The organism is Acinetobacter sp. MD2, assembly GCF_035615575.1.
Classification (GTDB): domain Bacteria; phylum Pseudomonadota; class Gammaproteobacteria; order Pseudomonadales; family Moraxellaceae; genus Acinetobacter.
Window position 1 is genome coordinate 230686 of the sequence record NZ_VTDK01000001.1, and the last position, 57671, is coordinate 288356.

Below are 57671 nucleotides of genomic sequence, written 5' to 3' on the forward strand. Positions count from 1 at the left end.
TTGGAAGCGATGGTATTGGTTTTTATCGTCATGTTTATGTTTTTACATAATGTGCGCTATACCCTCATTCCTGCGATTGTGGCACCGATTGCATTATTGGGGACATTCTCTGTCATGCTCTTGGCAGGCTTCTCGATCAATGTTTTGACCATGTTTGGTATGGTATTGGCGATTGGTATTATTGTCGATGATGCCATTGTGGTGATTGAAAATGTAGAACGCATTATGGCAAAAGAGGGGCTGTCACCTGTAGACGCCACTGCCAAAGCCATGAAAGAAATCACCAATCCAATTATTGGGATTACCTTGGTTTTAGCTGCCGTATTTTTGCCAATGGCATTTGCGGTGGGTTCGATTGGTATTATTTATCGTCAATTTACCATTACCATGTCGGTGTCTATTTTATTTTCGGCATTTCTGGCACTCAGTTTAACCCCTGCATTGTGTGCAACCATTTTAAAACCTGTTGATAAAAATCACGACAAAAAAGGCATTTTTAAATGGTTTGATCGTAGTTTTGAACAGTTAAATCAGCGTTATGAACGTGGTTTAATTCGCGTGATTCAGCATAAAGTCGTGGCATTATGTGGTTTTGTGATGATTGTCATTGGATTACTGTTCTGCTTTAACGCTGTGCCAACTGCATTTATGCCTGAAGAAGATCAAGGCTGGTTTATGACCTCGATCCAGCTTCCAGCCGATGCAACACAAGAACGCACCCGTAAAGTTGCTGCTGAATTTCAACAGTTCTTAGATAAAGAAACTGGAATTCAAGACAACATGGCGGTGTTGGGCTTTGGTTTTAGCGGTTCAGGACAAAATACAGCCATGTATTTTACCAATTTATTGCCGTTTAAAGATCGTACTATCACTGCACAGCAAGTGGTCAGCCATGCCAATCAAGCCATGCAAGACAGTTCTGAAGGGCAGGTCATGTCGGTTCTGCCTCCTGCAATTGATGAAATGGGCAACTCATCAGGGTTTTCATTGCGCTTACAAGATCGTGGCAATATTGGGATGTTGGCATTGAGAAAAGCACAAGATCAATTGTTGGGACTGGTTGCACACAGTAAAAAACTGGTCGATGTTTATCCTGATGGTTTGCCAGATGGTAATTCGGTACAGCTCAATATTGACCGTGACAAGTTACAAGCCTTGGGGGTTAATTTTAATGATGTGACCGATATTATTTCGACCTCGATGGGTTCAATGTATATCAATGATTTTCCGAACCAAGACCGCATGCAACAGGTGATTGTGCAATTAGATGCCAAATCTCGTATGAATGTGGATGATATTCTAAAAATCAAAGTCAATGGTCGTAGTGGTAAATTGGTTTCAATGTCTGAAATTTTGACGCCAGTCTGGCAAAAAGTCCCACAACAATATAACCGCTATAATGGTCGTCCATCATTGAGCATTACAGGCAGTCCAGCACCGGGGGTTTCTTCTGGTCAAGCTATGCAAGAAATGGAAGCATTGATTCAACAGCTTCCGAAAGGCGTGGGGTATGAGTGGACAGGTACTTCTTTAGAAGAAAAGAAATCAGAATCACAAACCGTGTTCTTACTCTTTTTATCAATGTTGGTGGTGTTTTTAGTTTTGGCGGCATTGTATGAAAGTTGGTCAATTCCAATTTCGGTCATGTTGGTGGTACCACTTGGTTTAATCGGTGCTTTCCTTGCGGTGATGATTCGTGGCATGCCCAATGACATTTTCTTTAAAGTTGGCATGATCACCATTATTGGTTTATCGGCAAAAAATGCCATCTTAATTGTAGAATTTGCCAAAACATTACGTGCAGAAGGCATGAGCCTTGTAGATGCAACGGTTGCTGCGGCTAAACTGCGCTTACGCCCAATTTTAATGACCTCTATGGCATTTACCTGTGGCATCATTCCATTGGTGCTGGCAAGTGGTGCAAGCTCAGAAACGCAAAAAGCAATTGGTACTGGTGTTTTTGGCGGGATGCTCAGTGCAACCTTCTTGGCGATTATTTTTGTCCCGATCTTCTTTATTGTGGTGATGGGCGTGGTGGAACGCTTCTCTAAAACTAAAGCATCGAATTAAAAGCATAGGTAGATGAGTGGGTATTAGGTATGCATGTATATTGAGTGATCACTGGGATAGTTTTGTTATGACTTTTAAAAAGCTGCAAACAGTTGATTGTTAGTTAAGTTTTTCAATGTTGGTATTGATGGGTAGTTGTTGATTACGTCTCGGATCAGGCGAGGCTTTAGGAGAAGTTGTAACTTCTCCTAAAAGCTTCAGAGCCTTTGGTTTAGTCTTATTTTATATCAATAATAGGTTTGTTTAATCCCAGCATATTTTTGCTATACCGCCCTAGATTAAACGATTTCGATATTACCTTGTAAGATTAAAACAGTGGGTTGCGCAGCTGGTTCACCCGGAATAATAATCGTTGTTGAAATTTTTAATTGAGCAGGCTGTACCACTTGAACGACAGTAATCCCATCTTTTTCAGTCCAGTTGACTTGCCAAACATCGGCTGTAATTTGCTGTGCGGTAAAGGTTTCAGTTGCTTCAGAACCTTTTGGAATTCCTTCTAAACATGTCCAATGTAAGGTTGTTTCATCCAAATATTGAACTTGATAAATCACGCCGTTATCGTAAGTAATTTTAATTGTTTGTGGTGCTTGAAACATGAGGGTGTCCTTTTTTAACGTTGAAATATTCGTAATTTGGATTGTGCCTTTTGAAGGTTAAAATAGCTATCTTTTTTGCGATATATCCTTATGTTATGAGAATATATGCCTTAAATTTAAAATGAGTAGCGAATAAACATTCAGGCTTTTTTGCAGTACTTTTAAAAGGAATATTTTATATTAAGGCTGCTTGTACAATTGCACTATCAACGAATTGTTCCATTTTAATAATTTTCCCTGCTTTGAGTTGCCATAAATGTGCAAAAGTCGCCTCAAAATATTTGCCTGTTGTTTTATAAGTACCTGAATATACACCAAAAGCAGCGACTTTATCGCCATCGGCTAAATATGTATGTACTTTGGCTTGGTAAGCATCCCATTCCGTTGCAAGACGTTTAAAAACATGTTGCACAATTTGTTCTGCACCCACATAGGTTCCTGCATACGGAAAGCCTGCAGCTTCTGTCCAAGAAGCATCTTCGGCTAAAACAGCCAAAAGATTTTTGCCATTTTCTTCGGAAGAACCTTCGTAGGTAGAACGTATAATTTCAAGATTGCTAGTCATATTATTCTCATTAATTTGGAAATAGGGGGGAATCATAAAAAAAGTTGTAACCATCTGAGACAGTTACAACTTTAGTTTTAAGCATGCAAAGGCATGATTACCACTTCATTTCGCCTGTATGAACCTTAGAGCTGAGTTCTAAAGAGGCTTCCTCGCCTAAAGACGGGTATTTTTCTTTTACCGCAGCCACGACAGCAGCAGAACCTTTGTCTTTGTTGGCATTTAAGATTTTTTCATAATCTTTCAGGTATTGTGCTGTAAAACTAACTGCTTGGCGTCCTTCAGGAATCGCGCCTAGGTAATGACCTGGAATGACAGCTTTGGGGTGAGAGCGTTCGATTTTATTTAACACTTTAACCCATTCTTTACGTGATTCAGGAGTTTGTGTATCTGCTGTCCATACATGAATACCTGAAGAGATACCAACACCGCCCAATACTGTACGGTTACTTGGTACCCATAGGTAGGATGCATAGCTACCAGGTGCTTTAATTTCTACTTTCTGACCATCTACTTTAAGCGTATTGCCTTTTAATGCAGTTGGAACAATAATTTGTTGCGGCGCGCCATCTTTTAGGATTGGACCCCAATATGCAAGCTTACCATCTTTAGTATCTTGAATATGTTTAACCACTTCAGGCGTTGCTACAACTTGTGCATTTGGGAAGGCTTTTACAATCGGCTCAAGACCAAAATAATAATCTGGGTCACCTGCTGTAATCACGATATGGGTTAAGTTTTTACCACTGTCCTGAATCATTTTTACCAAATTTGCGCCATCTTTTACGCTAAATTGGCCATCGACCAAAATTGCATCTTTATCACCTGCAATTAAAGTGGATGACACAGGGAAAATACCTTGTGATTGTGGATTATAGGTTTTGTAGGTTAGTGGTGCTGCAAAAGCACTGCTACCTAAAAGTGCTGAACTGAGTAGGAGCGTTTTAACTGTTGTATTCATATTGAAGTTCTCTATAGGGTTGTTTTAAGAAAAATAAAAGTGCGTTTAGTTTAATTGACTATCAAGATAGTGTGCGAATTCGTCAGGGCGACCGTAATATTTTGAGACATCAATTTTGATCTGTTTCTGTGTTGTTTGTTCTAATACCAGTGTTGGGAAACCTTGTCCGTGAACACTCATCATCAGTTCACGTGCTTGCATGATTTCCTGACTGACTTGCTTGTTATCGACCGTAGCGAGCCAAGCTTGCCATTGATTGTTTGCAATGTTCAAGTCTGATGTTTCAATCAAGTCACTTAAAACCGAAATCTGAGTAATATCAACACCTCTTTGGTAATAAGCTGTTTGAATCTGAGTTAATAATTTTACTTGTTGCGCAATATTCAGATGTTGTTTTGCGGTTACAAGTGTCTGTGTTGCTGCATAAGAATCTAATACAAATGCAGGTTTGCGTAACAGTTCATTTTTGTAAACTTCACCAAATTTTGCACCCGTAAGTTGGTGAATGTGTTGGTCATACTGCACAATACGTTGACGTAAGCTATTATCCATCGGCTGACGAGAATCGCCGATATATAAGCCACCAAAATGTAACTGCTGTAATTGTGGGTATTTTGATTGGGCTGCATTTATGAGTGGAAGGATACCGTAACTCCATCCACAAATGGGATCAATGATCCAGTGTAATGATTGTGTCACTTTAGATACTCCAAAAATCACTTCAAAATTGTGTCATTGAATGAACGTGATAGGCATTCATTCCTTGATGACAAGAATATTAATTCTTTTTGTAAGTACTTACCATAAAGTTGCTCCTAAATACTATCGTGAACAACATTTCCCTCTAAATTCTTAAAATATTTCTGTTCAAAAGCTTCTGGGCTTAACTAACCATTTGCAAAATGCCTTCTAATTCGAGTTTAGTAAACTTCAACATATTCAAACAAGACTGAATTCGCCTATTTTCTTGTAGAAAATACACTGTCCGCTTTTGGCATAGAAGCAGCATTGAAATGTAAACAAGGGGTTACAATTGTAATAAAATATAATACAATTGATAATTATTCGCATTAATATTATTATTTGTTATTGGTGAGTAAGTAAATCATAAAAGATGTATTTTAAAGTATAAGCAATTGTTTTTATTATAACACGTCGCTACAGGGGTAAAGTTTTCATGAGTCGGTTACATCATGAGAAGTGCATTAGTTGTGTAGATGGTCGAGTGATTGCATATCAGGAATCATTGGATGATTACGGTACAAAGGCTATTTTAGGGTTGGTTATCTAATGATGAAACCAATGCAATTGGGCTGGTGCGGTATTTTTCTGCTCTTATGTTTGATTTCACTTTTACTTGGTGCTGAAAAGTTAGCGTGGTCAGCGTTACTGTCTTTTTCACAAGAATCTTGGCTAACGCTCACAGCAAGCCGTTTTCCTCGGTTGGTGGCAATTATCCTTACTGGTGTGGGATTATCTGTTTGTGGGGTGATTCTACAACACATTGTACGTAATAAATTTGTTGAGCCGGGAACCTCTGGTGGTTTAGATGCTGCAAAACTTGGAATTTTGGTTGCTTTAACTTTAATTCCCAATACAAGCACGTTAAGCAAAATGATATTTGCAATGTTGTTTTGTTTTTTTGCCAGTATGATTTATATCGCCATATTGCGTCAGATTCAATTTAGAAACAGCGTCTTAATTCCTGTTATTGGTTTGATGTATGGCAGTGTCTTGAGTGCTTTAGCTGAATTTTATGCCTATCGCCATAATATCTTACAAAGCATGCAAGGTTGGCTGATGGGCGATTTCTCCAAAATTGTTCAAGGTCATTATGAAATTATATATGTCATTCTGCCCATTGTTGTACTGACTTATTGTTTTGCACAGCGTTTTACCTTAATGGGTATGGGCGAGGAGACGGCAACCAGTTTAGGGCTTAGTTACACAGCTGTTGCTGTCCTTGGACTGATGTTGGTGTCAATTACCGTTGCAATCACCGTCATTGCTGTTGGAGCGATTCCTTTTGTAGGTTTGGTTGTTCCAAATTTAGTTGCACTTAAATATGGTGATCATTTATCAAAAACCTTACCCATAGTTGCCTTTGGTGGGGCGACATTATTATTGATCTGTGATATTGCGGGTCGTGCAATTATTTATCCCTTTGAAGTACCAATTGGTTTAACCGCAGGCGGCGTAGGCGGTTTGATTTTCCTCGTGCTGATTTTCCGAGGGCTTCGATAATGCAGGTGATGAAGCGATGGGCGATGCCACTGTTCGCTATGCTTATTGTTGGACTGGCACTTTTTTTTATCTTTTTTGATTCGAACTTAGATTTTGACTACATCATTCCAAAGCGATTGATACGTTTAGCAACCATCGGATTAGCAGGCATATGTGTTGCGTTTTCCTCCATTATTTTCCAAACATTGGTTGGTAATCGTATTTTGACACCTTCAATTATGGGCTATGAGGCAGTTTATTTATTGTGGCAAGTATTATTGCTATTTGTTGTTGGCACACAGGGTTTAACGCTGTTGGGGCTAAATGGTAATTTTTTAATTTCGCTCATTTTAATGTTGTCTTATTCGTGGTTAATCCAAAAATGGTTATTACCATTGGCACGGCATGATGTCTTTTTATTACTTCTATTTGGCTTCGTCCTCACCATGGTGATTGGTACCATTACTCAATTTATTCAACTTAAAATTAGCCCTGGAGAATTCTCTGTTTTTCAAGGTTTTAGTTATGCCAGTTTTAATCGAACGCAATCTGAAACATTGTTATATGCCAGTATGGCTGTTGCGATTGTGTTATGGCTGAATCGAGAAAATTTGCCTGTGTTAGATGTACTTATTTTAGGTCGAGATCAAGCAATTTCTTTAGGAGTTGATCATCCGCATTATGTTCGCTTGTATTTGGCTTTGATTGCCATATTGGTTGCAGTTTCGACCAGTCTGATTGGCCCAACTGCATTTATGGGCGTGTTTATTGCCAATATTGCCTATGCTTTATCGGGTCGTTATCAGCATCGGCGTACGCTCGCCTTTGCGTGTCTTGTGACGATCGCAATTTTTATGATAGCCCAAATTCTTGTTGAACATCTTTTTAATTATAAAACTACGGTCAGTATTTTAATTAATTTGGTTTGTGGCATTTATTTTCTGGTGCTAACAGCACGCGTGAGAGGTGTGAAATGATTCATGTCAAAAATATTCAAAAAACTTACGGTGCAAAAACCATTCTTACAGATATCAATATTGAATTTCCTCAGCATCAATTGACATCTTTAATTGGGCCAAATGGTGCAGGCAAGTCCACATTGCTGATGATTATGGCACGTTTGCTTGAAGCCGACTGCGGTGAAATTTATTTAGATCAGCACAATATTGCCCAAATTAAAACAGCTGCCTATGCCCAAAAAGTAGCCACGCTACGTCAAACCCCTGGCTTTAATTTACGTATTACAGTTGAAGAATTAGTCGCTTTTGGACGCTTTCCTTATAGCCGTGGCGTTTTGACGGTCGAAGATCATCGCATTATTGATGAGGCGATTCAGTTTTTATCTTTAGAGTCGTTACGCTGTGCATATTTAGATGAAATTAGTGGTGGACAACGTCAGATGGCTTTTCTAGCCATGACGATTGCTCAGCAAACAGAGATTCTTTTGTTGGATGAACCACTCAATAATTTAGATATGAAACATGCTGTTTTGATTATGCGCGCACTGCGCCGTTTGTGTGATGAGCAAGGTCGAACCGTGATTGTGGTGATCCACGATATCAATTTTGCCAGTAATTATTCCGACCATATTGTGGCTTTAAAAAAGGGGCAGGTTCATTTTGATGGGCCAACCCAACAGGTGATTACCGCTGCACAATTAAATCAGTTGTATGAGCTAGATTTTGAAATTACATATAGCGAGCGTGGCTGTATGTGTAACTATTTTAATCGATCTGAGATTTAAAGATGAGAAGGAATAAACGACATTGGGCTGTGGCTCTTATGCTAATCAGTACTGTTGCTTTATCAGGGTGTAATCAACATGCCAATGAATCGACACAGAATGTTCAAAAATTAGCTGAACCGATTACGGTACAGCATGCGCTTGGGCGTACGATAATTGATCATATTCCACAGCGAGTTGCTGTTTTAGATATGAATGAAGCTGATTTTTTAGATCAGCTCAATATTCCAATTTTGGGCATGCCAAAAGATTTCATTCCACATTTTTTAGAAAAATATAAAACGGATGCGAATGTACAAGATTTAGGTGCGATTGTGCAGCCGAATGTAGAGCGGATTTATGCACTTAAACCCGATTTAATTTTGATGACCCCTTTGCATGTGAGTCAGTATCCTGAATTGTCTAAAATTGCGCCGACTATTCACTATGATATTAATTTTAAACAAAGCGATGGTAATCATATTCAATTGGTGAAAGAGCACTTGATGTTGTTGGGGAAGATTTTTAATAAAGAAGATTTAGCTCGCCAAAAAGTGACACAACTTGAGACCGAGGTGAAACAAGTTCAAGCCATTACCGCACAGCATTCAGAACGTGCATTGATTTTACTGCATAACAACGGTGCGTTTAGTAATTTTGGGGTGAATTCACGCTATGGATTTGTGTTTAAAAACTTTGGTGTGAAGCCCGCAACAACAACGTTAGATACCAATTTGCATGGTCAGCCCATTTCAAGTGAATTTATCAAACAAGCTAATCCAGATATTTTGTATATCGTTGATCGAACTGCGGTTATGGAGCATCGCACGACAATTAACGCATCAAGTATTGAAAATCCTTTATTACGCCAAACGAAAGCTTGGAAAAATGGTCGAGTCATTTTTGTCGATGCCGATGCTTGGTACACCACTGCTGCAAGTCCGACATCACTTAAAATCATGATGAATGACATTAAAAGAGGTTATCCGTAAATGCTTACATTCTAAAGTAATCCAATTTAACTCACTGCCAAAGACGTGCAGTAGCAATAAAAATTCAAATTATTAAAGGCCTTATTATGAATAACGCGATATTGAACCGCGGTTTTGCCGTAAACAAACACACAAATACTGAACAAGAATCAATTACATTAAGATTTGTATTATCAAGTATTGAATCTGCACGTATCGCTTTACGTTGGGGTTATGCTTTAGGTACAACATTTATGTTATGTGTATCTAGTGCTTATGCTGCTGATAAACAACAAGATATAAGTTCAGATACAGCTACTTTACCGATCATTAAGGTCAAAGCTGAGCAAGATCAGACGCATACCAAGGGACAATTGGCATCAAAAAGTCATTTAGGTTTTTTAGGTGATAAATCTGTTTTAGATACGCCATTTAATACAGTGGCATATACCGATCAATATGTTCAGAACATTCAAGCACAGAACATTACCGATATTATTGCCAAAACAGATCCGACTGTGTTTACCAATAATGCCAGTGGTGGTTGGAGTGAGAATTATTATATTCGTGGGTTTAGCTCAAGTACCAAAGATATGTCGATGAACGGCATGTATGGCATTACGCCATATTATCGGACGTCACCTGAAATGTTTGAACGCGTTGAAGTTCTAAAAGGGCCTTCTGCATTACTCAATGGCATGCCACCTTCAGGTTCAGTCGGCGGAACCGTCAATTTAGTGACAAAACGCGCAACCGATACGCCCGTTACACGTTTAACTACAACCTATATGTCCGACTCACAAGTAGGTGGGCATTTAGATGTTGGACGACGCTTTGGTGAAAATAATGCATTTGGTGCACGCTTAAATGCAACATACCGTGATGGCGCAGCCGCAGTGGATAATCAAGACAAAAAAGCCACAGGTTTAGCACTTGGTTTAGATTGGAAAGGCGAGCGTGCACGATTATCAGCTGATTTATATAGCGCACAAGATCGGGTGGATGGTGTCAACCGAGGTATTAGTGTTGCCACAGGAATTGCGGTTCCAACCGCACCGAAAGTAACAACTCAATTAAGCCCAAGTTGGGGATATGCTACAACGAAAGACAAAGGTTTTATTGTACGCGGCGAATATGATTTAACTGATGCCGTAATGGCTTATGCAACTTATGGGCAAAGCGACAGTGAATATACTTATAATGGTGCGATTGGTGGTACTATTATTGACAATGCAGGCAATTATAATACCACAGTTGCCCAACTGGCATTTGAGGCCAAGAAAAAATCGGCTGATGTCGGCTTGAAAGGTCATTTTCAAACGGGTGAAGTGGGGCATCAGTGGGTTGCTAATGTGACATATCATCATCAAAATTACGAAGAGTACGGCAGACGTGCTGTTGGTGTAATCACAAACAATATTTATCATCCCGTATGGACAGGGACAGACGTTGCACTACAAACATTACCTGCAATTACCAAAACAGGCTTAGAACAAATCAGTTATGGTTTAGCTGATACGTTATCTTTTGCGGATGACAAACTACAACTGACTTTAGGCATGCGTCATCAGCAAATTGTGAGTGAAACGTTTAATGCGACCACCAAAGTTAGAACAAAGCGTGATAAAGACAGTGCAACCAGTCCTGGTGCTGCTATTTTATATAAGCTAAGCGATCATGTTTCGGTATATGGAAACTATATTGAAGGCTTTAGTATGACCACCGCACCGAATACCGCAACAAATTCGGGTGAATTCTTTGGCCCGTATAAAACCAAGCAGCAAGAATTGGGGGTGAAGTGGGATTTAGGGACATTTACCAATACCTTAAGTATCTTTAACATTCAACAGCCGAATAGCTATTTAAATACAGCAAACGTTTTCTCGGTGGATGGCGAGCAACGTAACCGTGGGATTGAATGGGGCTTTTTTGGTTCGCCACTGGAAAATGTGCGTTTAATGGGCGGATTTGCCTATGTTGATCCAAAATTGACGAAAACGACCAATGGGGTAAATCAAGGTAAAGTCGCGACAGGCGTGGCAAAAAATCAAGCGAAGTTAGGCGTAGAATGGGATACGCCCGTTGTTTCAGGCTTAACGCTTACAGCGAATGCAACAGCAGTGTCAAAACAATATATCAGCGCGGATAATACGTTATCTGTTGCGGGGCATACGCTGTATGATGTTGGCGCACGCTATACAACTCAAATTGCGACACACCCTGTCACCCTTCGTGGTGCAGTAAATAACTTAACCAATAAAGCGTATTGGGGAATGCCACAAATATCTAACCTTGCTTTAGGTGCACCACGGACGTATTTGTTGTCTGTAGCTGTTGATTTTTAAGTCAATTTTTCAATATACAATAACCTGCCATGAATGGTCGGTTATTGTGAATGTCATACACCTTTTATTCAAGAAAAGGAAAATATTGATTTATGCGATTTGAATTTTTAGAACAAACACAGCAATTGGAACAGGTCAGCCACAGGCTGCGCTTAAAAGAAAGTATGAGTTTAAAGTGGGTTGTATATGCGTAATTTAAGTTTATTGGACTTTATCACCGCACCATCATTTGCCCCTGCTTTAAAGCCTGCTGTTCCGACATTGTTGTTGGGTACGCTTGCTGCTGTATTTTCAGGCATATCGATGTTGACTGGATTATGGGGAATCATTCGGTTTATTGGTCATGTTTCTGCCTATTGGGTGATTTTCTCACTGCTATTTTTAATGTTAGCCGCAGTATTCACAGCACTTTCTTCTTGGCTAGTTCACTCTGCTGAAGCGGGATTTTCTGCACGATTACGTCGCCAAGTTGCTTCGCATCTTATGCACTTAGCGGCAACAACGCGCTCCAAACAAAGTGAGCAACATTTAAAACGCTTATTGGTGGATGATATTTCGGCATTACATCACATGGTGGCGCATCTTCCTGCTGAAGTTGCAACTTTTGTGGTTGTTCCGCTTCTTTCGATTGTTTTACTGCTGCATTGGGTGGGACTTGCTGCACTTTGGATTTTGTTACCTGGTGCTCTTGCCTCGTTGTACTATTTAATCGTTGTGCCTTATGTTTCCAAACGAGATGGCGCTGCGCGTATGCAGGTCATGCTCGATATTATTGCCGCTGCCGATGATTATGCGCGAGGGATTCGTGATTATCGTATCTATGGTCAGCAAGCCAGTGCTTTAAGTGCATATCGTGAATCTGCGCAAAACTTTACCTCACGTATGGTGTCTTGGGTTGCAAAAGTTGCTACTTTGGCTGCATTGGCGACCGCACTTTTACAAGCTGGTGCAACTTTTGCAATTGCGTATTGGGTCGCACATGCTTATGACAATATCACGCTTGCGGCTGCACTTTTTTTTAGTTTGGCCATTGTAACGCCAGCCCTACGTTTGGGACATGGCCTAGACTATGTCACAGCAGGGCGTGCTGCTGCGACTCGATTGTCGCTATTTTTTAAAGAACCTGTCCTTGTCTCTGGTGATATACAGCACATACAAAATTCAGCAGATTTTGAGATCATTGATGCAACAATGTGTATTGATGATCAAGTGTTATTTGAATCATTAAATCATCAATTTCAAGCAGGTACGATTACCGCAATTACAGGCCCAAGCGGCATTGGTAAAACAACTTTACTTCGTATTTTAGCGGGATTAGAAAGGTTAAACCAAGGCGCAGTAAGATATGCAAACACCGACATGTCACACTGGCACGAACAACTTCGACATGCACAAATTTTATTTGTTCCCCAAGGTGGCGACGTGTTGCCCACCACCGTCAGAGAAAATTTAACCCTTGCTTTGAATGAAACGGATGATGCGCAGCTCAAACGTGCTTTATCTAAGGTACAACTGAATGTGAGTTTAGATGCCGATGCGAGCCTGCTTTCAGGCGGTGAAAAGCAGCGGATGAACATGGCTCGTGCATTTTTATCTTCGGCATCTATTATTTTGTTAGATGAGCCAACCAGTGCTTTAGATCAGAATAACGCTGCACAGTTGATGCAGGAATTACAAGCATTCGCTAAAAATCAGCATAAAACAATTGTGATGGTAACGCATGATTTGGCCTTAGCGGCAACTGCTGACCAAAAAATTGCATTAGAGGGTGTTGCAGGGGGAAACAAGGCGTGATCAAAATAATTGAACAGTTCAAAAAAACGCAGAATTTTTCAATGCTACCGCGTGTAGCCAAGCAACGACTCATGATTGTTGGCCTAGGTTGGGTGGCTGTGGCTGGACTTGAAGCGGTCGCCTATAGTGTACTGGCTTGGTCGATTGTGCAACATGCCGCACCCACTTGGGTGTTAATGAGTGCAGTTGCGGCAATTTTAATGACTGTTTTGGTGACACGCGCAGGCTTCTTAACAGGGGTGCGTTTGGCAGGGGATTTATTTGCTGAATTAGGTCATGCTTTGGCACGGGCCAAGCTGTCATGGTTTAATGCAGAACAGCGAACCAAAATCACACAGATGGCAGGACGTGGCATCCCTGGGTTTATGAGTATTCCTGCACACCAACTTCAAAGTTTGTTACACGCACCTTTTTTACCCATATTTTTGGTTGTTGGCATTGGTGTTGTTGCAGGATTAACTACGGCTCTTGTGGCTTTGGTATTTATTTTATGTTCATTACTGATACAAGGTATTGCCCAATATGCTTTGATGTGCAGTGACAAAAAGCGTAGTGCTGTGGATTTTACTGCCGCGCAAGCAAGCCTAGAGTTGATTGACCATTTAGAGCTATTACAAAGTGCTGTTGGCCCAGAACGTGCGTTACAAAGAGTAGCACAACATTGGGGCGAACAAGAACAGACCTTGGCACGTACAAATACAGCGGCGGCATGGGCTTCACTGGTCGCCACATTTGCCAGTGTTTTACCAATAGCGGGAATGACATTTTATTTACTTATCACAGATATCCACAATAGTGGCTTGATTTTAGCCTTATTGTTATTAATTGGCCGAGCAGCTGCGCCTTTAGCCGAACTTGCAACAGCAGGATTAAATGTGAATGATTTGCTCAGTGCATTTAAAAACTTTAATCAGCTGACTCATCCGCCAGAACTTGCTCAAACGCTACATCCCCAGCAGCCTATAAATGAAACCCTTTCAGTTCAAAATATGAGTTATGCACCTCGCTTAAATCAGCTGAGTTTTGATATTCAAAAAGGCAGTCGCGTCTGGGTGTCTGGAGTAAGTGGCAGTGGTAAAACGACTTTACTTGAATTATTGACGCGGTTTGATGATCCGCAAGCGGGTTTGATCAGTTTGGGCGGTGTGCCACTTGACCAGATGAGATACGAAGATTTAGTAAGCAAAATTGCTTATGTTGCGCAAGAACCGATTTTGTTTACAGGCAGTCTTGCCGAAAATATTCGTTTAGCCAAGCCTGATGCGAGCATTGCAGAAATAGCATTTGCCGCAAAGCAAGCTGAACTCACGACGCTTATTGAACGTAATATTGATGGCATTCATCAAATGGTGGGGCAACAAGGCGCAGCATTGTCTGGCGGAGAGCGTCAACGCGTGGCAATTGCACGGGCATTACTAAAAGGAGCAGAAATTCTCATTCTTGATGAAGCGACTTCGGCTTTAGATGAAATAACTGAATCTAAAATTGTAAATACAATCTTGGCACTACAAGTGACAGTTATTTTTGTGACGCATCGTGATGCAGCAATGTGGCAACCTACGCAAACCATTCATTTAGCTTAGAAAAATAGTGATGAATAGACACGGTTTAATAAGGAGTGAATGGTATTTCAAAATTATGCTGGCATTACCTATCCATTGATATAAAAGAAGACTAAATCAAAGACTTTGACATGATTCTCAAGCTTTAGGAGAAGTTACAACTTCTCCTAAAGCTTCATCTGATCCGATGCAGTAATCGACAATTATTACTCTCAATACCGACCGTGAACAACTTATCAATCAAATGGTAGCAGATTTTTAGCGCTTAGTTATATAGAATCTCCCAATTGAAAAGTCTACTGTTACTTCACACACATCACTAGATCTCTGTTGAGTTACATCAATTGATCCAATTTTTTGGATTTAAATATATAAACATAAAAACAACTTAATTGATTAAAATTTATACAATATTTTGTAATGTTGTGAAAGAAATAAATCATCTGCTAAATTTTTAGACATAAAAAAGCCCGCTTTAATGCTGCGGGCTTTTTAATATTTGGCTCTCCAACCTGGGCTCGAACCAGGGACCTGCGGATTAACAGTCCGTCGCTCTACCGACTGAGCTATTGGAGAATCTGAAGCCGATTATAAAGAAATTTTATGATGGGTCAAGCTGATTTTATACTAGTATAGTTTGTCTGTTTTATATTTAAGCAATGGAACAAAAGTTTCAAAAAATACTTGAGATTAAAAAACAAAATTGCTTAAATGAATAACGATATAACAAGGTTTGAAATAGCATTGCTATTTCACGTGTGGATTTAACCCAACTTGCCAGCACAAAATGGCTAAACAGGAGGTCGTGTAACATGTCGACATTAAAAATTCAGGATATCTTTTCCCATTTTGAATGGTATCAAAGTTATTATTTAACTATTATTCAAAACCCATCGCAATATTATCAACCGGTCGAAGCCGCAGAAATTCACTTTGGTTTTTTAAGTGAACAAAAGTTATATTTGGGTGATTTATTACAACTTTGGTTTGGCCATAAGTGGATAGAAGGTTTTGCAGCGGTTCAAAATAAAAACGTTGCACAATCGGTACAATATTTACAAAGTGAACAGCAAACGGAGTCATTTTATCTGTTTTCAATTTTTTCAGATCGTTTGCAAGATCAGTCGACAGCATTCGCATGGTCGACGCGCGAACAAAAAATTGTAACGGTAAATATTTCGCAAACACTCGATTATTATTTAGGTTTTATTGGCTTGGCTCGACCAAAGCAAGTTGGTTAAAGTAAATCGATTAGAAGCAAGAAGCCCATTTTAATCAAAATGGGCTTCTTGCTTTAAATGGTCTGAATTATGCTTCAGCAGCAATAGATGCAATTGCGGCATCTACACCTTCAATTGAATCGGCTGCTTTCTTGATACGTGCAAGCGCATCAACCAACACCGCGTCGGCAGTGGCATACGAAATACGCATAAAACCACCCAAACCAAAGGCATCACCTGGAACAACAGCAACGCCAGTTTCTTCAAGTAACCATTCAGAAAATTCGGTGCAAGATTTTAAACCTTTTGCGCGAATGAGTGGGCGAATGTTGGCATAGGCATAAAATGCACCATCTGCTGCCAAACAAGAAATTCCATTAATTTCATTTAAGCCATTCACCACTAAGTCGTGACGGCGTTTAAATGCTTCAATCATTGGTGTTAATACATCTTGTGGGCCGTTCAATGCAGCTTCTGCCGCAACTTGCGAAATTGAAGTTGGGTTAGAGGTTGATTGTGATTGAATTTTTTTCATTGCACCAATCAGTTTTGCAGGGCCAGCCGCATAACCAATCCGCCAGCCTGTCATTGCATAGGCTTTAGATACACCATTTAAAACAATGGTGCGCTCATAAAGGTCTGGTGCAATCGTTGCAATATTATAAAACTCATCATCCCAACGAATCGGTTCGTACATATCATCAGAAGCAATGTAAACTTGAGGGTGTTTGCGTAGCACTTCTGCCAACGCTTCAAGTTCTGCTTTAGTGTAGATCATCCCTGTTGGGTTTGATGGGCTGTTAAGGACTAAAAGACGCGTTTTTTCAGTAATCGCCGCTTCTAATTGTGCAGGCGTGATTTTAAAGCGTTGTACTTCACCACATTTGACAATAACAGGTGTACCTTCAGCAATAATCACCATATCTGGATAACTTACCCAATATGGCGCAGGGATAATGACTTCATCGCCTTTATTTAACAAAGCCAAAGCTAAGTTAAAAAACGATTGTTTACCACCACAAGATACTAAAATTTGGTTGGCTTGATAGTCTAAGTTATTGTCGCGTTTGAATTTCGCAATAATTGCTTTTTTTAGGCCTGGCGTACCATCAACAGCAGTATATTTGGTGAAGCCATTATTAATCGCTTCAATTGCTGCATCTTTGATGTGTTGCGGGGTATCGAAATCAGGTTCGCCTGCACCTAAACCAATAACATTTTTACCAGCAGCTTTAAGTTCAGCAGCTTTATTGGTTACGGCAAGTGTAGGGGATGGTTTGATGGCATTCACACGATCTGACAGACGTACGTCCACGGCAGTATTCCTTTTTGTGATGGATTGAAAAACAAAATCAATCTATCTTAACGTAAAAAAACAAACATGCTAGTCTAGAATGAATGATTTTCATTTTATGTGTGTAATCGATAAAAAACAGCACAAATCCAATATTTGTGCTGTCATGTTAAAATTGCTTAAAACCTTAAGTTAATTTACGTTTGCTTTAACGATTAATTCGAACAATTTGGCGACCGCCAATGCGTAACACAAGGCGTCTAAGTAAAGAAACTGTAGGATTGGCAGGGCAAAACACTTGTGCTTTTAAAGGGACGAGTAAGCGATGCTTGCGAATGAGTGGGCGCATTTTCTTTTCCCATTTTTCAAGGGCGATTGAAATGTCTTCATGTGCGCTAATGGCTTCGGCAAGTTCATAACCACCATCAATTGCTGTGCCCGCGCCCATGCCAGAATATAAGGTTAAACACCATGCCGCGTCGCCAACTAAAACCACACGACCTTTAGACCAACGCTCCATATTTACGGTATTTACCGAGTCAAATAAATAGTCTTTACTGGTTTCTAGATCTTCAAGTGCCTGTTGTACGATTTCTTGATTTGGCATATCTGCATAGAGCGCTTTGAGGGTTTCGCTTGGTTTTTGCTTAAATTGGCTGTCGGGGTCCTTGCAACGATAAGCAAATAAAGCGGTATTTGGATGGTCGGCTAGTGGGAAAATCCATAACGACTTTTCAGGTTGCACCGACATAATGCCATCGTGTTCAACAAAGTTTTTAATGCTTTTTTTGAGCTGATAAGCACAAATCATAGAGCCCATATATTGAATATATTGTTCATGTGGACCAAAGGCGAGTTTACGGACGGTAGAGCGGAGTCCATCACAGCCAACAACCAAGTCGAATTGTTCGTCAAAGCTTGCATCGTCGGAGGCGTGTTTAAAGGTGACGTTGACCTTTTCACCTAAATCTTGAATGGCAGTTGGTATGAGATTATAACGGACTTCTATTTGTTGTTTTTCTATGTTTATCCATAAGCCTTCCTCTATATCACCGCGTAGCAAGACCGCAGGCTTCGTCAATTGGTCAGCAAAACCTGCAACACGAATACGGCTGCCATCATCGAGTAAATCCCAATTGCGTGACTCCATAGGGGTGCGAACATGAATGTCTGGCAATACGCCTAGTTTTGCCGCGGCTTCTTTGCCTGCACCTTGCAAGCCAATAAAATAACCACCTGTACGGCGTTCGGCAGCACGCTCAATAATCATCGGCTCCCAACCTTTTTTCTTTAATGCAATTGCGGTTGCCATACCTGCAATACCGAGACCTACAATTAATGCTTTCTTTGACATTTTAATTTTCCATATCGGGTAGAATTAGAGTTATTATTACATGGTAAGTTAAACTTGCAAGTTTTGCTTACTAATTTGCTGCAAATTAAAACGGTATATATATGCAAAAAATCTCTGATCTTGAGCAAAATGTGATCGACAACCTTCGTCAAGTGATTATGGTTTTAAAAAAAAGATTAGCGACTCAACCTAAATTTGCTAATTTGAGTCATTCACAATTGAATGTGTTGATTTATTTGGAGAAGCATACTACCGCTACGGTGACTGAACTGGCTAAAAATGAAGGGATATCGGTACAGTCGATGGGGGTAAATATTCAATTTTTAAAAGATAAGCATTTGCTTGTGTTTAAAAAAGATATGCAAGATAAACGTAAAACGATTTTGTCTCTGTCGGAACAATGCGGTCGTGATGTGCGGCTTTTTAAGCAACAGAGTGATTTGTGGTTTGCAGAACAAATTAATACCAAATTGAGCGATGCTGAGCAAGAACAGTTGTTAATAGGCGTGCGCTTGCTTGCAAAAACCTTTAATGATTTGAAGTAAAAGCAGATTTTCTATGTTCTGGCGTAGTAAAATATTATATTTGGGTGAGCTAATAATCGTGTGATTATAAAAAAACTCGTCAAAATTAAAGAAAAGCCGTAAAATGGCGCTGAATTTGAATTTTTAGATGAATGGTATGACAACTTCTAAGCCTAAAGTGACCCTGCCGTTTCCTTTGCCAACCAAAGATGCGCAAGACTCAACGGATGCAGTTCACAACCAAGTCCGTCCAAAACCTGAGCAATATGCAGACCGCACGTGGATGCCACCACGTGGTACTCGCCGCTCTATGGGGAAACGTTAAAAAACAGGCTTTGTGCCTGTTTTTTTTATGCATTCACGCTTTGCTGATAAAAATGTTTTTTATTGAGATACATTTTTTGATCGGCACGTTTAAGTAATTGTTCAAGGGTTTCATCTGCAAAATTTGTTGCATGCCCAATGGATAAACTAATTGGACGGCTTGAGTGAAACTGATTGTCTAGACTGACTAATTCATGAATGGTATGCAGCAAACTTTGAGCAACCTCCTTGTTGGCATTTGGCATTAGAATCACAAATTCATCACCACCTACACGGGATGCTGTAAATTTAGTATCTAAAATAACTTGGTTCAGAATGACGCCCACGCGGCGTAAAATGTCATCTCCAGTATCATGTCCAAGGGTATCATTAATTTCTTTTAAGCCATTTAAGTCTAAAAACATACATGAAATTAATGAAAGATGACTGCGTTGTAGTCGATTTACTTCTTCATTAAAGAATGAACGGTTAAATAATTTGGTTAATACATCGTGTTTGCCTAAGTATTCTAAGTAATTCTCTGCTTTTTTGCGGGCAGTAATATCGGTCAGTGCGACTTGTACCAATTTCCAATTGTGTTCATAGCCTGGAAAAACCGTGAATTGAAGTAGAACATTACGAATTGTACCATCTAGGGCATAATTGACTGCTTCACGTTGATGATGAATATTGCCTTTCCAAAGTTCAATTAATTGCTCTCTAAAGGTGTTGTTCATTTCTTGTGAGAAAATTTTATGGGTGTTTTTGAGCAAAATATCTTTATTTGGTGCTTTGAATAAATCTAGGGTTGCTTGATTAACATCAAGGATGACAATATTTTCAATGCATTGTTGTACGAAATCGTGGTGTACATCTAAAAAAGTCCGAAAATCTTCAATACCCAATGCTTTGAGTTGGTCAATACGTTCTTTAACTCGACTAAAGTCTTCAACCCATAAGGATGTGGGTGAGTACATAAACATGGATTGTGCTAATTGCCGATTTTTTTCTTCGAGTCTACGGGCATTTTGATAAGCTGTAATATCTTCTGTGGTGAGTAAAACCCGAGATAAGTCGTGTTCGAAGCCTGGTAAAACGGTTGCTCTGACCTGAACATCTAATCTAACACCAGTTAATGTGTAGTTAATATTGGTGCTGCTAAATTCTGTTTTGCCTTCCCATAATGCTGCAAGTTCGTAAATGTGCGATTGCAACATTTCTTCTTTAAAGATTAAGTCTAAATGCTGACAAAGGTGGTCTTGGTCTTGTGCTTGAAAGACCTCTAACGTTTTTTGGTTGACTTTTAGCACTTGAATCTGTTGTGATGAATGAATTAATTTTTCAGGATGTTGTGTGAGAAATTTGACTAAATCTGTCACGCCTTGTGCTCGCCATTCATCAAATAAGGCTTTAACTTTACTGAAATCTTCCAACCACATTGGAATGGGTGCGAGATCAAAAATAGACGAATCTAAAAAGTTCATGTGATACCCTGTATTTAAATCATTAGAATTATTACAAAAGAGTCTATGGTATTGATTATACTTAGTGTTTTGCTTTGCGTTTAATAGGGTGTTTAATCACGATTTTTCCATGCCAAGCTTCAATAAACTCTTGTTCATTAAACTCATAGAGTTCCATAAGACCCAAGACAGTACCGCCAAATAAGTACCAAGCATCACTTTGCGGAATGAGATTAAACAATACATTGACTTGTTTTAGAATATCTTCAATTTCAAAGTCACGTCTACGCCCATAGCGATCTTCGGGATAAGGTTTGTCGTTTAAAACTTTTAATGCAACTTGCCGTTCTGCTGCCGACAGTTCAGTACTTTTTAAAGCTTGTGCATAATCTTCAGCTAAAATTACCTCTGGCTTAAAAATTTGTTGCAGCATTTGGGCATCTAAATTGGGGAAAAGTGCCGCAGCATTGGTTTCAATATAGGGTTGGAATGATTCTGGAAAAGTCACATTCGATGAAATTCCACGAAATAGTGGAGCAATGTCGGAGGTTTGATAGCCTGCTTGCCCACAGCCCAGTGCTGTAATGAAGTAATGAGTATTTGGGTGCTGTTTAGTATAAATTTTAAAGTCTTCAATATAATGCTGAATTTGTGCCAGTAGCATGGGTTGTAAATGTTCATTTAAAGTAGGTATGGCGAAGCTTTGACCAGACCAGCCACGCCCAACACCATGTAGTGCACCAAAGAACTGTTGTGCAATACGTGCTGCACCTTCGCTATGCTTCCCAGCCAAGTCGCTACCAAATACAAAAATTGTGTCGTCATTTAAGTTTTTGATGATACTTTCATCATGGTATTGATAATTCATTTTTTAAAATTTTCCATCTTAAATAAAGTTGAAAATATTGCAGTGGTATACGCGAAAGAACTGCATGAATGATGTTATGGTGCTATTGATTGTGAACTTGGTCAAGTAAAAACACTTGAATTTTGGGTCAATTCGCAGCATTTTGAATAAAGAATTTATATTATTTGTGTGAGCACGTTGTGAGCAATCAACCGTTTGAACTAAAAACACATTATCAGCCTGCTGGTGATCAGCCGCAAGCCATTGAAAAGTTGGTTGCGGGGGTGCATCAAGGTTTAAAAAATCAATTGTTACTTGGGGTTACGGGTTCTGGTAAAACCTATACTGTGGCCAATGTAATTGCACAATTACAGCGCCCAACCATTATTATGGCGCATAATAAAACCCTTGCTGCACAGCTTTATGGTGAGTTTAAGGCATTTTTCCCCAATAATGCGGTGGAATACTTCGTCAGTTATTATGACTATTATCAGCCAGAAGCCTATGTGCCATCTTCCGATACCTTCATTGAAAAAGATTCGGCAATTAATGACCATATCGACCAAATGCGCTTGTCTGCGACGCGTACCTTATTAGAGCGCAAAGATGCGATTATTGTGGCTTCAGTTTCGGCTATTTATGGTTTGGGTGACCCCAATGCCTATATGCAAATGTTGCTACATGTGGTGCAAGGCGATCAAATCCATCGCGATGCACTGATTCGGCGTTTGGTTGAAATGCAATATGTTCGTAATGAACTTGAGTTTGTGCGCGGAACGTATCGAATTCGGGGTGAAACGATTGATATTTTTCCTGCCGAATCGGATCAGGAAGCTATTCGAATTGAACTCTTTGATGATGAGGTCGACTCAATTCGTTGGTTTGATCCATTAACGGGCAAGATGATTCGTAAAACCCCACGCGTCACTATTTATCCAAAAAGTCATTACGTTACCCCAAAAGATCATTTATACCGTGCCATCGACACCATTAAAGCTGAACTTAAAGATCAAATTGCATTTTTTAAAGCGCAGGATAAATTGCTTGAAGCACAGCGAATAGAACAACGTACTCGCTATGATTTGGAGATGATGCAACAATTGGGTTATACCAATGGCATTGAAAATTACTCACGACATTTGTCGGGACGTCAGGCAGGGGAAGCACCACCAACTTTATTCGATTATTTGCCTGAAGACGCCTTGCTGATCATTGATGAGTCACATGTGAGTGTACCGCAAATTGGTGCCATGTATAACGGTGACCGCTCGCGTAAAGAAAACTTGGTGAATTATGGTTTTCGTTTGCCGAGCGCTTTAGATAATCGTCCGATGAAATTTGAGGAATGGGAGAGAATCGTCCCGACTACCTTGTTTGTCAGTGCAACACCTGCACGCTATGAATTAGAAAAATCTGAACAAGTAGTCGAACAATTGGTTCGCCCAACAGGCTTAATTGACCCTGAAATTGAAATTCGACCTGTGCTTACACAAGTGGACGATGTGCTGTCGGAGATTAATCATCGTAAAAAGTTAGATGAACGTGTGTTGGTCACGACATTAACCAAACGTATGGCGGAAGATTTGACTGCATATTTAAAAGAGTATGGGGTAAAAGTCGCGTATTTGCATTCAGATATTGATACAGTTGAACGGGTTAAAATTATCCATGAACTACGTACAGGTGTGCATGATGTTCTTGTGGGTATTAATTTACTTCGAGAAGGTTTGGATATGCCGGAAGTATCTTTAGTGGCTATTTTAGATGCCGATAAGGAAGGCTTTTTACGTTCTGAGCGTTCATTAATTCAAACCATCGGTCGTGCAGCGCGAAATATTAACGGCAAAGCCATTTTGTATGCTGACCGCATTACCGATTCAATGCGTAAAGCGATGGACGAAACGGAACGTCGCCGTGAAAAACAAATTCAATTTAATCAAGAGCATGGTATTACGCCAAGAAGTGCTGTGCGTCGGGCGGTTAAAGACATCGACACAGGCGAAGTTATTGTTGAGGATGCAACTCTTGCAATTGAAGATCAGGTGCAAGCCTTAACAGCAGATGAACAACATTTACTTGCCGATCCAAAATTGCTCGCGAAGCATTTGGCTAAACTTGAAAAAGAGATGCTTGGTGCATCTAAGGCATTGCAATTTGAACAAGCTGCGCAAATTCGTGATGAAATACTAAGGTTAAAGGTCTATTTGCGTATGTAGTATGACCATGGCGTCAGTGCTTATCGCAACAATTTACGTTTCAAGTTAAGCTGCTTAATAAAAATGATATGGAGAAGCATACATGCGAGGTGGATATAACATAATGCAAAAGTTAGCAGGTTTGTTATTCGTGTTTTTTGTTGCATTGCAGAGTCATGCTCATGCACAAGATAAAAGCATGTTAACTGTGGCTGAAGTGCAATTAGACCGCTACTTGGGAGTTTGGTATGAAATTGCGCGTAAGCCAATGTATTTTGAAAATAAATGCGTAAAGAATGTTACGGCAAGTTATACCTTAAATGAAAATGGCAATGTTGTGGTCGAAAACCGTTGTGATGGTGAAGATCATCAGGTATATCGTGCAATAGGTGAAGCATTTGTGGTGAATCCACCTGCAAATACCAAATTCAAAGTTAGTTTTTTACCTGAAGTATTGCGTTGGATGCCCATCGGTCGTGGTGATTATTGGGTACTTAAATTGGATGATCAGTATCAAACAGTTTTGGTTGGGGAACCATCGCGTCAATACTTATGGATATTGGCGAGAACACCACAAATTTCTGCTGAAACATTAAATGAATATCTTTGCTTTGCTCAGCGCTTAGGTTATCAAACCGATGATTTAATTCGAACGCAACAAAATGAAAAATAATGCTTAAATTAGATGTTTGATTGCGTCTTTTTAATGATAGTGTGTCGCTTTGAATAAGAATCAAACAATGTGGAATGTTGGGGTTATAGATGATTAAGGGTGTGGTGTGTTCGGTTTTGGCCTCTACCATTTTTGGATTGTTGTATTTTTACAGTAAATTGCTTGTGGTTTTCGATGGGACTCAAGTTTTTGGTTGGCGAATGATCTCTTTGCTACCATTTTTGACCTTATTTATGTGGTTGACGCGTGATATTGGTTTGATTAAAGAAATCTATTTGCGAATAAAAGCAAAGCCTGCATTTTTTCTGCTTCTCATATTGAGTGCTTTTTTGTCGGGGTTGCAACTGTGGCTGTTTCTATGGGCGCCAATCAATGGGCGAGGCATGCAGGTGTCTTTAGGGTATTTTCTATTGCCATTGGTTTTGGTGATGGTGGGTAGCTTATTTTATAAAGAAAAACTTTCGGTATTTCAAAAAATAGCGGTGTTACTGGCGGGTTTTGGTGTTGCTCATGAAATTTGGCGCATGGGCGGAATTGCGTGGGAAACGGTGCTCGTGGCAGTTGGCTATTCTACATACTTCTTTATGCGCCGGCTAATTAAGACAGATCATTTGGGGGGCTTTTGGTGGGATAACGTTTTAATTTTGCCTGTAGCATTTTATTTTGTGAATACATGGACAATGCCTTGGTCGACGTATTTAGCGCAGCCACATTTAATTGCAGTGATTATAGGTTTGGGTATTTTAAGTGCAATTGGATTGGGTAGCTATATTCTAGCGAGTCGTTTTTTGCCTATGGTGATTTTTGGTTTGTTAAGTTATTTGGAGCCAATTTTACTTGCAATGGCGTCCTTGTTACTTGGGGAAAAAATTCATTCGACAGAATTGCTCACCTATATTCCGATTTGGTGTGCGGTTGTGGTTTTGGTGTTAGAGGGCATACGACACTTATATAAGCAGTATCAGGCTAAGCGGATATTGGTTGTGAATATGGAAAAATTCTCTGCTCGAAAGGAAGATTATCGGTAAAAAAGATGGGGTTTAGCTAAGCTTATAATTTTTATACTCATTTACTTTGTGAATATATAATCATTATTTATATATGTGATGTTATCATAATTTTTAGATTATAATGGTGCGGTAATTTAATTTTAACTTACTGGTAATTGTTTTAGAATGTATGTGGGATAAAAAGCTATATCATTACATTTGAGGACATACTTGTGAGCAAAGACACGATTATTGCACTACATGCAGAACATCAAGGTCGTTGGAAGAATCGCGAAGAAATTGCGGAGAAGATGATTGCTTTGATTGGTCATTTGTATCGTGAAAAAAACATTGTGACCTCAGTTTATGGTCGTGCATTGGTAAATCGCTCAGTCATTCAAATTTTAAAAGCTCATCGCCGTACACGTGTGGTCGATCTTGAGTTGTCAGTTGTACATACTTTTCCGTTGTTAGAAGCGCTTGCAAAGCTTGATAATATTGGCTCTGCCGAAGTTGATTTAGGTAAACTTACTGTTGCATTTAGAGAACAAGGTGGTGATGTCGATGCCTTTGTTGCGAATGCGGTTGCACCAATTGAAGGGCGTGCAACAGAAGTTGAGCCAAAAGAGGTGGTGTTATATGGCTTTGGTCGCATTGGCCGCATCTTAGCGCGTTTAATGATTGAACAAACCGGTATTGGTCGTGGTTTAAACTTAAAAGCAATTGTGGTGCGTAAAGGCTCAGATGGCGATTTAGCTAAACGCGCGTCTTTATTGCGCCGTGATTCAATTCATGGTTCATTTGCAGGCACAATTTCAATTGATGAAGAAAATGAAGCCATTATTGCTAATGGTAATTACATTAAAATCATTTATGCATCAAATCCAAGTGAAGTTGATTATACCGAATATGGTATTGAAAATGCCTTAGTTATTGATAATACAGGCAAATGGCGTGACGCTGAAGGTTTGTCACAGCATTTAAAATGTAACGGTGCTGCACGTGTCGTATTAACTGCACCGGGTAAAGGCGACATGAAAAATGTAGTCTTTGGTGTGAATCAGGCTGATATTTTAGATGAAGATAAAATTATTTCGGCAGCAAGCTGTACTACCAATGCAATTACGCCATTGTTAAAAGTTTTGTATGACAAGTACGAAGTATTGAATGGTCATGTTGAAACGGTACATTCGTTTACTAACGATCAAAACTTAATTGATAACTATCATAAAGCAGACCGCCGTGGTCGCGCAGCAACATTAAACATGGTCATTACCGAAACAGGTGCAGCTAAAGCGGTTGCTAAAGCATTGCCTGTGTTAAAAGATAAACTCACTGGAAACTCGGTTCGCGTACCAACACCAAACGTTTCTTTAGCGATTTTAAATCTTACTTTGGCTAAAGAGGTTGATCGTGACGAAGTTAATGAATATATCCGTCAAATTTCAATTGGTTCAGGTTTGCAAGGTCAAATTGGTTATGTAAATTCACCAGAAGTTGTGTCGAGTGACTTTATCGGTTCGCGTAGCGCGGGTATTTTCGATGCACAGGCAACAATTGCATCGGGTACGCGTTTAACTGCTTACGTTTGGTATGATAACGAAGTAGGTTATAGCTGTCAGGTGCTGCGTATTGCAGAGTTAATGAGTGGTGTCAATTACCCTAAAGTGCCAATTCTTTCTGTATAAGGCATTGAGCCATAAAAGATCCCAGTTGTAATACTGGGATTTTTTATGGCTGTAAAGTTAGTATTTAATTAAATATACATTCGGTGAAGTGCCTGATTAGTCGTTCAATAGAGTATTTGAAGTTTTTAGATTTTATAGATAATACTATTTTGCTTGGAATTAGATAATAAGCTTTAACTGGCTTCTGTTGTCTCTAGTAATAGGTTGTTGATTTACTTTACCTGTTATTACGGCATGTTTTGAAGTGCTATCTTATGTTGAGAGTTGAATGAGATGGGTTGGCAAATCGAAAAAGCTCGATCTTTTTGTGGTTTGGAGTGAGGAAAATTTACAAGAAATTCTTTTACAGCACAAAAATGTACGGCTTGTTTAGATAAAATTCAATCTACTGATTATTCTATTCGAGAAATTGAATAAAATATGGCAGAATAGGCGGTTTTAGAGATTTAGAGGATTGGCAGATGCGCTTTGTTGATGAAGCAGTCATTACCGTAGAGGCTGGCGACGGTGGCAATGGCGTGGCCAGTTTTCGCCGTGAAAAATTTGTACCTTTTGGTGGTCCAGATGGTGGTGATGGTGGTCGTGGCGGCAGTGTTTATATTCAAGCCGAAAACGACACTGGTACCTTAGTCGATTATCGATATACCCGTAGGTTCCGTGCTGAACGCGGAAAAAATGGTTCAGGCGCAAACTGTGCGGGTCGTGGTGCACCCGACGTAATTTTAAAAGTTCCAGTCGGTACAACAATTGTAGATACTGAATCTGGCGATATTATTGGTGACTTGGTTGAACATGGTCAACGCGTATTGGTTGCTAATGGTGGTGATGGTGGTTTGGGTAATACCCATTTTAAATCATCGACCAACCGTGCGCCGCGTAAATTTACCACAGGCATTAAAGGCGAGTTTCGTGAAATACGCTTAGAGCTTAAAGTGCTTGCCGATGTTGGTTTATTGGGTATGCCGAATGCGGGTAAATCGACTTTCATTCGTGCTGTTTCTGCGGCAAAACCAAAAGTTGCAGATTATCCATTTACCACAATGGTACCGAACTTAGGTGTTGTGGACGCTGACCGTCATCGTTCATTTGTTATGGCAGATATTCCGGGGCTAATTGAAGGTGCGGCAGAAGGTGCAGGGCTTGGGATTCGTTTCTTAAAGCACTTGGCGCGTACCCGTATTTTATTACACATTGTGGATGTTCAACCGATTGATGGTTCTGATCCAATTCACAATGCCAAAGCAATTTTGGGTGAGTTAAACAAATTTTCACCAACTTTAGCGCAATTGCCTGTGGTATTGGTGTTGAATAAGTTAGATCAGCTAGATGATGCGACCCGTGACGAATGGTGTCAGCATATTTTAACTGAGCTTGCATGGACTGGTCCTGTGTTTAAAACTTCAGGTTTACTTGAAGCGGGTACTAAAGAAGTCGTGTATTACTTGATGGATCAAATTGAACAACAACGCGAGCGTGAAGTTGAAGATCCTGAATACGCAGCAGAAATGAAAGCCTTCCGTGATCAGCTTGAAGCTGAAACACGTGAGCAAACTTTGGCAGCAAAAGAAGCTTACCGTGAAATGCGCAGAGCACAGCGTTTGGGTGGTGACGACTTTGATGATGAAGATGATGAAGACAGCGAAGTGGAAGTATTCTACGTACGTTAAGATGTGACTTAAAATAGGATGATAGACGTGGGGAACGGGCAACGTCAGCTGAAAAGCTTAAAACGTATTGTAGTTAAAATTGGATCTGCTTTACTCACTGCTAATGGTCAAGGTTTAGACCTTGATGCAATTTCACATTGGGCAAGTCAAATTGCCGAATTACATGTGAAAGGGCATGAAATCATATTGGTTTCATCGGGTGCGGTGGCAGAAGGTATGGTGCGAATGAAACTGACCGCTCGACCCACAGATTTGCCGAGTCTCCAAGCGTGTGCTGCGATTGGCCAAATGGGTTTGGTGCAAACGTGGTCGAGTGTTTTAGACAAAAATCACATTAAAACCGCCCAAGTGCTTTTAACGCATGATGACTTGGCTGATCGTCGCCGTTATCTTAATTCATGTGATGCTTTGCAACATTTGATCGATTGGCGTGTTATTCCCGTGATTAATGAAAATGATACGGTATCAACCGATGAAATTCGTTTTGGTGATAACGACACACTAGCTGCCATGGTTGCAGGGCAGGTGCATGCTGATTTATTGATTATCTTAACCGATCAGCAAGGTATGTTTGATGCCGATCCACGTTCGAATCCAAATGCCAAATTACTTTCAACAGTGCGTGCCTTAGATGATGAATTATTTGAAATGGCAGGCGGTGGTGGCGTATTCGGGCGTGGTGGTATGGTGACCAAAGTCCGTGCAGCACGGCTTGCGGCTAAGTCAGGTTGTCCAACTTTAATTGCCAGTGGTGAAAGTGAAAACGTATTGTCACGCTTAATGGCGGGGGAAATGTTGGGGACACTATTTGTAACTGACAATGACCGTATCACGGCGCATCAGCAGTGGCTTGCAGCACACTTACAAACCGCAGGACGTTTGGTGATTGACGCGGGTGCGGTTGATGCCATTAAACTTCAACATCGCAGTTTGTTACCTGTTGGTGTGAAAGCCATTGAAGGGCATTTTGAACGTGGCGATGTAGTGGAATGTGTTGATCAGCAAGGGCAGCGAATTGCGGTTGGGCGTGTGAATTTTAGTTCGCGTTCTGCTGATATTGTTAAAGGTTTGGCATCTGATAAAGTTTTTCAGGTGTTAGGTGAAGCGCGTTCGCTTGAAATGATTCATCGCAATCATATGGCAATATATTAGCAAAAACGTGCAATAACGAAACATTACTCAAAGGCTTTATTCTGCAAGGGATAGAGCCTTTTTGTTGCGTGGTGCAATAACATGCAATAGACTAGAAAAACAGCATGACTGGAGGTTAAATTGGAGGTTAAAAATGATTAATTGCCATAAGTGCTTAAAAAGTTAAGAAAAATCTTGATTTTTTAACCTCCAATGAAGCCATAAACATCTATTGCTATAAAGTTTAGGTGGTTTAACTATTTGAATTATTGAGGAAAATTATGCTTACCAAGATGCAAATTGATGCGATAAAAACAACCTCCAAAATTCAAAAAATCCATGACAGTGAAATGCTGTATTTATTCGTTTCACCAACGGGCCGAAAAACATGGAAAGTTTTGTTCACGTTGGATGGGAAAAAGAACACGATTACACTGGGCGAATATCCAAAGGTTTTGAATGCTAAAGATGCACGGTTACGCCGTGATGAAATTAAAAAGCTAGTGGCCGAAGGGACGAACCCAACAGAACAAAAACGACAAGACAGACTACAAGACTTATCTAAGATGAGCTTTGCTGATTTGATAAACCTTTACGCTGAGAAAGTGACACCCCATAAACGTGGTGGGCGTGTGGAAACTGTAATTTTAAATGGCTATATAAGAGCATTCCCTAAGCTGATGAAGAAGCCTGTTAAAGAGCTAGGGCAGTTAGATATGATTCAATTTAGGGATGAACGCCTTAAAACTGTTAAAAGTGCCACAGTAGCGAGGGATTTAGGTTTGTTGAGTGCTGTATTTAAGTATGCACGGCAAGAACTTAGAATTATGGATAGCTCACCTTTAACGGATGTGGCCAAGCCAAAACAATCACCCAGTCGTAACAGACGTATTTCACAGGATGAAATTGAGCAAATTCTACAAGGCTTTAAATATGATGGACGTTCGCAACCAGTAACCAAGAAGCAGCAGACGGCTTGGTGCTTCTTATTTGCCATTGAAACCGCAATGAGGGCAGGCGAGATAACAGGTTTAAAGTGGGCCAATGTTTTTGATAAGCATGTAGAGCTTGAAATCACCAAGAATGGCACACCTCGAAAAGTGCCACTGTCTAAACGAGCTATTGAGTTATTGAGCTATATGCGTGGTATTGATGAAACGAGCGTTTGCACCGTTAAAAATAGTGTGGCAGAGGGTGAAGTAGGTCGAGGTAGTTTGTCTGCATACTTCAATCAAGTGGTGACAGGTAAACTCAAAATTGATGATTTAACTTTCCATGACACACGCCACGAAGCAATATCACGTATGGTTAAAAATTTAAAAATACCAGTCGAAGTCTTGGCAAAAATTACAGGGCATAAAACGATTAGTATTTTGATTAATACTTACTACAATCCCGACATTGAAGAACTTGCCGACCACCTACACCAAGTCGATGACCCTAGTATTATTTCATTTAAAAAGAGAGCGACAATATAAGACGCATAAAGCCATGTAAGCACATGCAATCACGGCGTTATCTGTTATATTTGAGTTGTTAAGTCTAGGTTTGCTCCCGAAAGTACACATCCCAAGTGTATTGACTTAACTCATTTCTTTGGGGGGGCTGTGGGAGGCATGAATGGGGTTATTGCATTTAATTAATACTGAAAATGATAAAAACTATATAAGCCTGTTTGAAGCTATTAATTTACTGGCAAAAAAAACAGGTTCAGATATTTATGAAGTAGCTACTTATTTATTAAATAAAGATGTGCATATTCAGCTTTACAGTCATACTAGGGATAGTTGCTATAAGATAGTTCAAACAAGCTCAATTGCTTACAGTGGTGGTGATATCTCATGGTGTGGAGATAATGATGCTTTTGAATTATTAAGACAAATTACGGAAACAGAAAAAAATTTCTCAGCAAAATCTATTAGTGAATATGGAAAAAATACAGATTTAAGTAAGTCTACATTTTGGAATAAGCAAGAATTTTTTAATAATGAAAGCATAGTAGCAGCAATAAATTACAACCCTAATAAATTCATAGATGAGCTAGATGGTTTTTTTGATGATATAAATGTTCAAGATGATAATATTGATAACTATTGGATTGAACCAATAGAACCCGACTATGAGGCATGGGAAAAAATAGATAAGTATTTAACAGAAGAATATGAGCTAGACCAAGCACAAGAACGCATCAAACAGCCTGAAGATGAACAGAATATTGGGCTAGAAATCCAATCTAGCAATGACAAATCCAAACTAGCTACACGTGAAGAAAATAATATTATTAAAGTTTTAGCTGTTTTAGCTGATATGAGTGCAGGAATTGATGTATCAAAACCTTATGAAGCACATGGGATAATGGATAGGAAAGCGCAACTTTTAGGCATTGAAAAATTTCCAAGTGATGAAAGTATAAAAAAATGGTTTTTAAAAGCAAATGAATGCAAAAAATCCTAACTAGGATATTTCTAAATCCTAACTAGGATAATTAATAAAAAATCATAAACATACTACACCCAAGCAGTAACGCTTTATTACTTGTAAGGGTGCAGTATGACTACCAAAGAACAATTTTTACGAATCAAACAAATCGCCAGTACATCGGCAACCCCTGAAAAAGTCCACGTTTATAAATCGGGCGATAATATTGGCAAGCAACGCATTATTCGAGCCAAAGAAGCCCAACAAGGCTTAATTTCTGTATCTGCCAAAACAATATGGGAATGGGTGCGACAAGGAAAATTCCCAAAACCAATCAAGTTAAGTGATAACGTCACTGTATGGCGTAAATCTGATATTGACGCATGGTTAGAAGATAAAGCCAATGCAGTGATGGAGGCTTGACCATGCCGAACCATCAATCTCAAGTTTTAGGCCACCTTAAACAAGGTCGCACCCTCTCACAAGCCGAAGCAATCAAGCATTTCGATTGCTACCGTCTAAGCGCCGTTATAGAGCGATTACGCAAACAAGGTTACAACATTGTGACCTACAAGGAAGCCAATACCAAGAACAAAGGCACACATGCACGTTATGAACTTGTTGGGGAATTTGAAGCATGAACCCATCTATTTTCAACTTTAATCAAAACGCCATTCGTACAGCAGTAAATGCAGATAATGAGCCAGTAATCTGCCTGCCTGATGTGTGTAAAGCAATGGGCTTTAAGAATGCTCATACAAGCCGATTTAATCTAAATCCAAAGGGTATACATGAAATGTATACCCTTACAAATGGCGGTATGCAAAAACTCACCTTCATTACCGAAGAAAATTTATATCGAGTTATCTTTCGATCTAATAAACCCGAAGCACTAAATTTCCAAAATTGGGTATTTTCAGAGGTATTGCCAAGTATTCGCAAGACTGGCAGCTATGCAGCAAGACAGACCGCTTTTGATGAATTAAACCGCTTGTGTATGCAAGAAAAAGTATCCAAAGATAAAGGCTCATTTCATAGTCATGGAATGCACCGCCGTAAGCATGAAAAGCATTTAAATGCCTTAAGCATTCAAACATGCAAGGCAAATATTCAACTAACTTTTGAGGGTTTACACAATGACTAACCATGTAAACCCTGAATTTTTCAAAGCCTTTGACCATTATAAAAACATGGTGAAGCAATACGGCGAACATCATCCAATAACCGAACAAGCGTTATTTCTAACGATGTACTACACGCCTGAACACATCAAAGAAGAAATGCACCAAAAGGCTAAAGAACTCAATTTACTGCCTAAACCGACTGGTTACACCGATGACGGCGAACCAATGTTTAGCCTTGATGATATTGCCAAGCACTTTGGTATTTCAGTTGAAGAAGCAGAGCAAAAACTATTACAGATGATGGATAACCGTACCGCCGTTGGGTTATCCAATGACGGCGTTTTAGTTAATTCAAATATAAAAATTAACCGTGTGCAATGAGGTGCGAGCATGAAAAATAAATCAATCCATATTGCCAACATGCCGAAGTATGGTTATATTTGTCGGGCTTTGTGCAAAATCACAAAGTTAGCTTTGGTCGGCTATAATAAATCAGCGCATACAGTCCGCTTAGTGGGCTTTTTTTGTATGCGTATTCTCTCTATGCGTTCGCATATCTTTATGGCGAAGTTGGAGGGGGACACGCTTGCGTGTGCCAGTTACCTGATTTACTGGTCGACCAACCCCCTTCAGCTTTGCCACCATAATTACTTGGTCGTAATTGGCAAGGCTTCTGCAATAAAATCAGGAGCGCATTAATCATGCCTAACTCAAATCAAACTACCGCTATTCAAACATACAATACCACCGACATGGTTGATGCTTATTCGCTTGCCGAGTGTGATATGCGTTGGATGAGTGTTGCAATATCAGACATTAAAAAACGACTTCAAGAACTGAACAATGAACTTGGCCATAAAAGTATTGTTGGCCTTTATGCCTTAGAGCATACCGTTGATATGTACCAATATATTGCCGAGAACCGCCTTAATTATTATATGGGTGAAACAGAAGCCTACGAAGCAGAATTAAATGGCCATAAAAAATCGTGTGGAGGTGCAGCATGAATGTAAAACCTTCATGGGATACCACGCCCGATATGTTTCTAAATGGTGATGATGACCATTCAACTATCCCCCAAGAACAACAAAGCCCACTCGATCCAGTGGGCCATGATGCCGATGTTTCAATAATTGAAGCATTGGAGAATCAAACAGGTACATTAAACATTAGCCCTTTAAAAGATGCAATGGTCACAGTGTTTGGTGGCTGTCCACCTGAAATACGCCGTTCATTTATTGAAGATGCCACCCAGTACGGTGAGGCAACAGACAACGCCCTTTATGGTTTGGTGGTATGGGATACCTTTAATGAGCATCTTGAACACTCAGGCTGTATTTTTAGTAATCCTACCGCACAGAATGAACAGGATGTGTGTTTTGGGCATGGTGGTCATTTCTTTAATCGGGATAAATTAGATCAATTGCCGCTACTGGTGACGGATGATATTGCCCTTGCATTTAAAACGGCGTATCCAGTCTATCAAGCCAAAAAAATTACTGCCGTGATGCTCAAGGCATTATCAGAACAGTGTGAAAAACTCTATTTTGTGGCTGCATTGCATGAAAAGGATGATATTCAACGCCGTTTCAGAGATTTAGATATTCCATTGCTGTTTTTACCTGAACCGCCATCTATAGTCATGGAGCAAGTTGAACTTGATAGAGAAATTGCTGCATTAATTATGGCAAATCACTCAAATGCATGGGGTGAATTATTGCCATTGGCACAGGCAGAACCACAAGCCCTTAGACCCTATCCGATTCATGCTCTACCACCAATCGCACAAGCTGCTGTAATGGCCATTGCTGAACATGTGCAAGCCCCTATTGCCATGACGGCTCAATGTGTTATCGGTGCTATGTCACATATTGCACAATCCAAAGTAAATGCACCTAACCGCTTTAAAGAAAGTGGCGAGCCATGCAGCCTATTTTTACTCACAGAGGGGCAAAGTGGCAGCCGTAAGAGTACAAGCCGAAATATGGCAGATAAGGCGATTTTACGGCATGAGAGAAAGCAATATGAGCTTTACCGTAAGGACATGGAGCAGTGGAAAAGCGGGCAAGCTAGTTTAAATAAAAAAGACCGTGAAGCCTATTGTGTGGAGAATCCACCACCACATGACCCTAGTACGATGTATAGCGACATTACTTTAGAATCATTGGCAGGCTTATATGTGGACGGCGTTCTTAATAATGCCTCTATTGCCAGTGATGAGGCCGGTCAATTCTTTGGTGGCCATACCATGAAGGGCGATACTCGAACCCAAGCACTTGGCAGCTTTACAAAGTTGTTTGATGATGGGCATGTGGAACGTACTCGCTCAAAATCAAATCTTAATGGCAGTGGTCGGGCAAATGACGTTCGATTAACCTTTAATTTACAGGGACAACATGAAGTTTTATCTGCTGCAATGTGTGACCCAATATTAAGGAATCAAGGATTTTTACCAAGATTCTTATTATCTATTCCTGAAAACTTAGCAGGTACACGGCTACAAGATGCAATCTATCAACAAAAGAATGCCCAAACCGACACACGGTTAATTCATTACTGGCAACGCTGTGAATATTTACTGGATGAATGCCCTTTACCACAAAACGATACCGAGCTTCATAATGGACGTTATGTCATTCAAATGGATGAAACAGCACAGGAGATTGATAACGAATTTTATAACGTGATTGAAGCCCTACAAGGTAAAGGACAGCGTTATGAATACCTACAGGCATTCGCCAGTCGTGCCAGTCAATTATCACGCCGTTTAGCCACTGTATTCGCTTATTTTCAAGGGCTACCATGTATTGATGCAAAGACACTTATGGGGGCGTGTGAAGTCGTTAAGCACTCATTGGAAGAATGGGCATCTTATGCAGAGGTTGAAGCCAAGACCGAAGGTGATGCAGAACGCCTGATTAAATGGATTGTTAAGAAGTGCATGGAGCAAAAGACAGACCGTTTAATTTATTCAAATGTTCAAACGTCATGCCCTAGACCCATGCAGAAGAATAAAAACCTTTTGGAAATGGTTATTCAGCAATTGATTGATTTTAACCATATCAAGATTGAATCTATTGGGCGCACTCGATACGTGATTATTAACCCTTTTTATCTAAATGATGACTAAGTGACTAAATGAGCGTGAAAGCCTTGCTACACAAGGCTATTCACTTAGCAGTCACTATTTTAGTCAGTGACTAAGTGACTAAATGAAATGACTAAACATAGCTAACTTAGTCACTTGTTTAGTCATTTAGTCAAAGCGGTTTTAGGTGACTGCTAAATGCAAAGCTATACATATCAATGCTTACAGGGCTATTTAGTCATTTAGTCACGTTTTTGACGTAAAAAATAAATAATGGTGTAAAAAATGAAATCAGACCTAATTCAATTTATCGGCATCCATCACGGCTATGAGAATAAAGACATTAAACGCTTACTTTCATTTAATGACCTTGATGGCATAACACATAATCTTTTAATCCCTGAAAGCTATTTTATAAACGGCGCAAATCGGGCATTAAAGATAATGGCACGCTATGGTCTGATGCCAAATAGAGCCAATACACAAATGCTTAATCAATTAATTGCCAGTCATCCATTGTCTGAATGTGAGGAAGTTTCCGATATTCAGAATTTACAATTCACTGAGATATGGACAACAGAGCCAAGAACCTACCAACAATTTTTAGAGTGGCTTTACCAGTATGGCTACAATCCCAATGAATGGCTGTCCATAGATGCAAAAAATAAGCCCATTACAGGTGAATCAGTGATGACGATAGGAAAAGATACACAAGGATTCTTTTATCGTCATATAGAGCAAATAGCAGCGAATGAATGGGATGTATTGAAAAGTATCGGTTCAACCCATTGGCAATATGCAAAGAGCTAAAAGGAAGTGACCGAAGTCCGTGCCGATGTGTTGCAATTATTGTGATGAATAAAGCCCCTTAATTGGGGCTTTATTTTGTTGGACAAGCATAGCGTTAAAAGACCTATAAAAAACACCTGAAAGCCAAGCTATACAATGATTATAGCTGTTTAACTAGAAACTTATTTCGTCCTGCTACGTCCAACAAAAATTAGATATACAAGATTCTTGAATTTAGGTTGACAGGAATCAGTTAAAACTATGCCTTAAATCGCTACCAAAGCTATATTTATCAATACTTTTATTAGTTTTTATAAAACCCTAATCCGTCAACGTACGTCAACCTAAATTCGATGGTTTGTATAGCTACGTATAGCAAGAACAGTCCCTATTAGATTTGAAATCTCAAAGGGTCGCATTTCAAATGGCATCCTATATTTAGTCTTACAGCCCTATACCCAAAATCATCTTAAGTTAGGCTCAAATCTATACGGCATAGGCTTTACGTCATTTTTGACGAATATCCACTTTGTAAGACTACGTAAGGGTAAATGTGTGTTGAATACACACTAATATTTTCCTTGATGAGCTACCAATTAAAAACAGTGTAAAACAGGCTGCAACCTATACATGACAAGGCTTACCGCTATTTGATAGTTGTTTGATTTCATCAAGGTACATCAAGGAAAAGTTTAAAAATATCACCACCCAACAAAGTAAATGTGAAATTAATAGCTTTGCATCTAAGCAACTGTGAAAAATACGGCGTTCCGTCCAAGTACGTCCAAGAAGGCTATTACAGGCATCGAAAAAGTCTTACACGGCGTTATTATCTTGCATGACAAGATATTTAAATTTGTTTTACAGAACCTTGTAAAAATGGCATTCAAATCCCCCCTAAAACCTATATAAATAAAGCATTACAGCTATTTTATTAGAACTGCATGTCGTAAAACTACGTAAAACAAAAAACTCGTTTTGTCATGCTACGTCATGCAAGATAAGCCCATTTCGTAAGACTACATAAAGATAAATTACTTTGATGGACTGCCAAAAATCTTGTTAAACACCCTAGTCAATTTACCTTGACAACAAACAATCTAAAAATCAAATCAAACTGATATAGACAAAGGCTTACAGATACTTTTATAAGTTGCATTTCGTCAAGGTAAAAAACCGATTTTGTCGTTCTACGTCGTACAAGATAACCATCACGATCTTAGTGATAATTAACCATTCAAGTGGATGAGTAAGTTGTATTACCAAAGTAAAACGCAAAAGGGCTTTGGCAGAAAATGGAATATTTTATTCAATAACTTGGTGCGTTTTTAAATGTGAGCAAGTTTACTTATATCTAAATATCATTGGTGAATACACCCCTACTCAAAAATGAGCAGGGTTAAATTAGATAACGCAAATTTGCGCCATGATGAATTACAGCAACTTACCCCAATACCCATAGACTAAAATTTATCATTGGTAAGTTTTGCGAGTAAGTCGTAAAAGGTGATGCTAAATATTTAGCTATTGGTTGCGTTCCAATAAATATTGGAGCGTAATTTTTCGTAATGGCCACACAACTTGACTGGATTCTAAATCAGACCCTTTAATGTAGTAAAAAATAGTATTTAAGCTTTGATATTCATTTTTTCAAAACAAACCCTATGAAAGACCAATTCTGCATTTAAAATGCCGATTTAATCATTTTTGAAAACTACCCCATGAAAGCATGTTTTTGAGCCTATAACTTGAAGTCACAACCTTATAAAACCTTATGTTTGAAATATCAAAAGGCATGGTTATTTTGACCATACCCACCTATTTTGAAAACAACCCTATGAAAGAGCAAATTATGAGGATGTAATTGAGGCTATTGCTTATTGTCTACTCCCTTTCGAGCGCACACGCTTTTTTTTGATTGTACTGGGCGTGCATAACGGTTTGATAAGGGATTTAGCTTACCTTTGGGTATTTTTCCAACCTCACAAAACTTAACCTTTGAACCTGTCAAAACCTGACATTCTGATTTGAGTTTTTATCTAGCCACTAGGAGAAACTAGAGTTTTACTTTTGAGCTTGTTATCAATTGTTGACATTGAAAAAGCTATATAACGAATTATTCATGTTTACGCTATCGACATATAACAAACATCATGTCGATAAAATGCCAAAAAATCGACATGAGGGGCTTCTCATGTTTACGCTATCGACATATCATCATTGTCATGTCGATATTTTAGTGATTTATAAACATGACTTCATGGAAAGCAAGCGAACCATATAATAATCTGCCTAGTTTGCCTCCATCTCAGGATGTGGAAAGCAAAACAGTATTAAAAGCCTGTATTGAAGCACGTTCTGCATTGGCTGAATTGAAGCAGGCAGGGGAGTTAATTCCTAACCAAACCATTTTAATCAATATCATTCCTTTACTTGAAGCAAAAGACAGTTCGGAAATTGAAAATATTGTCACCACGACAGACAAGCTATTTCAACATGCACAGGGCAACGAAGAACAGGCCGACCATGCTACAAAAGAAGCACTACGTTATCGCACGGCGTTATATCAAGGTGTAAATGCAATTCAACAACGCCCTTTAAGTACAGGCACAGCCATTGAAATATGCCAAACCATCAAAGGGGTAGATTTAGGCATTCGTGCAACCACAGGCACAGCATTAAAAAACAGCTACACCAATGAAGTGATATACACGCCACCAGTGGGTGAGGATGTCATTCGTGGCTTATTGGCAAACTGGGAAACCTTTTTGCATTACGATGAAGATATAGACCCACTGATAAAGATGGCGATTGCTCATTATCAATTTGAAGCTATCCACCCTTTTATTGATGGCAACGGACGTACAGGGCGTATTCTAAATATTCTCTACCTGATGGATGCCAAGCTTCTTACTTTGCCTATTTTGTACCTCAGTCGCTTTATTATCTTGAATAAGGCGAAATACTACGAATTGCTATTAAACGTAACCACACAAGGCAATTGGCAAGAATGGATTTTATTCATGTTGCAGGCGGTGAAGAACACCAGTGAATGGACGATTGCCAAAATCAACAGCATTCGCCAATTACAAGAACATACAATTGAGTACATCAAGACCCATGCCGAGAAAATCTATTCTAGGGAATTGGTTGATGTGATTTTTGAGCAACCTTATAGCCGCATTTCTAACTTGGTCGATAAAGGCGTGGCAAAACGACAAGCAGCATCGACTTACTTAAAACGGTTGGTTGAAATTGGTGTACTGGAAGAAATGAATGTAGGTAAAGAAAAGTTATTTTTGAATCCTAAATTGTTGCAGCTATTAACCAGTGAGGACAACTCATTTAATGATTACACCCAATGAGCAAGCCGAATACTTGGCAAGAATTGACAAAATTGCACAGGATAACCCTGATTTAACTTTTCAACATCACAGACATACTTTTAAGCATGGAGCAGGTGAAGGCAGGCAATACCACACCTTATAATTTTAGTAGCCATGAAAGCTTTTATCGGGACTTGAAAAAGTAGTTTTGTAACAGTCAAAAAATGGTTTTTTAAAACATTGGGAGGTTAAATGGGAGGTTGAAAATCCCATTAAAATAAATAACCTTTTATAAACATGGGCTTATACCATTAATATATCGCTATCATATGGCAATATATTAGCAAAAACGTGCAATAACGAAACATTACTTAAAGGCTTTATTCTGTAAGGGATAGAGCCTTTTTGTTGCGTGGTGCAATTATAATATTTCACAAGTAATTGATATAAATTTTGAGTCAGTTAAACGTCATTTCGCCGATGTAGAATTTCTTTATCCAACCTTGCGTAATTTGAGGTAGATCATTTTTACTTGTATAAGAAACATAAGACCACATTACACCATTTGACAAAATATCTTGAAGTATTGTTATTTTGTCATTTGGAATAATGAAAATTTGTGATTTGCATTGCTCTGATGGTGCTGAATAGAAATATATTCTTGTATTTTTCTTGCCTTGTATATGTGCTGTTGTAGTATCACCATAATTCGATGCATTTGATGTTGCGATTATTGCAAGTTTCTCACAATTTGGTGAAGCCCAGGCACTAAAACTATAGGTTAAAGCAATTGTAAGAAGGAATAACTTTTTCATTATTCAAGTCCTATTTTTGATTGAATATAAAGGATTAAAGCATGTTTTATCTGATGAGTTGAGTACTACTGTATTTAATAACAGATATTTATATAATATTTATTCTGTCGGCGTGTAGTATAGAGTGAATGCAATGAAAAATTTTAGCACTGAAACGTATGTAGTCGATGATAATTTTCAAGATACGATTACATGGTTATTGCAACATCAAGATTGTTTTGATGAACTTAGATTTGATGTGCTTACCCAAGAATTAACCGTGATCCATGCTGCAGGTACAGATATTATTCGGGCAGGGCAATTTTTAAATGCACGTTATGGAATTTTAGTGACATCGCTGTGATTTCACCTTTTCAAGTCAACTATTTTTTTCTGGTTTAAAACAGGAAAATAAAAAAGCGCCTATATCAATAGACGCTTTTTTATATAAATAATTTTTTATGCCGACATTGCATCAACTGAGAGTTCAGCTGCACTAAGCTTTGGTTTTTCTGCAGTTAAGCCGAGCTTATTAAACAAGACTTTATCACGGCCTTCGCCTGCATTTGGTGTGGTTAACAACTTTTCACCCGAGAATAATGAGTTTGCACCTGCCATAAATGCCATGGCTTGATCGTTATCAGACAATGACTCACGACCTGCTGAAAGACGAATATAACTTTTTGGCATAATAATACGTGCCACGGCAATCGTGCGAATCCATTCAGTAACATCAAGTTTTTCAACGTCGGCTAATGGTGTGCCTTCAATTGGAACCAGCATGTTGATTGGCACAGATTCAGGATGGATTGGCAGTGTTGCCAATTCAAACAATAAACCAATACGGTCTTGCTTTTGTTCGCCTAAGCCAACAATACCACCACTACAGACTTTTAAACCTGCATTACGCACATGGTCTAAAGTATTTAAGCGGTCATCAAAGGTACGGGTGCTAATGATGTTGTTATAGTATTCGCGAGAGGTGTCTAAGTTATGGTTGTAATAATCAAGCCCAGCTTCGTGTAAACGTTCTGCTTGAGATTGATTGAGCATGCCAAGCGTCATACAAGTTTCTAAGCCTAAAGCTTTTACTTCTTTGACCATTTCAAGCACATAAGGCATGTCACGTTCATGTGGGTTACGCCATGCAGCACCCATGCAAAAGCGTGAAGAACCTGCTTCTTTGGCATCTTTGGCTTCGCTAATGACTTTTTCAACTGCGATGCGTTTTTCTGCTTCTAATTTTGAGTCATAGCGTGCAGATTGTGAGCAATATTTACAGTCTTCAGGGCATTTACCAGTTTTGATTGATAGTAAAGTGCTGACTTGAATGGTGTTGGCAGTGAAGACTTCACGATGTACGCGTTGAGCTTCAAATACCAAATCTAAGAAAGGTTGTTCATATAGCTTTTGGATTTCTTCACGAGTCCAGTCGTTTCTTAGCTGCATAATTGCCCTATCGCACATCAAATAAATTTTGTAAATGGTAACGTGTTTAGCACAAAATGCTAAGGCAAAACTTTCCAAAATTTTAACAAATTTATATTTTTAGTCATTTCTATGTTTTGAGCTTGAAAAATCCAAATACTTGCAAAATTGACTCATTTATCCCTAAAAATTTAGCTTTTATCTGCTATTTTTCTCAAATAAGCCAGTTTTTAACTACGTAGTCGATAAATGAACGTGTAAGTTTAATTAAATTTTCGCTGAAGTTGTTGCGTAATTGCCCAGTCAATATGCACATTTACAATTTCGTCGTGCAGAGATTTTCCATTTTCGAGTGCATCCATAATCTCGGCTGAAAAAGGGGCATTGCCAAGTCCAATGGCAATATTACGTTTAAAACTTTGAAAGCCTGTGCGCCGAATAGGGCTGCCTTCAGTGCAGCGTAAAAAAGTGGTTTCATCCCACTGCCATAACTCAAGCAAAGACAGTTGATCTAAGCCGTGACGTGGATGAAAATCTTCAATCGGGGTGATTTTGGCAAAACTGTTCCAAGGGCAAATGAGTTGGCAGTCATCGCAACCAAAAATACGATTGCCAATTGCTGCACGAAATTCTTCTGCAATAATACCTTTATATTCGATGGTTAAATAAGCAATGCAACGTCTTGCATTTAAGACATAGGGCTTTACAATCGCTTGAGTTGGGCAAATGTCGATGCAGGCTGAACATGAGCCGCAGTGGGCAGTGGTGGCGGTATCTTCAGGCAAGTCGAGCGAAGTAAACAACTCGCCCAATACAAAAAATGAGCCTGATTTTTTTTGAATGAGAAGCGTATGTTTGCCTGTCCAACCCATGCCCGCACTTTCATGAATGGCTTTTTCAAAGATCGGTGCAGAATCAGCAAAAGGGCGCGACTCAAATTCCCCAACATGCTCACGAATTTTTTGCGCTAAGGTTTTAAGGCGACCACGCATCACTTTATGATAATCCCGTCCACGGGCATAACGGGCGATAATCGCGCTGTTTGGAACATAAGGTATATGGCGAGGTTTGGGAGAATCAACCAAATAATTCATGCGTACGCAAATAATGCTTTTAGTACCGGGTACAAGTAATTCAGGATTTTCGCGTTTGTCTAAATTTTCGGTTAGATAGTCCATATCGGCATGGTAGCCTTTTTCTAAATAATCCAAAAATCTTGGCATTTCTTTGGCTTGCGATGCAGGCTTTGCAATCACACAATCTGCAAAACCTAAAGCCAAGGCTTCAGCTTTAATCCATGCTTTTAGTTGTTGTGGGTCAAATTGCTGAAGTGGTATGGTGGATGACATAACAAAAACGGAGAATAAACATGCAGGCGAAAGTGTACCATAGTCGTGAAGTTCAAGCATGGGCGCAACGCTGGATTGCTCAGAATAATAGCGCATTGGGTTTAATACAGCAGTTTGCATGGCAAAGTTATTTGTACTTGCTCGATTATTTTTCTAAGCAGCCACAGCCTGTAACTCGTATTGCGGTTTGGTGTGGTTGTGGCAACAATGCAGCTGATGGTTATTTTGTCGCAGCATATTTAGCCCAGCATGGCTATTGGGTGGATGTATATGCAACGACGCGTGGAAATTCGGTCGAATTACAACAGGCATTTGATTATGCGCAAGATAAAATAACACATCTTTATACGCATTTTAATGTGACCGAGCAGTACGATGTACATATTGATGCTTTGTTTGGGGTTGGTTTAAATCGGGAATTAAATCAAACTTGGCAACTGGTGATTCAACAATTTAATCAAGCACATGGATTAAAAATAAGTGTAGATATTCCGAGCGGTTTAGATGCAAATACAGGGCAAGCATTACCTTGTGCAATTCAGGCAGATCTGACCTTAACTGCATTGGCATATAAAATGGGATTGTTTACTGGGCAAGCTAAACAGTTTTCGGGGCAAGTTCAGTGTATTGCATTAATTCCACCAGATGCCCAATTAAAATCACTGGCGCAGTTATCTCCAAATCATATTGAATTACCTACTTGGCAGGCATTTGAGCACAAAGGCCATCATGGTCACGTATTGGTGGTGGGTGGACATGCCGATATGGGTGGTGCGGTGATGATGGCAGCAGAAGCCGCTTTTGCGGTTGGTGCAGGTAAGGTGACTGTGGTTTGTCATCCAAATCATCACACCGCAATATTGGCACGCGCGCCTAATGTGATGTTACGCAATATCGAATATTTGAGCACCGAACAAGTTCATGCCATGTTAGCAAATGTGGATGCCGTTTGTTTTGGGGTGGGATTAGGGCGAGAGCATTGGTCGCAACAAATATTTGATCGCTGGATGCCTGCGCTATTGCAACAAACTCATTTAGAAGTGGTTTTAGATGCAGATGCACTCTGGTTTTTGGCAGAGCGTTCCATGCAATTATCCTCTACCACCTACTTAACGCCACATTCAGGAGAAGCTGCTCGATTATTGGCATGCAAAAGTGTTGATATTGAGCAAGATCGCATTGCGGCAATTTACGCATTGGCAAATAAATTTTCAGGGCAGTGGGTGCTTAAAGGTTCGGGTTGTTTAAGCTTAGAACAGCAGCAGCTTTGGGTGTGTACCGCAGGCAATGCTGGCATGGGAACAGCGGGGATGGGTGATACATTAGCAGGTATGATTGTTGGATTAAAAGCCCAATTCCATGAAAAAATTGCACTGCATGAAATTGTTAGCCTGCATGCGCAAGCAGGTGATTTACTGGCGCAGCAGGGAATGCGTGGGATTCAAGCATTTCATATGCCACAAGCAATTTACCAAATCATCAATGCGTGTGCAGCATCTGCAACTTAAAGCAATTATCGACGACGTGTACTATAACGGCTGCGCCCACGTGCCATGCCACCTAAAGCATTAAGTACAGCCATTTTGCTCATGCTGCCAGAAGCATGCGCATGGCAAATGGCAGCAGCCAATGCATCTGCCGCATCTGCTTGAGGGCAAATTTCCAGTTTAAGTAATTCTACCACCATCATTTGCACTTGTTCTTTTTCTGCTGCGCCGTAACCCACAACCGATTGTTTAATTTGTCGTGCAGTATATTCAGCCACTTGTAAATCTAAATTCACCAAAGCGGCAATAGCTGCACCGCGTGCTTGTCCAAGCTTTAAGGCAGAGTCAGGGTTTTGTGCCATAAATACTTGTTCAACCGCTGCTTCTGTTGGCCCGTGAAATTTTACAATCCGTTCAACGCCTGCAAAAATGCGTTTTAATCGTTCAGGCATATCTTGGCTCTCGGTGCGAATCGTTCCTGCATCGACAAAACGTAAAAGATTACCTTGTTTTTCAATAATACCGTAACCTGTAAGTCTAGAACCCGGGTCGATTCCAATAATAAGTGACATAACAAACAACTTGTAAAAATTAAATTTTGGTTAGTATAGGTGGTATGTCTTTGTTACACAAAACTGTTCTTAAAGAAACTGACTACAAAAACGTGGGTGATTCACAATTAGTTTGTGATTCGTTAGATCAAATTAAATTATTAGGCGATAAACTATGTGCGATGAAGTTTGAAAGTCAGGTCAATGAAATTCATGCGCGTGTGGCAGTATTAGATATATTTACTGAATTAGGCCGACCCAAGACTCAAGTTATCACTTAAATTCGAGCAACTTCGAAAAAATTTATCTTTAAAATCTTTATGCAACAAAGCCTTATTAAATTACTTACATGAAGAAGGTTCTATTGCGACCATTTTTTTTTGCTATATATAGGGCCTGATCTGATTTGTTGAAAAAATTTACATATTCGTTCGTTTTAAAATATTCCAAATAGCTCAGGCCGATACTTACTGTAATATTTAAAGTATTTTTGTTGGAAATGATATAATGGTTTTTCTCAATATTAATTCGAATGTTTTCTGCTAATTGAATTGTATCTTTTTTGGTGGTATTTTTGTATAAAACCATAAATTCTTCACCTCCATAACGACAAAAAAAAGTATTTTTAGGTAGAGTATCTGATATTAATTTACAGGTGTGTATAATAATATTATCACCAATATCATGCCCATATGTATCGTTAATTTTTTTAAAAAAATCAATATCTATAATGAGTAGTGCGCACTTTTCTATTTTATTTTCTTTGTTAATTAATTCAAGAAAACCACGACGATTATAAATATTTGTTAAATAATCTTTTTGTGCACTTAATTTGAATTTTTTAATTAAATATCTCTGATTTCTAACTAAAATATTAATAATGATCGGTACTAATGTGGCCAGAGTTGTTCCGATTTGCAAGCTTATTCTTTGATCAAGTTCAAACGGAAATTTGGAGAAATTTGGAATTTTTTCTAGGAATACAAGGCCATAGTAATATTGAGTTCCAAAAGAAATTACGATTAAAAGAGATAAAATCGTCATTGGGTAACTTAAAGCACACCAAATAATAGCAGGTAAAATAAATGCAATAGAAGCAATGCCAGTGAATTTTATTGCTAATATTGTTGAGAAAGTAAGTGAAACCAAAGGTTTTAATTTTTTGATTTTATATTTAAATTGTTTTTTATGGATGGTTGATATAATGCTGTAAAAGAAAATAATAAAGATAGAATAATTAAGACACTCTCCAGTCAACCAATATAAAAAAAATAAAATATCTTTGTTTTTAAAATCCTCTACCATGAATGGCTGTGCAAAAATAAAAGCATAACCTGAACATAGTGTTGCACCAAATATAAGAATCATATAAAAGTATGGTATTTCATCTATACTCAAAATATTTTTACATCTTAAAGTAATAAAAATACTGCTTATATAAATTGAAATTAAATTGGTAATGGTAAGGTGTAATATTAATATAGGGGATTCTGAAGTAAGTGTCCAATCTGCAAAGAAAAATCCAAGAAAAAGCACTGGAAAAAGTATAATAATTCTCTTGATATTACTAATGAAAATAAAATAACCAATGAAAAAAGCATTCGGTAACCAAATGGATGCGAATAAGTTTAAAGGGCGAGAAAGAATACTGATACTAGCAAGAAGAAAAACAACTAAACCTACTAAGCATATTTTTAAAAAACCTTTAAGTAAAGTTGTTTTGATTAGAAACATATATCCTCTGTCATTTATATCTATTCATCATGAATAGAATGCTTTTGTTAAACCTTATTGTGTTACCAGATATCATTTGTAAGGTGAATAAAGTAGTTTTTCTCAGGTATTGAATAAATAAAAGGTCTATAAGCGAGTCTAAGTGCATTTTACAAGAATTATACGATTATAAAAATGTTGTTTTTAAAAATATTTAATTTTCTATGTGGCTAACTTCCATAAATGCTTTACAAATGAATTTCAGCTAGTTCTAGCAAATGTAAGATATATCCATATCTAAAAAGTTTACTACAAAAGCACTATCCAGTGTTTTCCTGTACCGTTTCAGCGTCTTTGCTGACAATATCTCCTAGTTTGTGTTTTAAAACAAAGCAAGTCTTTTTAATCGGATTCATGTTGGGGCTATACCTAGGTAAATATACAATCCATATTTGATGTTTTTTAACTAACTTTTGGATCTCTACTTCCTTGAAGAGTGATTGCATTGTCTAAAATAAGCAAATGCTTCTGGTGCGTACGTAAATTTTATCGCTAAAGACGCTTTTATGAAAAATACAACATCCGCTTCGTGCAACAAAATCGATAAATTCTAAAAATATGGAAAATAGTGATTAAGTTTGACTCGTGTTGAGTTCTCGGAATTGTATGAAGTATAGCGAATGGTAAAATTGAGTTTGGCACTTTGATTTTAATCTTTCGCTATTTTTTGAACAAAAAGTATCAACAGACCCCAATACCGCAACAATACATGTATAAAAAATGATAAATTCAGCCAATACACCTTTAAAAGCTTAAAAATGCCCTTATTAATCTTTTTATGTATAATTATTTGCTAGAATAAAAGTTATACATATCATTTTAAATTAAAGGATAGATGATTTTTCATGAATGTCGTATTAATGGTTGTCATAGGCGCAATACTTGAAATTGCTGTATGGATTGGCGTGGCTCAATTCATTAGTGGATGGTATGTGTTTTTCTGGTTTATTCTTGCTGCTGTGATTGGTTTTAAACTATTACGTTCAAGTACAGCAACCATTATGCCGCAATTGCAACAAATGCAAATGACTGGACAATTGTCGGCAGATAAAACAGTAACACAGAAAATTGCTTTGGCGATTGCGGGTATTTTACTGATTATCCCAGGTTTAATTTCAGATGTGATTGCGGTGTTAATTTTATTGCCACCGGTGCAAAAAATGGTTGTTGCTGCGCTTATGTCGGCTTTGGCAAAACGCCAACAAGCGATGATGGGTAAAATGATGGGCGGCATGGGGATGGGGGGCGCAAATTTTGGCGGTCAGAACCCATTTGAAGACCTTATGCGTCAAATGCAAGGCCAACAGACCAGTGCCAACGATTCAGACATTATTGAAGGTGAAGCACGAGAAGTGCAGCCAAACCGTGAAAAAATTGAATTTAAAGATGTGAAGAAAAATTAAGGGTGTGAAAGAACAGAATCATATGATTCTGTTTTTTATGTTTGTGGTTTGGTCGCGGTGTTTACACTTTCTGTTGTTGCTGTAGCATTTTTAGATGTTTGAGCATAACCATGTTGTTGTAAGCTGGTTTGCTGGTTTTCTGAATGTTGATACTTTTTATAGCGATTAGCACGTTCACGAAAACCGCCTTTTACAATTAATTTTTCCATAGAACAGTCTAAATTTGAATTGAGAGGCAAATTTTAACAAAAATAAGAGTTATGAATGCAAAATTTCAAAAAAAATTATTGACGAAATTACCTTCAGTTTTTAATCTAAAAGCTATAAAAATGACAAGAGTGAAACAGGAGGCCACCATAATGTATCAATATCGTTGTGCTTGCTGTGATCAAATCGTATCTGCAACTGAAAAATCCTGTCCGAATTGTGGTTCACATACTATTCGTAGCCCATTTGGTTTTTGGTTTTTTTGTATTGTGGCGTGCTTGTTGGTTGCAATTGCAATTATGGTTGGAAAACTTTATTTTAGCCCCGAGCAAATGACACCTTCGCCTCAGGGAGTAATGCAACAGGTGTTGCAAACAGGAAAATCGTTATTGTCACATTAAAAAAAGCCTGCAAAATGCAGGCTCTTCGAGTCGGAAAAATTATAGTCCACTAGATTGGCGTAGTGCTTCAACCTTGTCGGTTTTTTCCCATGTAAATGCGGTGTCTGAGCCTTCACGACCAAAGTGACCATAAGCCGCAGTTTGCTTATACATTGGTTGTAAAAGATTTAACATGCGTGTAATACCAAATGGACGTAAGTCAAAATGTTCACGTACCAAAGCAATAATTAACTCATCGTCAATTTTACCTGTGTTAAAGGTATTAATTGAAATAGAGGTTGGCTCTGCAACACCAATGGCGTAACTGACTTGAATTTCACATTTATCGGCAAGACCTGCTGCAACAATGTTTTTTGCAACATAACGACCTGCATAAGCTGCTGAACGGTCTACTTTTGAAGGATCTTTACCAGAGAATGCACCGCCACCATGACGTGCCATACCGCCGTAAGTGTCGACAATAATTTTACGACCTGTTAAGCCACAGTCACCCACAGGGCCGCCAATTACAAACATTCCAGTTGGGTTGATATGAAATTTGGTTGCTGCGTGGAACATGTCGCTTGGAATAACAGGCTTAATAATTTCTTCAATCACTGCTTCTTTAAGCTGAGATTGACTAATGTCAGGGTCATGTTGAGTGGATAAAACTACAGCATCCAAACGAACAGGCATGCCATTTTCATAAGCAAAAGTCACTTGGCTTTTAGCGTCTGGACGCAACCAAGGCAAAGCACCTGAACGACGTAATTCAGCTTGACGCTCCATTAAGCGGTGTGCATATGAAATTGGAGCAGGCATTAAAACATCAGTTTCACGGCTTGCATAACCGAACATTAAACCTTGGTCGCCAGCACCTTGGTCTTCAGGTTTTTGGCGGTCAACACCTTGTGCAATTTCAGGAGACTGCTTACCAATCATATTAATGACAGCACAGGTTGAACCATCAAAACCTAAGTCTGAATGATGGTAGCCAATCCCATTTACAGTTTGGCGCACAATTGCTTCAACATCAACGTTTGCGGTTGTGGTGATTTCACCTGCAAGTACAACAGCACCTGTTTTTACTAATGTTTCACAAGCAACTCGTGCATAAGTATCTTCTTTTAAAATCGCGTCCAAAATCGCATCGCTGATTTGGTCAGCCATCTTATCTGGATGGCCTTCGCTTACAGATTCAGAAGTAAAAACGGCATACTCGCGCATGAAAGTCCTATCACAGTAATTCTAAAGACGCAATATGTTACCTCTTATGTGCTTTTAGAACTAGTAAAACCTGAATAAAATGAATAAATTTCTTGCAAAAGAGCCATCTTTTTACTGATATTCAGCATGTGTAAAATTGATATGGTGGTTTTATTACTATTAAATGCTTAAATTTCATTTATTTATATTTGGGTTGGTGTGCTTTTAAGCGATTAAGGGGCATTTTCTCATTTTCGTGCAATTTGCTGAATTAAACACTCTGTGATGGTTGTAGTTAGCGATGAACTATTGGGCACTACTCTCATTTTCGATTGGATTCTAAATTTGAGTAGCAATTAGACAATTGTATATACGCCAAGTTGATGCGTTTCATAAGAATAGTAATAAGCTTGTTTTTTTAATCTCTGGCAAGAGTTATCGCAATTGTTTAAATTCTGCGCATTAGTTCAATTGGTGATCAAGGTCTGATTGATCGCTACTGATAGTGAGATTGGAATAATTGGTTTTTATATTGAATAATAAGCCATACTGAGAATTTGCTAGATGGAAGAAAGATGGCATTGGGTGGTTTAGTGCTTGCAGGTGGACAAGGGCGGCGGATGGGTCATCAAAACAAAGGACTTATGCCATTTGGTGAGATTCACTTAATTGATCCGATTATTAATGTGCTGCGTGAGCAGTGTGTTTATGTTGCGATTAGTGCCAATCAGGAGATTGAGCTGTATCAACAAAAACAACTTGATGTTTGGCAAGATTTAGATCAATGGCAGAATTGTGGGCCACTGGCAGGTGTGTATAGTGCAGCACTTCAGTTTCCTAGCGAAATTGATATGATTCAGGTTGTACCTTGTGATTCGCCATTTATTAATGCAAATGTAATTAATGAACTTTCACAACAATTGCGAATACACCATGCTGCTGCAGTTTATGTGCAAACGCAAACGCAAATTCATCCTGTGATTTTTCAATTTCGCCGTTATTTGCTGCCGAAATTAGCAGATTATTTGCAGACTGAACCGAAACACAGTATTCGTAGGTGGTTACAGCAGATAGATGCACAGACCGTATCATTTGAGGATGACCAGTTGTTTATTAATATGAATGATGTACAAACGTTAACGGCTCATTTGCCTAAATAAATATTATACATTTGTTGTAAGCCCATGCCATGCAAAATGCTTTGTCAGATTTTATGAGATCAGGTATAACGATTAGCACAGTGCATTATTATTGTTAAATCAAAAGTTAAAATAGGCGAGTATGCAATGAAAAAACAGTTATTGTTGGGGTTGGGGCTATGTATTTTGCAAATCAATGCGTGGTCGGCTGAAATTACAGTAGCGGCTGCTGCAAGTTTGACGGACGCATTTAAGGTTATGGCACGAAACTTTGAGCAAAAAAATCCAAATACTAAAGTGAACTTAACTTTTGCATCTTCAGGAACGTTATTGCAACAGTTGCGTTATGGTGCGCCAATTGATGTGTTGGCAACAGCAGATGAACAAACCATGAATGATGCGCAAAAAACCGCTTTAATTCAAAACCAAACGCGAACTGATTTTACTCGTAATCGTTTAGTTTTAATTACCGCAATGGACAATAAAATTACGCTGAAATCACTTGGTGATTTACAACAAACGCAAATTCAGCATATTGCCTTAGGCAATCCGGCACACACGCCTGCGGGTCGCTATGCTCAGGCCAGTTTACAAAAACAAGGGGTGTGGAATGTAGTTCAAACAAAGATGATTTATACCCAAAACGTCCGCCAAGCACTTGACTATGTTGCGCGGGGAGAAACACAGGTCGGATTTGTCTTTTCATCGGATGTTTTAAGCCAAAAAACCAAAGTTAAAGTTTTATTGAATGTGCCAACCGAGACTGAAATTCGTTATCCAATTGCGGTTGCAAAGGCGAGCAAACAAAGTGCCGAGGCAGCGCAATTTATTCGCTATGTAAAAAGCGCTGAAGGACAAAAAATTTTAGCGCAATATGGTTTTCAATAGATCTTTGCATAATGGATTTTAATCAATTTCATGCTGTTTGGATTGCACTGTGGTTGTCACTCAAAGTCGCAATTGCTGCAACCATGCTTAATTTTGTGCTTGGGGTGTTAGTTGCTGCATTTTTTTTTCGTGTGCGCAATAAGCTGACTGCTTTGCTTGAGAGTATCTTAACCTTGCCTATGGTTTTGCCGCCTACGGTGTTGGGATATTACTTGTTGGTGTGTTTTGGTAGTCAAAGCACATTAGGGCAATGGCTTGCTTCAATTGGCATACAAATGGTGTTTAGCTTAAATGGTGCAATTGCTGCTGCGGCATTGGTTACCTTTCCTTTGGTTTTAAAGCCCATTCAAGCAGCTTTTGAGCAAATCCCACAGCATATTTTAGATGCCAGTAAAATTATGGGTTTAAATTTTTGGCAAAGTTTAGTGATTGTGATTTTACCTATGGTGTGGGATTCAGTTATTGCAGGTCTATTGCTTGGCTTTGCCCGCAGTTTAGGGGAGTTTGGTGCAACTTTGATGATTGCAGGCAGTATCCCTGGGAAAACCCAGACCATCTCTATTAGTATTTGGGAAGCGGTACAAGCAGGTGACAATCAGCAAGCGGCTTATTTGGTTGCGATTATTTCGGTGTTGTGCATTAGTATTTTAATGCTAGTCAAAACGTTAAATCAGCGAAAATGGAAACTCTAATGTCCGATTTTTCCCGATACGATGTCAATATTTTAAAATATGCCAATGCTCAGCAAGATCAGTTAATCTTAAATAGTCAATTTTGCTCTAATTCATCGGCAGTGGTGATTATGGGGGCTTCGGGTTCAGGTAAAACCCAATTTTTAAAGGCTTTAGCTGGGTTGACTCAGCTTGATGCAGGGCAAATTTATTTTCAAGGCGAATTGTGGTGTGATGTTGCACGTAAAAAAAACGTTGCGGTCAAACAACGAAAAATCTCATATTTATTTCAAGAGTTTGCATTGTTTCCACATTTAACTGTTGCACAAAATGTGGTTTTGGCACAGCGTAAATCAATTTTCGACTTACGCCAACAAAAGGCAAAACAGCTGGCTCAAGATTGGCTTGAAAAAGTGGATTTAGCACATTTGGGAGAAAGTTATGTTCATACACTTTCGGGCGGGCAAAAGCAACGTGTGGCTTTGGCACGAGCTTTGGCAGCCAAACCGCAATTATTGTTATTAGATGAGCCATTCTCTGCTTTAGACCAAAACTTACGCCAAGATATGCGCCGTTTGGTCAAAAAAATGATTGTAGAAAATCAGTTGCCGATTATTTTGGTTAGCCATGATACCGAAGATGCCGACTACTTTGCCGATGAACTTTGGCAGATGCAGCAAGGTCATTTAACGCAATCTACATAATCTAAATGGTATCAAAAAAATTATCGTCTTAGAACATGATCAATTGTGTGCGGTTATAGTGGTTGGATCTTGAAAAAAGCAAAAATAAATCCTTGTATGCTTAGATTTTTGTTTATAATAAGCGCCTATTTTAACGTGGATATGGGGCAACTCATCTATGCCAGCTGGTTTTGAAACCTTAAATTTACACCCGCAGTTAAAGCAAGCCATTGATGCGCTTGGTTTTACCTCAATGACTCCTATTCAAGAAAAGGTTTTAAAATTTACACTTGCAGGGCATGATGCGATTGGACGTGCGCAAACAGGTACGGGCAAGACCGCAGCCTTTTTAATTAGTATTATTAATGATTTATTACATAAGCCAATTGAAGGGCAACGTTATCGCGGTGAGCCACGTGCGCTTATTTTAGCGCCAACGCGTGAATTGGCACTACAAATTGAAAGTGATGCTAAGTTCCTAACCAAATTCAGTGGCTTAAATGTAGTGACGTTGTTAGGTGGTGTCGACTTCGATAAACAGCGCAAACAACTCGACAAAAACTTTGTTGACATTATTGTGGCAACACCAGGGCGCTTAATTGATTTTGTTGAGCAAAAAGAGGTTTGGTTAGACCAAGTTGAATTTTTGGTCATTGATGAAGCTGACCGTTTGCTTGATATGGGCTTTATTCCATCGGTGAAACGAATTGTCCGTTTTTCGCCACGGAAAGAACAACGCCAAACTTTAATGTTCTCTGCAACTTTTAGTTACGACGTTTTAAATTTAGCTCGTCAATGGTTATTTGAGCCAGTTACGGTTGAGATTGAACCTGAGAAAAAAACCAATGCCGATGTTGAACAACGGGTGTATGTGGTTGCAAAGCAAGACAAATATAAGTTGCTCAAAGATGTTTTAGCCAATGAGCCGATTGAAAAAGTCATGATTTTTGCTAATCGCCGTGATCAAGTTCGAAATTTATATGACCACTTAAAACGTGATGGTTATAAAGTGGTGATGTTGTCAGGTGAAATTGCGCAAGACAAACGCTTAAAAATGTTAGATCAATTCAAAAGTGGTGTGAATAACATCATGATTGCAACCGATGTGGCAGGGCGTGGGATTCATGTTGATGGTGTTTCGCATGTTGTTAATTTTACCTTGCCTGAACAGTCGGATGACTATGTCCATCGGATTGGACGTACGGGACGCGCGGGTGTGCGTGGTGTGAGTATCAGCTTCTTATCTGAAGATGATGCCTTCTCTTTGCCTGAAATTGAAAAAGCGATTGGGCAAAAATTACCATTAACCCGTTTAGATGGTTATTGTTAATTGCTGATTTAATAAAGAATCTCAACTATTTAGTTGAGATTTTTTTTGCGCTTTTTAAAAGTGATGAAAGCACTGCCAAAGAAATCTGAGTAATCGTGTTTCAAATCGCATGATTTTGTTGAATGCTATAGAGTTCATTTTTTAGAGTGTGCTACTCTAATGAAATAGGTTAGCTTTTAAAAAAGATGAATTTTTTATGACAAATACGTGTGTAGACAGCATACATAACACAATGAATCAGCGTCAATCTGTTGGACATTTGGTTGCCCCTGCACCCAATCAGCAGCAATTAGATTTGGCATTTACTGCCGCCTTGGCAGCGCCCGATCATCATCGTTTAAAGCCAACGCGTTTTGTGATTGTGCCAACCGAAGTGCGTGCTGAGTTTGGTACATTACTGTCAAATTCACTTGCGTGTACCGAAATCGATGCCGTTCAAGTTGAACGTGTAAAGAATCATCCGCTACGTGCGCCATTATTGGTTTTGGCCTTAACGGTATTGCAGGATCATCCGAAAGTACCACATTATGAGCAATTGCTGAGTAGTGGTGCAGCCATTGAAAATTTCTTATTGTCATTACAAAGTCAAGGTTTTGCAAGCATTTGGCGTACAGGTGCGGTAGCAGAGTCTGAAGCCTTAAAACACGCATTGGGTTTAAGTGCACGTGATTTAATTTCGGGCATTATCTATATTGGGACTGCCGATAAAAAACTACCTGCACGTGCAGACGTGAACCTGCAAGATTATGTGAGTACATGGTCAAACGCCTAACAATAACCGAGAATATTTATGTCAGAATTAAACTTTGCCGATTTAGTTAAACCTTCTAATACCGACCAAAGTACAGCACTGCGTGTTACTGTACTTGGTGGCGGAAGCTTTGGTACAGCAGTTGCAAACTTGGCAACACGCAATGGCTGCGACACTAAACTTTGGATTCGTGATGCTGCGGTTGCAGCCGATATGAACCAAACACATGTGAATAAAAAATATTTGGCTGATTATCCGTTAGACCCACGTTTGGTGGTTTTATCCGATTTAGAGCAAGCAGTACGCGAACGCGATTTAATTTTAGTGACTATTCCAAGTCATTCTTTTCGCAGCGTGATTCAAAAGATTAAGCCTTTTATTAGCGGGCAAGCCATTATTTCATTAACCAAAGGGATCGAAGCTGAAAGTTTTTGCTTTATGAGCGAAATTATTCGCCAAGAATTACCCGAAGTACCGTATGGGGTGTTGTCTGGGCCAAACTTAGCCAAAGAAATTATGGCGGGAATGCCTGCTGGAACAGTGATTGCAAGCCATTCCGAATTGGTGCGTGCTGCGGTACAACAGGCTTTGCATAGTGCTTTGTTTCGTGTTTTTGCCAGTGATGATGTGCATGGCGTTGAACTTGGCGGCGCACTTAAAAATATTTATGCAGTGGCGATGGGCATGGCTGCCGCGCATAATATTGGTGAAAATACCCGTAGCATGAT

The 57671-nt window shown here is 39.1% G+C and carries 55 protein-coding genes, 1 tRNA gene and 3 pseudogenes (2 of these 59 only partly in view); 40 read left to right on the forward strand and 19 right to left on the reverse strand.

The features are described 5' to 3' along the window. Positions 1 to 2070, forward strand: the 3' portion of a protein-coding gene (locus tag FXN70_RS01080; RefSeq protein ID WP_324646043.1) for an efflux RND transporter permease subunit. It extends 1035 nt beyond the left edge of the window; the window shows 2070 of its 3105 coding nt (coding positions 1036-3105); its start codon lies off the left edge, out of view; it ends in the stop codon at positions 2068 to 2070. 278 nt (positions 2071 to 2348) lie between these two features. Here the strand turns inward: FXN70_RS01080 and FXN70_RS01085 are convergent, their stop codons facing one another. The 5 genes and pseudogenes from FXN70_RS01085 to FXN70_RS01105 all read right to left on the reverse strand — a co-directional run. Beyond that, entirely contained in the window at positions 2349 to 2666 is a 318-nt protein-coding gene (locus FXN70_RS01085) for a phenolic acid decarboxylase (protein ID WP_324645572.1), read from the reverse strand. Positions 2667 to 2841: 175 nt separating this feature from the next. Continuing rightward, positions 2842 to 3231, reverse strand: a complete 390-nt coding sequence (locus FXN70_RS01090) for a nuclear transport factor 2 family protein (RefSeq protein ID WP_324645573.1) — start codon at positions 3229 to 3231, stop codon at positions 2842 to 2844. 97 nt (positions 3232 to 3328) lie between these two features. Next, positions 3329 to 4192 (reverse strand): Vmh family MBL fold metallo-hydrolase, encoded by an 864-nt coding sequence (locus FXN70_RS01095; protein ID WP_324645574.1) that lies wholly within the window; start codon positions 4190 to 4192, stop codon positions 3329 to 3331. Between the two features lie 45 nt (positions 4193 to 4237). Further along, positions 4238 to 4891 carry a DsbA family protein gene (locus FXN70_RS01100; protein ID WP_324645575.1) on the reverse strand — a complete coding sequence of 218 codons (654 nt, stop codon included), beginning with the start codon at positions 4889 to 4891 and terminating at the stop codon, positions 4238 to 4240. 116 nt (positions 4892 to 5007) lie between these two features. Further along, positions 5008 to 5178 (reverse strand): annotated as a pseudogene (locus tag FXN70_RS01105) (IS3 family transposase); the annotation flags it as partial. A 316-nt stretch (positions 5179 to 5494) separates the two neighbouring features. On the opposite strand from FXN70_RS01105, the gene FXN70_RS01110 reads away from it, so the two are divergent. From FXN70_RS01110 to FXN70_RS01140, 7 genes are all read left to right on the forward strand, one after another. Further along, positions 5495 to 6436, forward strand: coding sequence for an ABC transporter permease (locus FXN70_RS01110; protein ID WP_324646044.1), 942 nt, complete (start codon positions 5495 to 5497; stop codon positions 6434 to 6436). Continuing rightward, entirely contained in the window at positions 6436 to 7392 is a 957-nt protein-coding gene (locus FXN70_RS01115) for an iron chelate uptake ABC transporter family permease subunit (RefSeq protein WP_324645576.1), read from the forward strand. The genes FXN70_RS01110 and FXN70_RS01115 overlap by 1 nt, the downstream gene beginning before the upstream one ends. Next, positions 7389 to 8159: an ABC transporter ATP-binding protein gene (locus tag FXN70_RS01120; protein WP_324645577.1), complete on the forward strand. Its 771-nt coding sequence runs from the start codon at positions 7389 to 7391 to the stop codon at positions 8157 to 8159. The genes FXN70_RS01115 and FXN70_RS01120 overlap by 4 nt, the downstream gene beginning before the upstream one ends. 2 nt (positions 8160 to 8161) lie before the next feature. Then, positions 8162 to 9130: a siderophore ABC transporter substrate-binding protein gene (locus FXN70_RS01125; RefSeq protein WP_324645578.1), complete on the forward strand. Its 969-nt coding sequence runs from the start codon at positions 8162 to 8164 to the stop codon at positions 9128 to 9130. A gap of 86 nt (positions 9131 to 9216) precedes the next feature. Then, on the forward strand, positions 9217 to 11454 hold the full coding sequence (locus FXN70_RS01130; protein ID WP_324645579.1) for a TonB-dependent siderophore receptor: 2238 nt from the start codon (positions 9217 to 9219) through the stop codon (positions 11452 to 11454). Positions 11455 to 11640: 186 nt separating this feature from the next. Next, positions 11641 to 13248 carry an ABC transporter ATP-binding protein gene (locus tag FXN70_RS01135; RefSeq protein WP_324645580.1) on the forward strand — a complete coding sequence of 536 codons (1608 nt, stop codon included), beginning with the start codon at positions 11641 to 11643 and terminating at the stop codon, positions 13246 to 13248. Then, the gene (locus FXN70_RS01140; protein ID WP_420714356.1) at positions 13248 to 14831 is read left to right on the forward strand and encodes an ATP-binding cassette domain-containing protein; all 1584 of its coding nucleotides are present in this window, start codon (positions 13248 to 13250) and stop codon (positions 14829 to 14831) included. The genes FXN70_RS01135 and FXN70_RS01140 overlap by 1 nt, the downstream gene beginning before the upstream one ends. A gap of 68 nt (positions 14832 to 14899) precedes the next feature. On the opposite strand, the pseudogene FXN70_RS01145 reads toward FXN70_RS01140, so the two are convergent. Next, positions 14900 to 15051, reverse strand: a pseudogene (locus FXN70_RS01145) (IS1 family transposase); the annotation flags it as partial. 259 nt (positions 15052 to 15310) lie between these two features. Beyond that, a tRNA-Asn gene (locus FXN70_RS01150) sits at positions 15311 to 15386 on the reverse strand. 236 nt (positions 15387 to 15622) lie between these two features. Between FXN70_RS01150 and FXN70_RS01155 the strand changes: the two genes are divergently transcribed. After that, positions 15623 to 16051, forward strand: a complete 429-nt coding sequence (locus tag FXN70_RS01155; RefSeq protein ID WP_324645581.1) for a hypothetical protein — start codon at positions 15623 to 15625, stop codon at positions 16049 to 16051. Positions 16052 to 16118: 67 nt separating this feature from the next. Here the strand turns inward: FXN70_RS01155 and FXN70_RS01160 are convergent, their stop codons facing one another. Then, on the reverse strand, positions 16119 to 17345 hold the full coding sequence (locus tag FXN70_RS01160) for a pyridoxal phosphate-dependent aminotransferase (RefSeq protein WP_324645582.1): 1227 nt from the start codon (positions 17343 to 17345) through the stop codon (positions 16119 to 16121). 187 nt (positions 17346 to 17532) lie between these two features. Further along, entirely contained in the window at positions 17533 to 18678 is a 1146-nt protein-coding gene (locus tag FXN70_RS01165) for an FAD-dependent monooxygenase (protein WP_324645583.1), read from the reverse strand. Positions 18679 to 18779: 101 nt separating this feature from the next. Here FXN70_RS01165 and FXN70_RS01170 point away from each other — a divergent pair, with 101 nt between their 5' ends. Further along, on the forward strand, positions 18780 to 19223 hold the full coding sequence (locus FXN70_RS01170; RefSeq protein WP_324645584.1) for a hypothetical protein: 444 nt from the start codon (positions 18780 to 18782) through the stop codon (positions 19221 to 19223). Between the two features lie 136 nt (positions 19224 to 19359). Then, the gene (locus FXN70_RS01175) at positions 19360 to 19527 is read left to right on the forward strand and encodes a hypothetical protein (RefSeq protein WP_324645585.1); all 168 of its coding nucleotides are present in this window, start codon (positions 19360 to 19362) and stop codon (positions 19525 to 19527) included. 25 nt (positions 19528 to 19552) lie between these two features. Here FXN70_RS01175 and FXN70_RS01180 read toward each other — a convergent pair whose 3' ends face one another. Continuing rightward, positions 19553 to 20989, reverse strand: a complete 1437-nt coding sequence (locus tag FXN70_RS01180) for a sensor domain-containing diguanylate cyclase (RefSeq protein WP_324645586.1) — start codon at positions 20987 to 20989, stop codon at positions 19553 to 19555. A gap of 61 nt (positions 20990 to 21050) precedes the next feature. Beyond that, positions 21051 to 21836, reverse strand: a complete 786-nt coding sequence (locus tag FXN70_RS01185) for a hypothetical protein (RefSeq protein WP_324645587.1) — start codon at positions 21834 to 21836, stop codon at positions 21051 to 21053. Between the two features lie 179 nt (positions 21837 to 22015). Between FXN70_RS01185 and uvrB the strand changes: the two genes are divergently transcribed. The 17 genes from uvrB to fic all read left to right on the forward strand — a co-directional run bounded on the left by uvrB (position 22016) and on the right by fic (position 40942). Further along, complete coding sequence (gene uvrB / locus FXN70_RS01190; RefSeq protein ID WP_420714346.1) at positions 22016 to 24031, forward strand: excinuclease ABC subunit UvrB; 2016 nt, start codon at positions 22016 to 22018, stop codon at positions 24029 to 24031. Positions 24032 to 24134: 103 nt separating this feature from the next. Further along, positions 24135 to 24683 (forward strand): lipocalin family protein, encoded by a 549-nt coding sequence (locus FXN70_RS01195; RefSeq protein ID WP_324645589.1) that lies wholly within the window; start codon positions 24135 to 24137, stop codon positions 24681 to 24683. 89 nt (positions 24684 to 24772) lie between these two features. Then, on the forward strand, positions 24773 to 25711 hold the full coding sequence (rarD, locus tag FXN70_RS01200; protein WP_324645590.1) for an EamA family transporter RarD: 939 nt from the start codon (positions 24773 to 24775) through the stop codon (positions 25709 to 25711). Between the two features lie 194 nt (positions 25712 to 25905). Continuing rightward, a complete protein-coding gene (locus tag FXN70_RS01205) occupies positions 25906 to 27360 on the forward strand; it encodes a glyceraldehyde-3-phosphate dehydrogenase (protein ID WP_324645591.1) in 1455 nt (484 codons plus the stop codon). A gap of 461 nt (positions 27361 to 27821) precedes the next feature. Continuing rightward, positions 27822 to 29027 carry an Obg family GTPase CgtA gene (cgtA, locus tag FXN70_RS01210; protein WP_324645592.1) on the forward strand — a complete coding sequence of 402 codons (1206 nt, stop codon included), beginning with the start codon at positions 27822 to 27824 and terminating at the stop codon, positions 29025 to 29027. A gap of 18 nt (positions 29028 to 29045) precedes the next feature. Continuing rightward, positions 29046 to 30179, forward strand: a complete 1134-nt coding sequence (gene proB / locus FXN70_RS01215; RefSeq protein WP_324645593.1) for a glutamate 5-kinase — start codon at positions 29046 to 29048, stop codon at positions 30177 to 30179. 260 nt (positions 30180 to 30439) lie between these two features. Further along, positions 30440 to 31636, forward strand: a complete 1197-nt coding sequence (locus FXN70_RS01220) for a site-specific integrase (RefSeq protein WP_324645594.1) — start codon at positions 30440 to 30442, stop codon at positions 31634 to 31636. 142 nt (positions 31637 to 31778) lie between these two features. Continuing rightward, the gene (locus FXN70_RS01225) at positions 31779 to 32612 is read left to right on the forward strand and encodes a hypothetical protein (protein ID WP_324645595.1); all 834 of its coding nucleotides are present in this window, start codon (positions 31779 to 31781) and stop codon (positions 32610 to 32612) included. A 96-nt stretch (positions 32613 to 32708) separates the two neighbouring features. Beyond that, positions 32709 to 32999, forward strand: a complete 291-nt coding sequence (locus FXN70_RS01230) for a helix-turn-helix transcriptional regulator (protein ID WP_324645596.1) — start codon at positions 32709 to 32711, stop codon at positions 32997 to 32999. A gap of 2 nt (positions 33000 to 33001) precedes the next feature. After that, positions 33002 to 33217, forward strand: a complete 216-nt coding sequence (locus FXN70_RS01235) for a helix-turn-helix domain-containing protein (protein ID WP_324645597.1) — start codon at positions 33002 to 33004, stop codon at positions 33215 to 33217. Beyond that, positions 33214 to 33720 (forward strand): Bro-N domain-containing protein, encoded by a 507-nt coding sequence (locus FXN70_RS01240; RefSeq protein WP_324645598.1) that lies wholly within the window; start codon positions 33214 to 33216, stop codon positions 33718 to 33720. The genes FXN70_RS01235 and FXN70_RS01240 overlap by 4 nt, the downstream gene beginning before the upstream one ends. After that, complete coding sequence (locus FXN70_RS01245) at positions 33713 to 34081, forward strand: hypothetical protein (RefSeq protein ID WP_324645599.1); 369 nt, start codon at positions 33713 to 33715, stop codon at positions 34079 to 34081. Before FXN70_RS01240 ends, FXN70_RS01245 begins: the two co-directional genes overlap by 8 nt. A gap of 9 nt (positions 34082 to 34090) precedes the next feature. After that, on the forward strand, positions 34091 to 34399 hold the full coding sequence (locus tag FXN70_RS01250; protein ID WP_324645600.1) for a hypothetical protein: 309 nt from the start codon (positions 34091 to 34093) through the stop codon (positions 34397 to 34399). Positions 34400 to 34401: 2 nt separating this feature from the next. Further along, complete coding sequence (locus FXN70_RS01255) at positions 34402 to 34707, forward strand: hypothetical protein (RefSeq protein ID WP_324645601.1); 306 nt, start codon at positions 34402 to 34404, stop codon at positions 34705 to 34707. After that, complete coding sequence (locus tag FXN70_RS01260; RefSeq protein WP_324645602.1) at positions 34704 to 36830, forward strand: DUF3987 domain-containing protein; 2127 nt, start codon at positions 34704 to 34706, stop codon at positions 36828 to 36830. Before FXN70_RS01255 ends, FXN70_RS01260 begins: the two co-directional genes overlap by 4 nt. A gap of 243 nt (positions 36831 to 37073) precedes the next feature. Then, complete coding sequence (locus tag FXN70_RS01265) at positions 37074 to 37598, forward strand: hypothetical protein (RefSeq protein WP_324645603.1); 525 nt, start codon at positions 37074 to 37076, stop codon at positions 37596 to 37598. 2231 nt (positions 37599 to 39829) lie between these two features. Further along, a complete protein-coding gene (gene fic, locus FXN70_RS01270) occupies positions 39830 to 40942 on the forward strand; it encodes a protein adenylyltransferase Fic (RefSeq protein WP_324645604.1) in 1113 nt (370 codons plus the stop codon). A 419-nt stretch (positions 40943 to 41361) separates the two neighbouring features. On the opposite strand, the gene FXN70_RS01275 is transcribed toward fic, so the two are convergent. Then, positions 41362 to 41718 (reverse strand): hypothetical protein, encoded by a 357-nt coding sequence (locus FXN70_RS01275; protein WP_324645605.1) that lies wholly within the window; start codon positions 41716 to 41718, stop codon positions 41362 to 41364. A gap of 133 nt (positions 41719 to 41851) precedes the next feature. On the opposite strand from FXN70_RS01275, the gene FXN70_RS01280 reads away from it, so the two are divergent. Then, a complete protein-coding gene (locus tag FXN70_RS01280) occupies positions 41852 to 42061 on the forward strand; it encodes a hypothetical protein (protein WP_324645606.1) in 210 nt (69 codons plus the stop codon). Positions 42062 to 42156: 95 nt separating this feature from the next. On the opposite strand, the gene bioB is transcribed toward FXN70_RS01280, so the two are convergent. Both bioB and queG read right to left on the reverse strand, forming a co-directional pair. Further along, complete coding sequence (bioB, locus tag FXN70_RS01285; protein WP_324645607.1) at positions 42157 to 43146, reverse strand: biotin synthase BioB; 990 nt, start codon at positions 43144 to 43146, stop codon at positions 42157 to 42159. A 242-nt stretch (positions 43147 to 43388) separates the two neighbouring features. After that, the gene (queG, locus tag FXN70_RS01290) at positions 43389 to 44474 is read right to left on the reverse strand and encodes a tRNA epoxyqueuosine(34) reductase QueG (protein WP_324645608.1); all 1086 of its coding nucleotides are present in this window, start codon (positions 44472 to 44474) and stop codon (positions 43389 to 43391) included. Between the two features lie 20 nt (positions 44475 to 44494). Between queG and FXN70_RS01295 the strand changes: the two genes are divergently transcribed. Next, the gene (locus tag FXN70_RS01295; RefSeq protein WP_324645609.1) at positions 44495 to 45982 is read left to right on the forward strand and encodes an NAD(P)H-hydrate dehydratase; all 1488 of its coding nucleotides are present in this window, start codon (positions 44495 to 44497) and stop codon (positions 45980 to 45982) included. 5 nt (positions 45983 to 45987) lie between these two features. Here the strand turns inward: FXN70_RS01295 and ruvC are convergent, their stop codons facing one another. Then, positions 45988 to 46533 (reverse strand): crossover junction endodeoxyribonuclease RuvC, encoded by a 546-nt coding sequence (gene ruvC, locus FXN70_RS01300; protein ID WP_324645610.1) that lies wholly within the window; start codon positions 46531 to 46533, stop codon positions 45988 to 45990. Positions 46534 to 46661: 128 nt separating this feature from the next. Between ruvC and FXN70_RS01305 the strand changes: the two are divergent. Next, positions 46662 to 46793, forward strand: a pseudogene (locus FXN70_RS01305) (IS5/IS1182 family transposase); the annotation flags it as partial. 64 nt (positions 46794 to 46857) lie between these two features. Here FXN70_RS01305 and FXN70_RS01310 read toward each other — a convergent pair. Continuing rightward, the gene (locus FXN70_RS01310) at positions 46858 to 48246 is read right to left on the reverse strand and encodes a GGDEF domain-containing protein (RefSeq protein ID WP_324645611.1); all 1389 of its coding nucleotides are present in this window, start codon (positions 48244 to 48246) and stop codon (positions 46858 to 46860) included. Positions 48247 to 48545: 299 nt separating this feature from the next. Further along, positions 48546 to 48731 (reverse strand): transposase, encoded by a 186-nt coding sequence (locus tag FXN70_RS11965; RefSeq protein ID WP_420714347.1) that lies wholly within the window; start codon positions 48729 to 48731, stop codon positions 48546 to 48548. Between the two features lie 399 nt (positions 48732 to 49130). Here FXN70_RS11965 and FXN70_RS01315 point away from each other — a divergent pair, with 399 nt between their 5' ends. Continuing rightward, positions 49131 to 49688, forward strand: a complete 558-nt coding sequence (locus FXN70_RS01315; RefSeq protein ID WP_324645612.1) for an FxsA family protein — start codon at positions 49131 to 49133, stop codon at positions 49686 to 49688. 35 nt (positions 49689 to 49723) lie between these two features. Here the strand turns inward: FXN70_RS01315 and FXN70_RS01320 are convergent, their stop codons facing one another. Next, complete coding sequence (locus FXN70_RS01320; RefSeq protein ID WP_324645613.1) at positions 49724 to 49897, reverse strand: hypothetical protein; 174 nt, start codon at positions 49895 to 49897, stop codon at positions 49724 to 49726. A 147-nt stretch (positions 49898 to 50044) separates the two neighbouring features. Here FXN70_RS01320 and FXN70_RS01325 point away from each other — a divergent pair, with 147 nt between their 5' ends. Next, a complete protein-coding gene (locus FXN70_RS01325; RefSeq protein ID WP_324646046.1) occupies positions 50045 to 50296 on the forward strand; it encodes a hypothetical protein in 252 nt (83 codons plus the stop codon). 39 nt (positions 50297 to 50335) lie between these two features. Here the strand turns inward: FXN70_RS01325 and metK are convergent, their stop codons facing one another. Further along, positions 50336 to 51502 (reverse strand): methionine adenosyltransferase, encoded by a 1167-nt coding sequence (metK, locus tag FXN70_RS01330; protein ID WP_324645614.1) that lies wholly within the window; start codon positions 51500 to 51502, stop codon positions 50336 to 50338. Between the two features lie 554 nt (positions 51503 to 52056). Here metK and mobA point away from each other — a divergent pair. The 7 genes from mobA to FXN70_RS01365 form a co-directional block, all read left to right on the forward strand. Continuing rightward, complete coding sequence (gene mobA / locus FXN70_RS01335) at positions 52057 to 52641, forward strand: molybdenum cofactor guanylyltransferase (protein WP_324645615.1); 585 nt, start codon at positions 52057 to 52059, stop codon at positions 52639 to 52641. A gap of 126 nt (positions 52642 to 52767) precedes the next feature. Further along, positions 52768 to 53508 (forward strand): molybdate ABC transporter substrate-binding protein, encoded by a 741-nt coding sequence (gene modA / locus FXN70_RS01340; protein WP_324645616.1) that lies wholly within the window; start codon positions 52768 to 52770, stop codon positions 53506 to 53508. Positions 53509 to 53519: 11 nt separating this feature from the next. Continuing rightward, on the forward strand, positions 53520 to 54200 hold the full coding sequence (modB, locus tag FXN70_RS01345) for a molybdate ABC transporter permease subunit (protein WP_324645617.1): 681 nt from the start codon (positions 53520 to 53522) through the stop codon (positions 54198 to 54200). Then, positions 54200 to 54883, forward strand: coding sequence for an ATP-binding cassette domain-containing protein (locus FXN70_RS01350; RefSeq protein WP_324645618.1), 684 nt, complete (start codon positions 54200 to 54202; stop codon positions 54881 to 54883). The genes modB and FXN70_RS01350 overlap by 1 nt, the downstream gene beginning before the upstream one ends. A gap of 157 nt (positions 54884 to 55040) precedes the next feature. After that, positions 55041 to 56192 carry an ATP-dependent RNA helicase RhlB gene (gene rhlB, locus FXN70_RS01355; RefSeq protein WP_324645619.1) on the forward strand — a complete coding sequence of 384 codons (1152 nt, stop codon included), beginning with the start codon at positions 55041 to 55043 and terminating at the stop codon, positions 56190 to 56192. A 196-nt stretch (positions 56193 to 56388) separates the two neighbouring features. Next, positions 56389 to 56964: a nitroreductase gene (locus tag FXN70_RS01360; protein ID WP_324645620.1), complete on the forward strand. Its 576-nt coding sequence runs from the start codon at positions 56389 to 56391 to the stop codon at positions 56962 to 56964. A gap of 18 nt (positions 56965 to 56982) precedes the next feature. Next, on the forward strand, positions 56983 to 57671 hold the 5' portion of the coding sequence (locus tag FXN70_RS01365) for an NAD(P)H-dependent glycerol-3-phosphate dehydrogenase (RefSeq protein ID WP_324645621.1). Its footprint extends 385 nt past the window's final position; 689 of the gene's 1074 nt are visible here — the first part of the coding sequence; the start codon lies at positions 56983 to 56985; its stop codon lies off the right edge, out of view.

Bases quoted from the DNA above. Each gene is read 5' to 3' on its own strand.
- FXN70_RS01085 (WP_324645572.1), bottom strand. From the start codon at position 2,666: ATGTTTCAAGCACCACAAACAATTAAAATTACTTACGATAACGGCGTG.
- FXN70_RS01090 (WP_324645573.1), bottom strand. From the start codon at position 3,231: ATGACTAGCAATCTTGAAATTATACGTTCTACCTACGAAGGTTCTTCC.
- FXN70_RS01095 (WP_324645574.1), bottom strand. From the start codon at position 4,192: ATGAATACAACAGTTAAAACGCTCCTACTCAGTTCAGCACTTTTAGGT.
- FXN70_RS01110 (WP_324646044.1), top strand. From the start codon at position 5,495: ATGCAATTGGGCTGGTGCGGTATTTTTCTGCTCTTATGTTTGATTTCA.
- FXN70_RS01115 (WP_324645576.1), top strand. From the start codon at position 6,436: ATGCAGGTGATGAAGCGATGGGCGATGCCACTGTTCGCTATGCTTATT.
- FXN70_RS01120 (WP_324645577.1), top strand. From the start codon at position 7,389: ATGATTCATGTCAAAAATATTCAAAAAACTTACGGTGCAAAAACCATT.
- FXN70_RS01125 (WP_324645578.1), top strand. From the start codon at position 8,162: ATGAGAAGGAATAAACGACATTGGGCTGTGGCTCTTATGCTAATCAGT.
- FXN70_RS01130 (WP_324645579.1), top strand. From the start codon at position 9,217: ATGAATAACGCGATATTGAACCGCGGTTTTGCCGTAAACAAACACACA.
- FXN70_RS01135 (WP_324645580.1), top strand. From the start codon at position 11,641: ATGCGTAATTTAAGTTTATTGGACTTTATCACCGCACCATCATTTGCC.
- FXN70_RS01155 (WP_324645581.1), top strand. From the start codon at position 15,623: ATGTCGACATTAAAAATTCAGGATATCTTTTCCCATTTTGAATGGTAT.
- FXN70_RS01165 (WP_324645583.1), bottom strand. From the start codon at position 18,678: ATGTCAAAGAAAGCATTAATTGTAGGTCTCGGTATTGCAGGTATGGCA.
- FXN70_RS01170 (WP_324645584.1), top strand. From the start codon at position 18,780: ATGCAAAAAATCTCTGATCTTGAGCAAAATGTGATCGACAACCTTCGT.
- FXN70_RS01175 (WP_324645585.1), top strand. From the start codon at position 19,360: ATGACAACTTCTAAGCCTAAAGTGACCCTGCCGTTTCCTTTGCCAACC.
- FXN70_RS01180 (WP_324645586.1), bottom strand. From the start codon at position 20,989: ATGAACTTTTTAGATTCGTCTATTTTTGATCTCGCACCCATTCCAATG.
- FXN70_RS01185 (WP_324645587.1), bottom strand. From the start codon at position 21,836: ATGAATTATCAATACCATGATGAAAGTATCATCAAAAACTTAAATGAC.
- FXN70_RS01195 (WP_324645589.1), top strand. From the start codon at position 24,135: ATGCAAAAGTTAGCAGGTTTGTTATTCGTGTTTTTTGTTGCATTGCAG.
- rarD (WP_324645590.1), top strand. From the start codon at position 24,773: ATGATTAAGGGTGTGGTGTGTTCGGTTTTGGCCTCTACCATTTTTGGA.
- cgtA (WP_324645592.1), top strand. From the start codon at position 27,822: ATGCGCTTTGTTGATGAAGCAGTCATTACCGTAGAGGCTGGCGACGGT.
- proB (WP_324645593.1), top strand. From the start codon at position 29,046: ATGATAGACGTGGGGAACGGGCAACGTCAGCTGAAAAGCTTAAAACGT.
- FXN70_RS01220 (WP_324645594.1), top strand. From the start codon at position 30,440: ATGCTTACCAAGATGCAAATTGATGCGATAAAAACAACCTCCAAAATT.
- FXN70_RS01225 (WP_324645595.1), top strand. From the start codon at position 31,779: ATGGGGTTATTGCATTTAATTAATACTGAAAATGATAAAAACTATATA.
- FXN70_RS01230 (WP_324645596.1), top strand. From the start codon at position 32,709: ATGACTACCAAAGAACAATTTTTACGAATCAAACAAATCGCCAGTACA.
- FXN70_RS01235 (WP_324645597.1), top strand. From the start codon at position 33,002: ATGCCGAACCATCAATCTCAAGTTTTAGGCCACCTTAAACAAGGTCGC.
- FXN70_RS01240 (WP_324645598.1), top strand. From the start codon at position 33,214: ATGAACCCATCTATTTTCAACTTTAATCAAAACGCCATTCGTACAGCA.
- FXN70_RS01245 (WP_324645599.1), top strand. From the start codon at position 33,713: ATGACTAACCATGTAAACCCTGAATTTTTCAAAGCCTTTGACCATTAT.
- FXN70_RS01250 (WP_324645600.1), top strand. From the start codon at position 34,091: ATGAAAAATAAATCAATCCATATTGCCAACATGCCGAAGTATGGTTAT.
- FXN70_RS01255 (WP_324645601.1), top strand. From the start codon at position 34,402: ATGCCTAACTCAAATCAAACTACCGCTATTCAAACATACAATACCACC.
- FXN70_RS01260 (WP_324645602.1), top strand. From the start codon at position 34,704: ATGAATGTAAAACCTTCATGGGATACCACGCCCGATATGTTTCTAAAT.
- FXN70_RS01265 (WP_324645603.1), top strand. From the start codon at position 37,074: ATGAAATCAGACCTAATTCAATTTATCGGCATCCATCACGGCTATGAG.
- fic (WP_324645604.1), top strand. From the start codon at position 39,830: ATGACTTCATGGAAAGCAAGCGAACCATATAATAATCTGCCTAGTTTG.
- FXN70_RS01275 (WP_324645605.1), bottom strand. From the start codon at position 41,718: ATGAAAAAGTTATTCCTTCTTACAATTGCTTTAACCTATAGTTTTAGT.
- FXN70_RS01280 (WP_324645606.1), top strand. From the start codon at position 41,852: ATGAAAAATTTTAGCACTGAAACGTATGTAGTCGATGATAATTTTCAA.
- bioB (WP_324645607.1), bottom strand. From the start codon at position 43,146: ATGCAGCTAAGAAACGACTGGACTCGTGAAGAAATCCAAAAGCTATAT.
- queG (WP_324645608.1), bottom strand. From the start codon at position 44,474: ATGTCATCCACCATACCACTTCAGCAATTTGACCCACAACAACTAAAA.
- FXN70_RS01295 (WP_324645609.1), top strand. From the start codon at position 44,495: ATGCAGGCGAAAGTGTACCATAGTCGTGAAGTTCAAGCATGGGCGCAA.
- ruvC (WP_324645610.1), bottom strand. From the start codon at position 46,533: ATGTCACTTATTATTGGAATCGACCCGGGTTCTAGACTTACAGGTTAC.
- FXN70_RS01310 (WP_324645611.1), bottom strand. From the start codon at position 48,246: ATGTTTCTAATCAAAACAACTTTACTTAAAGGTTTTTTAAAAATATGC.
- FXN70_RS11965 (WP_420714347.1), bottom strand. From the start codon at position 48,731: ATGCAATCACTCTTCAAGGAAGTAGAGATCCAAAAGTTAGTTAAAAAA.
- FXN70_RS01315 (WP_324645612.1), top strand. From the start codon at position 49,131: ATGAATGTCGTATTAATGGTTGTCATAGGCGCAATACTTGAAATTGCT.
- FXN70_RS01320 (WP_324645613.1), bottom strand. From the start codon at position 49,897: ATGGAAAAATTAATTGTAAAAGGCGGTTTTCGTGAACGTGCTAATCGC.
- metK (WP_324645614.1), bottom strand. From the start codon at position 51,502: ATGCGCGAGTATGCCGTTTTTACTTCTGAATCTGTAAGCGAAGGCCAT.
- mobA (WP_324645615.1), top strand. From the start codon at position 52,057: ATGGCATTGGGTGGTTTAGTGCTTGCAGGTGGACAAGGGCGGCGGATG.
- modA (WP_324645616.1), top strand. From the start codon at position 52,768: ATGAAAAAACAGTTATTGTTGGGGTTGGGGCTATGTATTTTGCAAATC.
- modB (WP_324645617.1), top strand. From the start codon at position 53,520: ATGGATTTTAATCAATTTCATGCTGTTTGGATTGCACTGTGGTTGTCA.
- FXN70_RS01350 (WP_324645618.1), top strand. From the start codon at position 54,200: ATGTCCGATTTTTCCCGATACGATGTCAATATTTTAAAATATGCCAAT.
- rhlB (WP_324645619.1), top strand. From the start codon at position 55,041: ATGCCAGCTGGTTTTGAAACCTTAAATTTACACCCGCAGTTAAAGCAA.
- FXN70_RS01360 (WP_324645620.1), top strand. From the start codon at position 56,389: ATGACAAATACGTGTGTAGACAGCATACATAACACAATGAATCAGCGT.